Raw genomic sequence first — 57,385 nt, forward strand, 5'->3', positions numbered from 1 at the left:
TGCTCCAGAATCCCTGGGTGCTCGTAGACGTCCTCCGTAGCGTACGCGAACGAGACCAACGGATCGTTCAACCCATCCTCATCGCCGCCCAGCGTCAATTCCAACTGCCGAGCCTTAATGAGCGAGTCCCCCACCGCCAAGTGGATCGGCCACTCGTACTTCGCTGCCTCCACCATCGTCCGAACGCCGCTCGCCGCCATCGCCGCAACCAGCAATCGGAACCGCGCAATAGCCACCGCGAACGGATTGATATCCACGCCGTGCACAGAGTCCAATGCAACCCGCACCCGCTCATGCACATCCCGACCAGGCTGCCCCTCCCCCCACAGCCGCACCAACCGCCGAAACGCCCCCAGCACAAAGTGCCCCGACCCACACGTAGGGTCGATCATCTTCAGTTCCTCGTACCCGAACTCCCGCACCGCCGGGTTCATCGTCCGGTCAAGGATGAACTCCTCCACGAACTCCGGCGTCTGGAGCAGCGCATACGTCTTCCGCGCAGCCTCGCTCAGGTCCTGGTACAAGTCCCCCAGGAACCGCGTGTCCCAGCCCTCCATACCGTCCTCGTTCAGCGGATCGGTGAAGTCGTGGACGAGGACGCCCGCCTCATCCCTCCCCCGCCAGAACTCGACCAGGTCCCGCGCACCGTCGTGCGACAGCGGCACCTGGTACAGCGGGTTGTGCCGCTTGTCGAAAAGCAGCCGTCCCGCCTGCCCCTGCCCCAGCTCCTCGAACGCCTTCTCCAGCCACCCCCGGTACGTCGGATCCTCGTCCGACTCCACGTACGCGTCGTACCGCGACTCTGCCAGCTCCCGCCGGTCACCGTCCGGCCCCGTCAGGTACGGCTCCGGAATCAGCCGGTTGTCCTCGCAGAACCGTACGAACACAGTCCCCAGCACCCACGCAACCGCGACCTGCGTGACCCGCTCGTCCAGCCACGAAGTCCAAGTCGCCGCCGTACGCCCCAGCTTGCGTGCCTGGTCGTACTCCGCCCTCAGCCTCGCGCCGACATCCCCCAGCGCCTTCACCTGGCGCCCGAGGTCGGTCTCGACCGCCTTGACCTGCTGCTTCAGGTCGTTCAACAGAGCCTTGCGGTCGATCACTTGACGTCTCCCTCGACACCACTGGCACTAGCCACAACCTCGCCGGACCCACGATGGGCGTTGCCCACCCACGTGTCCGGAAGCTGAATCCACTCCCCCAGGCCGGCCTGGTACGGCACGGCCACCTGTCCGAGCCGGGGCTCGCGCGAGGGGTCGCTCTGCGGGACCAGGAGCCACAGCCCCCGCCCGCCCCGCCGGGCCACCGACGCCAGCCGGTCCAGGACGCCCATCGCGTCGTACCGCGCGAACACCCCGGCCTCCGTCAGCAGCACAGGACCGGCAGGGCCAACAGGACCGGCCCCGCCACCGCCACCGTCACCCAGCAGCTCCGCGATCCGGGGCTCCACCGCGCCCCACGCCGTCCGCGCGTACTCCGCGAACCGCACCGCGCCCTTCGAGCCCGGCTCGGCGGCGTCCGCCTTGAGCAGGGTCTCCCAGGTGGGCTTGGTGCCCGGCGTGACCTGCGCGTGCAGGGCCTCCAGAAACAGCTCCGTCACCGACACCGCATCCGTGCCCAGCCGCCCGGCACTCAGCTCCCGCACCGCGTCCCGCACCAGCTGCTGCCGTACGGTCAGCACCCGGTACCCGTCCCGGCGGGCCGACGCGAGCAGCCGTTCCTCCGCGCGTACCGCGCCCGCGAGCTGCGGGTCGTCGGCGTACCGCGCCACCGCACCCGTACGCGTCGACTGCCGCCACGCACCCGTCGTCAGATAGCTCGACGCGTCGTCCACCCGCGTCGGTAGGTAGCGCAGCACGCCCTCGCGTTCGTGCATGTTGAGCGACAGTTCGAAGCCGGCGTCGCGCAACGCCTTGGTGAGCGGGCCGCCCGTCGGCAGTTCGTGGGTCGTGCCGCCACGCCCGTCGGGAACGACCATCTCCGGGAAGCGAGCACGGACCCGCTCGTGCACGGCCTCGCCGGTCAGGCCCGGCTGCTGCCCCTCCGGCATACCCGGGATCCAGCGGACGAGCCCGGCCTGCGTGAGGCGCAGCGCCCTGACCAGCGGCAGGTCGCGCGGGTAGATCTCCAGGCGTGGCGTGGCGGCGGCGTTCACGGACGCCGCAGCCGCCAGCTCCACCATGCGCCGCTCGTCCCAGTCGACCGCGCCCGGCGGCACCGTCAGCGCGCCCAGCTCGGCCAGGACGGTCGCCGCCGTCGGCAGGGTGTCCAGCCTGGCGAGCCGGTCGGCCGTCTTGCCGAGGCGGGTCGCGTACTCCAGCAGGCCGGGCGCGGTCGGGGTGTCCGGGCCGTCGTTCTCCCGTACGTCGAGGGCGAGCAGGCCGGCGCCCAGGGACTCGTCCGTCGCCTTGCGGTTCGGCTGGTGCTGGAACTCGGCTTCCTGCGGCAGCAGTTGCTCGACCTCGACCACGGCCCGTACGGCCGCCAGCGCCATCGCCCGCCGCTGCTCGCGCCCGGCGAGATGCGTGCCGCGCCGGACCGCCAAGGCGTCCGCGATCTCCACCGCCGAAGCGACCCGGCCCATGCTCACCAGGAGGTCGATGATCTCCTCGCGCAGTGCCTGGACGGCGGGCTCCGCCTTCCAGCGCTTGCGCTCGTCCTTGAGCATCTGCGGGATACGGCCGTGGCTCAGCCCAAGACCCTCCGCGACATCCCTCTGCTTCGGCCAGACGCCGATGTCCGGCAGGACCCCGTGCTCGTCGGGCAGGCGCAGCAACAGCCGTACCATCTCCGCCTTGTTGCGGTTGGAGCCGTTGTTGTTGACGGCGGGCACGAAGACGGTGGCGAGGGTGTCGAGGCTGACGGAGCGGAGCGTGCGGGGGGACAGCGCGCCCGCCGACTCGCCCGTGGCGAGTTCGCCGACGAGGGCCGACTCGGCTGCCGTGAGCTGCTCCAGCTCCTCCTTGGCCTCCGCCCGGCCCTTCGGCGTGAGCGGCGAGACGGGGATCTCGCGCAGCCGCTCGCCCCACTCGCGCTGCCGCTGCTGGACCTCGTTGCGGGTCTTGGCACCCAGCCCGGGGGCGTTGACGAGCTTGCGGCGGCTGTAGTCGAGCAGTTCGCCGACCGTCGTGATGCCGAGGCCGTAGAGGAAGGACTGGGCGGCGGGCGTGAGACCGGAGACGGTGAGCGGGGTGTCGCGGGTGACCTCGGCGGCGAGGCGGTCGCGCTGCTGCTCGGCGGTCTCCGGCTCGGCGTCCGCGATCGCCACCGCGGCGGCGCCCTCGACGGGTGTCCCCTCCCCCGTGGTCGCGGGGGCCGGGTGGCGGGAACGGTGGCTGGACGGGACGGTCTGCGAGGCGTCGAGGAAGACCTTGCGCCAGGCGTCCCGCATCGGCTTCAGCTCGGGGTACCGCTTGCCGGCGTCGCGGTGCAGTGCCTTCTGGAAGAACGCGACGAGACCGTCCCGTACGGCCGGGTCGAAGGCCTCGGCCGCGATGGTCGGGTGCGGCCACTCCTTCGCGTCGGTCATGCGCGGCAGGACACTACCGTCGCCCCACTTGGGCAGCTCGCCGGAGGCCATCTGGTGCAGGGTGACGGCGACGGCGTACCGCTCGGCGTGCGAGTCGTACGAGCCGCGGGTGATGACGTCGACGAAGGGGTCGAGGTAGCCGTCGGTGCCCGCGTTGGTGCTCTTCGCCGGGTAGCCGGCGAGGGAGAAGTCGATGAGGACGAGTTCGCGGGTGCGGTTGGGGCGGATGCGGATGGCGATGTTGTCGGGCTTGATGTCGCGGTGCCAGACGCCCTCGCCCTCCAGGAAGTCGACGGCTCCGAAGAGGTAGTCGCCGTACGCCTCCAACTGGTCCACCTGGAGGCGGCCGTTGTCGCGGAGCTGGCGGGCGACCGTCTCCTCACGGCGGCGCGGGCGGCCCCCGCCCTCCGTGCTCTGTCCGTTGTCGTCGCGCTCGTCGCCGACGTACTCCAGTGCGAGGACGGTACGGCCGCCGATGTGCAGCGGCTCGGGTTCGACGAGGCGGATGATGCCGGAGTGAGGGCGCAGGCGTCCCATGGCCTCGGCCTCGCGGGCGAGTATCTCGCTGCGGCTGTCGGAGAGGGCGACCTTCAGCACGGCCAGTGGGCGGGTCCTGCGGGCTTCGGCCTGAAGGTCGCGGACGAGGAAGGCGCGGCTGGTGGAGCCGGTGCCGAGGCGGCGGCGGATCTCCCACCGGCCGGCGAACACGTCACCGGCGACGGCCTCCAGCGGGTCCTTGTCTGCGGTGGTCCCGTCGTCCTCGTCGGCCGGCCCCTCCGTGGCGGTGGCCGCCTGGGCCGGGGCGGTGAGGGAGTCCTCGACGACCTCCAGCAGCTCCAGGAACTCGTCCACGCTGGACAGGCGCTGGCCCGGCCGGTAGGCGGTGGCGGCCTGGACCAGCTCGTCCACGTCCTCGGACAGGCCGTCCACCAGGGAGCTGGGGCGCAGGCCCTCCCCCGCCTCCAGGCGGGCCAGCAGCTCGGCCTGGCTGGCGGCCGGGGCCTGACCGGTGACCAGCAGATAGGTGAGGACGCCAAGCCCGTACACGTCGAGGTGGACCGGGTCGGGGTGGAGGGCGGTGAGTTCGGGGGCGAGGTAGGCGTCGGCGTCGTCGGCCAGGTGCATCGCGGACAAGGCGGTCGGCGCGAAGCGGGTCATGCCCTGGCCCTGGGAGGAGTCGCCGCTGCGCTGGGTGGCGATCTGCCAGTCGGAGATCTGGAGGTGCGGGTTGAGCCAGGCGGCCTCCTCCCCCACCGCCCGGCCCTTCCCGCCGCGCGGCCGGGGGACGACGAGCACGGAGCGGGCGGCGAGCGCCCGGTGGTGGATGCGGCTGGAGTGCGCGGAGCGCATGGTCTCGGCGATCTGGCGGACCAGCGCCATCCGGCCGAGGATGTCCAGCTTCTCGCCGTACTGGACCAGGTACTCGTCCAGCTTCAGCGTGTCCGGGTGGTAGTCGAAGATCAGCGCGGGGCCGGCGGCGTGCCCGGAGGGGAAGTACTGCTTGAGTTCGACCACGCCCGGGTGCTTGAAACGGCCCAGCACGGCGGCTTCGCGCCGGGCGGCGTTCTCGACGGACTGGCGCAGGGAGGCGTCCGAGCCGCGCTCGCTGAGGTAGATGCGGACGCGGGCGGCCTCGGGCAGGTCGCTGTGACGGGCGAGGTAGTCCGCCCAGGTGGGCCCGGAGTCGAAGGACTTCCGCTCCAGCTCGTACGGGCCGACCTTGTACTGCGCGTCGCTCTTGCGGATTCCGATGTTCTTGAGGGCCGCCTCGATCTCGCGCGAGCCCATCGCGGTGATGCGGCGCCGCTCCTCACGCGGGGGCTGTTCCAGCATCTCGACCAGCTGGGAGACGGTGTACACGCCGTTCTGGTCGTGGGCGGGCAGGCGTACGCGCAGGCTGTTGTCCGTGAAGCAGACAGCCTCGGCGACCCAGACCCGCTTGCCGCCGGGCAACGCGAGCAGGCCTGCCAGTTCCTTGGCCTTGCGGTTGACCAGATGCAGTGGGTTGCCGTGCGTACGGCGGCGGCCGCCGGGAGTGGTCTGCACCCAGGTGCCGTTCTCGGAGGTGACCGAGCCGTGCCAGTTCTTCAGCTCGATCATGCAGGCGCCGCCGGGGGCGACGACCAGCAGGTCCACCTCGCGGACGTGACCGGTGTTCGCGGTGAAGGTGAAGTTCGACCAGGCACGCCAGGGGTCGGAGTCCGGCAGCTTCTCCCGGATCGCCTCCAGGCCACGGCGTTCGTGATCGAACTCGGACTCGGTGACCGTGACCCACCGGCCTTCCCGCATGCCTGTTCCCCACTCCTCGTTTCCCTCGAGGTCGCCTCAGCCCAAGGTCAGACCCCTGACGCAGATCCTAGTGGGTGCCAGTGGCATGAGAAGAGGTCGTGAAGAGCGGGACTACAGGACATTCACCTCACATAGCGAAATACTCCGAGTCGATTTACCCCTCTCACCCCGAAAGGGAAGTTTGCGGGGCGGGCAATGGACTCGACCCAGGCGTTCAGAGGCACTGCGAAGCGAGCCGCCCTTGCCGCTTCAGGCACTCCGCGGGTCGCTGAGGGCACTCGCGCCGACGCCCCTCGACCACACCCTTTACCGTGCCAGTCGCGGCAGATCCTTGCGCTTGCACCCCCATGCACAACACGAGTGAGGGCGCTGCCGGCCGGTAACGAGGCAACAGGCAGGCACGCGGCAGCACTTGTCATACCTACCTACTAATGTCCTCGACATGGGACTTGGGGATATCACGCGCGCAGGCGTGCTGGCTGCAGTCGCGGAGTGTCAGGACTTGGGACGCGAAACGTTTCGCCACCGATACGGCTTCGGCAGGGCATTGACATACGTCTTGGTCGTAGACGGAGACAGCTACGACTCGAAGGCCATAGCCGGCGTAGCTCATCTGTACTCAGCCGGAGCCCTGCTGTCGGCCGACGACTTCAGCGGAGGTGCACGCACAGTGGCACACCGTCTGCGAGCACTCGGCTTCACCGTGGAGGACGGAAGCACCGCTGCGGACCGCCCGCAGCAGGCAGAGCCGCAGATACTCCTCCAGCCTCGCGGCGGGGCTCGGCTTCGAGGGGCACAGAACTTCGCCAAGTCGGTACACCAGGGCATCCGGATCTCAGACATCCAGGATGTGCTCGGTGACCAGGCGACCACACTGAATGCCCTGTATCCAGACGGAATCGCTCGATTGTGGGGTGCCACTCCCACCGCGCAAGCCAACAACGAAAAAGTACGAGCCCTGCGAGATCGTCGTGTCGGTGACGATGTGTATTTCTACACGGCGAACCATTTCTTCGCTCGCGCACGCATTCTCCACCTGTTCACCAGCTCGCCTGTGGCACGGAGGGTCTGGGGAGCCGACAGTGACAACGCCACTTGGGAACACATCATGGCGCTGGGTGACGTCGAGGAGTTTCCCACTCCTGTCCTCGCAGCGCCCGTGCTGCGCCGGATGAACGTTCCGGCACCTCTGTGGAGCCTTACTCTGCGGTCCCCCGAGAGCTACCGCAGCGTTCTCCCACTCCTACCGGCGAAGAGCCGGCCGGTGGGTCCGTCACCGCTGACGCCGCCTTCAGTCACAGCTGACCAGCTCACCGCGGAGGGTCTGCTGGAGCGGCTCGGCTCCCTCCACACTCATCGTCAACCAGGAAGCAAAACGCCCAGCCGCCACCAGCCATTGGCCCTGCTGTGGGCGATATCCCGGATTTCCGCGGACAGGCCACGCCTGACACCGTGGGCCGTCTTCCGGACGGAGGTGAGTCCGCTCCTCACCGAGTTCGGACTCCCCGGCTCCAAAGTCACCCCCGAGTACCCCTTCTGGCACCTGCGTGGCAGCGACCTCTGGGAGGTGCACGGGATGGAGCGTGACGCCGGAACTGCCCCTGGAACAGGCGCCCTCGACACGCACCAGCCCGTCGCCGGCCTGACCCACACAAGCGCTGAGCTGCTGAGGGACCCCCTGATCCGCCTGCAGGCCGTGATCAAGCTGTGCAGCACGTACTTCGACGGTGTCGACCAGCGTGAGTTGCTCAATCGGGTAGGCCTCGCCGGATACGCCACGGCTGATGGCCTGGTCGACGAGGACGAGGACGCTGACGGCCAGGAGGGGGCCGCTGCGACCGAGCGTGCGACCGGTCCAGCCGCACGACGGACGCGCACCTCCTCACAGCTTGTTCGCGACGCCGCGATCGCCACGCGGGTCAAGGAGCTGCACGGCCACGCCTGCCAGATCTGCGAGACACGCCTGCAGTACAAGCGCAGACCGTACAGCGAGGCCGCTCACATACGTGGTCTCGGAACGCCTCACGACGGTCCGGACGAGCTGCCGAACCTGCTCTGCCTGTGCCCCAATCACCACGTCCTCTTCGACGGGCTCGAAATCTACGTCGATGTCGTCGGCGTCGTGAGGCACACGCACGGGGATGAATCAGTGGGACGGCTTCGTCAGCACAACGGTCATCCCATAGACGAAGCACACCTGGACTACCACCGGACTCTCTGCGAACTCAGCAGGATCACGCGGAGCTGAGCAGGTCACACGACCGTGCCGCTCTGCCACCCTCGATGCGCATCAGAGGTGAGCCACTCCATGCGCCGAGCCCAGCAGGATCGGGCACGCGTCAGACCGACACGGCCTGTCGTGTCGCTCCACCCGCCAACTCCCGCAGCTTCTCCCGCGTCTCGGGATCCGTCGCGTACACAACCGTGCCCACCATGCCCCTGGTCAGAAGCACCTTGTAAGTGTTGCGGATCAAGCGGTCCACGTCGGCGTCGGAGGTGGACCGCTTGAAGACGGGGTCCTTCGACGCTGCCCGGTCGGTCACCCAACGATCCTCGCGCCAGAGCAGGTCGGGGCCGATGATGACGCCGGACCAGTCGTACTCGAAGCCCTGTGCCGTGTAGACGCAGCCGACCTGGCCGAAGCCTGCCGGGTCGGTGGCCCACAGGGCGGCCGGGGGAGCACCGGACACGGATCGGTCACCGCGCAGGTTCCACGGGCGGGCCCAGTCGCCGATCACGACGTCGGGCGGCAGCGGAGCGCCAGGTTTGGGCTCCGGGGACCAGCGCCAGCTGTAGCCGGCGGACATGCGCGCGCCGTAGCCCTCGGCTCGTCGGGCCTCCAAGAACCCCTCCATCTCCTGAGGGCTGTCGGCGACCAGGAGCTGCATGCGGCCGTCGGATTCCCAGGTGACCGGGCCCCCGGCCTCCAAGCCGAGGAGCCGTACCACCCAGCGCAGGTACGCGTCACTGCCACCGCAGCGGAACTGGCTGTCCAGAGGGACGACGTGACACGGGATGTCCCGCTTCGCCGCCGCCTCCTCGATGTCAGCCACTGTGCCCATCTCCCCGGGGCGCACCACCTGGTGCTCGTCGAGGAAGAACACGGGTACGTAGGCGACGTCGATCAGCTCGTCGATCTGGGCCCTGCCAGTCCGATTCTCGGCACGGGTGTAGCGGTTGGCCGAGGTCTCCCGGATGCGGTGCGCCTCGTCGCAGATCAGGGCGCCCAGGCTGTTCTTCTCGGCCGTCATGAAGCTGTTGAAATACTTGAACAGGTCCTGGACTTCCCGCTTGCGGGCACCGGCGACCTTCCTCATTGTCTTCGTGAACGACTGCGAGCCGGTGGCGTGCAGTGCCGGCACCCCGCGCCGGTAGAGCTCACCGAGCAGCTGGAGAGCGATGACGCTCTTGCCGGTGCCGGGGCCGCCCGTGACGATGACGACCTCCTTACGATCGGCGTGCTTCGCCTTCTCCACCGCGTTGAGCACCATTCGGTACGCGACCTGCTGCTCGTCGAGGAGGACGAACTGTGTGCGTTCGCGCACCTCCTCGGCGGCCACGGACATGAGCTGCTTTGACGGCACTGTGGCGCCTGCCTGAAGTTCGTCCGCCGCCCGGGACCCCGGGTGCTCGTCGCTCAGCCTCGTGCGAAGGTGATCGATGAAGGCGCCGCGGCGTTCCTCGGTGAAGAGCAGTCCGTGGCCGTCGCGCTCGATCTCCCTCAGCCCGGTCACACCGAACTCGGTGGCGTTGTGCAGATAAGCCACTCCTGCCACCCGGTGCCTGTGTTCGGCCACCGCCCCGTTGAAATTGACGAGGTATTCGCAGTAACGGCGGACCTGCTCGATGGGGTTCAGGACCGGATGAGCATAGGCGTCGACATGGCACAGGGTGGGGTCGTCCTCATGGGGCAGTGCCTGGCTCCACTGCTTCAGCTCCACCACGACGTACGACGGCTCGCCCGTGACCGGGTGCACTCCAGCGAGGACGACGTCGGCGCGCTTGCTGTTCAGCGGGAGCGCGTATTCCAGCATGACCTCGACATCGCCCAGGCCGGCGTCGTTGAGCGCGGCGGCCAGGACAGGGATGCTGCGCTCCCAGGAACGCACCTCCGAAGCGCCGGGCCGATAGCCGTGCATATGGACGAACTTGTCGGTGAGGTGCAGGAACAGCGAACCGTCGAGTGCCATGACGGCGACCGTTTTCGCGGACGCGCGGAACAGCAAGGACTTCCCCCAGGCAGCACGAAATGATTCGTGCGGGTGGGGGCATGTCCTTCGAAACTCCACCGGGGTGGAGCGGAAGCCCGTCGGGCCGCGTTGACTATGTGGTTCAGGGTACCTAGTGGTTCAGGGTACCTAAAGGAACAATCAGGAACCCTGCGCAGGCATCAGGCCGCCCTCCGACTCGATCAAGCGCCCCGCGGCGATCAACGCGTCGATGTCGCCCGTCAGCGCATCCCGGATATCGGCTCCGAGACGTGCCCACCCGAAGAAGCGAGCGGTCTCTCGCAGCAGATCCTCGCGGTGCACGCCCGGTCCTTCGTCGACCACGTTTCGGAGCACGAGTTGCCGCTCCGCCGCAGGAACCTCCGCCACTCGTCGAGCGCACCGCTCCGTCGGCGTGCGGGCGAACTCCGTCTCGTGGCCGGGCCTGTCGTAGGCCGTACCGACGTGCACGATCTTGCCCTGCTTGAGCAGACGACGAAGAGCTCGGTCGATGCGGTCGCGGACCACCTGGCCGGCACGTCCGAGGCCCCACGTGAGACGGACGCGGGTGTAGATCACTTCCTTCTCGACGGGCCCTTCCACCTCAACCACGCACAGCGCCACGTCCGCCACCACGTCGAGGGCCTCGGGGTCCTGCAACTCCACGCCCCACATACCCCGCTGGCGGCTCGACCTGTCACGTACCTCTGCCAACAGTTCAGGGGCGACCTCTTGGTAAGGGCGACTCCAAGGTGCAGGACCGGCGTCGACAGTCACGAATTCCACTCGTGGGGCTACCGGCCCATCGGTCACTTCTACAGCCTCTGCGCCCCCCGCGCCGAGCGGGCCGTCCACGACCGCCGCCGGACCGTCACTGCTGCCCGGGTCATCACCGCTGCCGTCCCCCCTCGCCGGAGGCGCCACGCGCACCGCATGCGGATCCTCAGCGCACGCCTCCTCCACCGCGGCCCGCAGCCGCGCCATCGCGTCCCGCCGGTTCCGATACCAGTCCGTACCCCAGATGCGGTGCAGCCTCCAACCCAGGTCGCGCAGGACCGCTTCCCTGAGCCGGTCACGGTCCCGAGCCGCCCGCGAGGAGTGGTACATCGCACCATCGCACTCGATGCCCAGGGCATACGTGCCGGGCGCGCCGGGGTGCCGTACGGCCATGTCGATGCGGAAACCGGCGACCCCTACCTGCGGCTGCACCTCGTACCCCCAGCCGCGCAGGACGTCGATGACCTCTTCTTCGAAGGGGCTCTCGGGAGCCGCGTCCGGGTCGGCGGCTTCGGTCTGGAGGATCGCAGGACCATGCTGGGCGTACTGCAGATACCGCTTGAGGTGCTGCACGCTCTTGTTGGTGCTGTCCGATAGATCGCCTCCGTGGAAGGAGGCGATGACTTCCATGCGGCGCCGGGCCCGGGTCACGGCCACGTTGAGGCGTCGCCAGCCGCCCTCCCGGTTGATGGGGCCGAACGTCGACAGCAGCTTGCCGCGGTGGTCGGGGCCGTAGCCGATGGAGAGGATGATGACGTCGCGTTCGTCGCCCTGGACGGTTTCGAGGTTCTTGATGAAGAAACCGTCGAGTCGGCCTTCCGTGAAGTGGTGGTCGAGATCGGGGCGGGCGACCCTTGCCTTCTGCACCGCCTCCTCGATCGCCTCTGCCTGGGACTTCGACAGCGCAACCACGCCAAGCGTGTGCTCGGGGCGGGTGTCGAAGTGGTGGATGACGCGCTGGGCCACCTTGGCGGCCTCGAGCGGGTTGTCGCTTCTCCCGCCGCGGTCGTAGACGCCGTCCGCCTTGATGAACTCCACCCCGATGTCCGGTCCCTGTTCCAGCGCGCCCGGGAACGTGACCATGGAGTTGTCGTAGAAGTCGTGGTTACTGAAAGCGATCAGATTTTCGTGCCGACTGCGGTAGTGCCAACGCAGGGGAAGCCCGCGCAGGACCCCGCTGGCCTTGCACATGTCGAGAATGGATTCGAAGCCGTCGGTGGCGTCGTCGTCCCACTCGTCGCCATCGTCGCTGTCGCCGGCCGCGGCGAAGAACGATGTCGGTGGCAGCTGCTTCTGGTCACCCGCCACGATGAGAGCCTTGCCCCGATAGACAGAGTTCACCGCGTCCTGGGGCAGTACCTGGGACGCCTCGTCGAAAACGACTACATCGAACTCGAAGTCCGGTGGCAAGAACTGGCTTACCGTCAGTGGGCTCATCATGAAGCAGGGCTTGACCAGCCGTATGACGTCGCGGGTCTGCTGCAGCAGGTGCCGTACGGGCATGTGGCGGCGTTGCTTCTCGGCCTCGCGGCGGATCACGGCGGCTTGGCCCACCGATGTCCGGCGAGGCCGGCGAGTGTTGCACGCGGCGATGACCTCGGCGTGCGCTGCCGCCACCAGGTCCTGGTCCGCCCTTCGGAAGCGCTCCACCAACTGATCGCGTTCCACCGCACGCATCGGCTTCAGCCTGGGGTCGGTGGTCAGCTGGTGCTCGACCCAAGCGGTGAGTACGGCACGCTCCATGGCGGCGGGGAAATCCTCCGCAGAGACCTCGCGGCGTGCGAGCTGATCGGGCAGCCCGTCGAGGTGGTAACTGCGCAACAGGGTCAGTGCGTCGGCGCAGCTGGTCCACGCCTCCGGCCCGAAGGGGTCGCTGTCGAGGCGGGACAGGAGGGACTGAGCCGCGGGGAGGGACTCGGCGAGCTCGCGTCGCATCTCCTCAGCCCGTCCAGGCTCGAAGTACTCGGTGAGGGCATCGCGCTGACCGCGCCAGTCGCCTGCGCGGTCAGCGACGGACGGGTCGGCCGACGCGGTCAGCATCAGCCGGGCCGCCGCCTCGGGCAGGGGCGCGGCGTGGCCGCCGTGTGCGGTACGACGGACCTTCTGGGCCCAGTCCAAGGCGTCCAGGATCGTCCCGCGGTCCGTCTCGGTGCCCTGGTACAGGGAGCCGAGCAGGCTTCGGTACGTGGCGTCGTTCTCCGCGAAGGAGGACTCGGCGGCGCGAGCAGAGACGACGGTGGCCACCGCTTCCCTGGCCCGGGACAGGGTGAGGCCGGTCGCCTCGTCCATGACTCGGGCGGCTGAGCGGATGAGATCAGCCGCGTCCTCGAAGGGCTTCACGTGCGCGCGAAGCCAGCTCACCGCTCGTTCGAGGGGGCGGGCGGCCAGCGCTGCGCCGACCGCCGCGACGGGGGGCTGACCCGTGTACTCCTGCCAGAGGTCGAGGTCGCGGCGGATCTGTTCCGTCTGCGTGAGCAGGTCGCGGGGTTGAGGCCGGCCGTCGGCCAGGACCTCGACGAGGCTCGCCCTGCGCGCTGGGTCCGTGAGCGTGTCGGATGCGAGGCGAGAGATCAGCTGGGCGGAGTCCAGAGCGGCTTGCAGAGCCTCCGTGTGCGAGCTCCCTTCGGGGACGTACCGGCCCAGGAACTCGCGCTGCGGCTGCGTGGCGTAGGGGCCCGGTTGCTGCCGCGTCAGGTCGAGGCCGCGGCGCAGAAGCTGGCCCATGGACTCGTAGCCCGTCACCCCGTTGGGCGCGGCGTCGTGCAGGTTGCCCACCTGTGTGTCGAGGCCCCGGTACCAGGGCCCGAGAAGGCTGCGGTCGGCTACGGCCCGAGCGGCGAACGCGGCGCTCTCCTGCTGTGCCGAGTGCGCGGATGCGACCGCCGTACGCGCGGAGGCAAGCGTGTGGGCGGAACCGGGTCCGTGGTCACGGCCCCCGACCGACGCGACAGTGGTCAACAGCGCGACGGCCTGTTGCAACGGGGCGAGGTGAGCGCGCAGCCAGCGAGCGTCGTCGCCGAGCGACTGCTTCGTGAGATCGGCCGCATGCGGTGCCAGCGACGCGCTGCTCAACTCCCTTCGCCACGCATCGAGATGGCTGCGCAACACCGCGCCCTGCTCGACGAGTGCGAGCTGCGGCTCTCGGCCGTCGGCCAGGTGAGTGGCGAGAAGACTCCGGCGGTAGGGGTCGGCAAGCGTTTCCGGTGCCAGGGCGTGGATGGCTTCGGCGTGCGCGAGTGCCTTGCGCAATGCCGGTACGTCGGGCAACGCCGTGCCTCGATAGCGGCCGATCAGTTCTGCATGGGTCGTGGCCAGCGACTGCAACTTCCGGTACGTGGCGCACCAGGCGTCGGCGAGCGGCAGTTTGTCGTACAGCTCGCCGCGCCACGAGCCACCGTGCGTGAGCCGGGCCACGAGCTTCCGGCGGTCCGGATGCCGCTGGACAGCATGCCCGCGAGTCCCTGGCGGCCCTCGAGGAGCCGGTGAACCGCTTCGGGCAGTTCGGGTGTCGAGACGACTTCGGGCAGGAAGGTGTCGCGCGCCGCCTCCTCCGCGGCAGACAGGTCGTCGGCAGCCGAGGAGATCTCCGCGATGGCTGCCCGGACGCCGGTTAGTGCCCGAGGGTCCAGCCATCCTTCGAGCGCGCGGTCCGGGGCTGTGGCCAGTTCCGCGAGTGTGGCCAGGTCCTCTGCTTGGGACGTCGCCTTCGGCCGGTCGCACCCGAGGCGCTCGGCCACCGAGTCGGCGTGCTCGGCGGCCCTCTCCAGGGTGTCGGCCAGTGTGCCGAACCGCTCGGCGAGCTCCGCAGCCTCGCGGCCGGTCAGCGACGCGATGTCAGCTCCCGGCGGATCCAGTGCGGCGAGCGCCTGCTCATTGGCCGGTCGTTCCGCGCTCAGTTCCGGGCGCAGTTCGGCCCACCCCGGGCCCGCGTGGTCCGTTGCGAGGGCGTGGGCGGAGAGTACCTGGTCGCGTCGAGCGAAGAAGTCGCTCAACGCATCGGCAACGCCCCGGACAGCCGCCTCTTCTGAACGCGCTGGGCCATCAGGATCCAACCACTGCTCGAGAGGACGGTGTTCGGTACCGGCCACGGCGATCACGTCACACAGATGACGCGCTTCGTCGGGGGTACTGGGGTGTGCGAGCCCGGAGAACTGGCTGACTCGGGTGAGGCTCTGCAGGGTCCGCTCCAGCACATCAGCGGTCGCATCGAACTCCCGGGCGAACTGTCGTGCTCGCTCCTCCGTGACTGCTGTGAGGTCGAGGCCTCTCGGCGCCATCGTGTGCAGCGCCCTCTCATCGTCGCCCAGTTCAGCCGTCAGCCTGGTGGACAGTTCCTGCCACCGCTCGCCCACCGCCGCTCGGACGACAGTGTTCGTACGCTGCACCTTGCGAAGTTCCGTCAGGAAAGCGTCGACCTGGTCATCCACCTCATCGGCGAAGGCATCGGTGGTCAGCCAGGCTTCCGGCACGGGACTCCGCACGTCGAGGAGCCGTAGGAGCAGGATCAGACGGTCGATTCCGCCCTGATCTGTGAGGAGTACTCCGTCGGAGGCGAGATCCCGGTACCGTTCGGCCGCCGTCGCGAGCGCGTCGCGCGCCGCCTGGGCCTGCTCCAGCACGGGGCGGGGATGCGACAGCCCGGCCCGCAGGTCGCGCCAGGGGAACGACGGGTCGGCGACAGCCTCCCAGGCATCGGAGATGGCTTTCGTCGCCTCGACGATCAGGCGCAGGTCCTCGCCGCTGAGCAGCTCGACGCGAAACGTCGCCTTTTCTGTGGTGCGGGGGTCGTCGCCACGGCTCAGGTAGGCCACTGGTGCCTCGGACAGCCGGCCGACCCGACCGATCACGTCATGCAGGGTCCGTCCCAGCGGTTCGCGGACTTCGTTCATCGCATCGGCATAGGCACTGAGCGCGAGGCGCAGTTCCCTGGCCTGGGCCAGGGTCTGCTGTGACAGCTGCGGTGCTCGCGGTTCCTCCGCGAGCACCCGTCCAAGCTCTTGGGCCACTGCTTTGCGGCTGGTGTTGTGGCTGTGGAGGGCAAGCGCATACGAGTCGAGTCCGACGGACTTCAGTCGGTCAAGAACGACGTCAAGGGCCGCCGCCTTCTCACTGACGAACAGGACGCTGCGGCCCGCGTGCATCAGACCAGCGATCATGTTTGTGATCGTCTGGCTCTTGCCGGTACCAGGTGGGCCATCGAGGACGAACGATCGCCCGGCCACAGCCGCGGCCACGGCCTGGCGCTGCGAGGCGTCGGCATCAAGCACCAGCGGGCTGTCCTCGGGCGGGCTGAGCTTGTCGATCCGGTCGAGCTCGATCTCCTCGAAGTCGAGACGGTCGGATGCGAGACCGGAGCCGGGGCCCAGAGCCATCGCCCGTACGAGGTCACTGCCGAGGACGCGGCCCTCGTTGTCGAGCAGGTCCTGGTACATCGACTCCTTGTGGGAGGCGAAGAGCGCGAGCACCACGCGGTCGGAGATCTGCCATCCGGCCTTGCCCACAACGGCGCGAGCCGCGGCGGAGAGCACCGCCTGCAGGTCCGATGGGTCCTGTTCGCCGACAGGCATCCAGTCGATACGGAATTGCTCCAGCTTCACCCTCAGGGCCGGGTTGAGGCGCGGTTCTTCGTCATCGCTCGCCCGCAGGCGGATCCTGCCGTTGCGCGCCCGCTCGATGACCACCGGCATCAGGATCAGGGGCGCGTCGCTGCCGGTCTCTGCCCCATCATCACGCCACCGGAGCATGCCTACGCCAAGGTTGAGGGTCCACAGGCCGTAGTCGTTGAAGACCTGTGTCGCTTTGGTGCGAAGGCTGTTCAACGCGCGCTGGAGGGAAGGCCCGGTGGTCTTCTGGGTGACGATTCCGTCGGTGCGGTCGCCCTTCTTCGTGAGGGCCACATCGCCGGATGACGTGCCCTCACCGGCCTCCGGTTCCTCGTCCGGGAGAGGCGCGAAGTCCCAGCCGCGTGCCAGGCCTTCGATGAGCTCCTGCGCGGACGGAGTCGAGATCTCCAGTGTCGCCGACTTGGTGTGGCGAAAATTGAGCAGCCGGTTGCGACCGCTCAGGTCCACCAGAGAGGTGCGCCAACTCTCGAGCATCGCCTTGAGGCGATCGAGTTCCTTGCTGCCCCCGAAGTCACCCGAGTTCGTCACGCTGGTCCCTGATGTCGTCGCTTCTGGGCCGACGGAGCACTGGCGTCGACGGCATCCCCCCGCGCAGCCGATGCAAAGCGCGGCCGCGGACGTCCGTACTGTCCTGGTGGCCGCACAAGTCCCGCTGATCCCCCTGTGATGCGGAATTCTACGGTCGGCTCACCAATGCGTGAAGCGTTAACTACAGAACGGCTGCTCAGCCGTCATGAAGGCTCGGCGGCCAGCAGCCACTTGTGGAGCAGCGAATGGGAAACGCCCAGACAGTCGCCCAGGTCCACGACCTTGTTGGTCCGCCCGTTCAACGCGGGCCTCTCTCGGGGTAACTGGGCGGCGTTCCACCAGCCAGGCGGCGGACCGCCGACCCGGCACCTCGGTTGGTTGTAAAGCCGCAAGCAATGGCAGACGAGTCGGGCTATACGCCGGGTTCTGTCGCCCAACCGCCTCGCGGCGACTGGGGAGACGGCCATCCATCTAGGGCCGGCGTTGCCGCCGGCCTCATGCGGTCTACCCGCGGACTCGGGCGGGCAGCCCTCGAACGTCCGCGCAGAGTGCGTTTTACCGCGCTCCTTTTGACCTTGCTCCGGGTGGGGTTTACCTAGCTGCCCAGGTCGCCCTGGGCACTGGTGGTCTCTTACACCACCGTTTCACCCTTACCCAGCGCCGGAGCGCTGGGCGGTTTGTTTTCTGTGGCACTTTCCCGCGGGTCACCCCGGGTGGCCGTTAGCCATCACCCTGCCCTGTGGAGCCCGGACGTTCCTCGGGAAGGCCCCTGGGGGTCTTCACGCGGCCGTCCGCCCGGCTCGTCTGCCGTGTCGACCATGTTACCGGGCGCGGGCCTCGCCTCTGTCCGGCCGGGGGTCCGGCCCGCGGCGGAGTCGCTGTGCGAGGCTGCGCCCCTCGGGGAGACCCGGCACCGGAGGTGTGGCCGCCCCCGGACCGGAGGCCGTCGCCAGCACCGAGCCAGCCAAGATCAGCGTGAACGCCGCCACGATGCCCGCCGTGAGCGGTTCGTCCAGGAAGATCGCGCCCGCTGCCACCGCCACCGCCGGGTTGACGTACGTGAACACCGTCGCCCTGGTCGGGCCGACCTCCTTGATCAGTTCCAGGAAGGCCACGAAGGCGACCGCCGTGCATATGACGCCCAGTGCCGCCAGTGCGGCCAGGACCTCGTTGGAGGGCAGCTCGGCGGGCCGGGTCAGTGCTGCCGCGGGGGCGTAGACCAGGGCCGCGAGGGTCAGGCAGGGGGCGATGAGCTGGAGGGTCGGGATGTTTTTCAGGTAGCGCGCTGCGATCAGGGGGGCCGTCGCGTAGCCGATCACCGTCACCAGCACCTCCGCCAGGGAGCGGGCGTCCCCGCCGGTCAGGTGCGGGATCGTGAGGACTCCTACGCCGGCCAGGCCCAGGCCGAGCCCGACGACGCGCCTCGCCCCCAGCCTCTCCGTGTCGCCGAAGAAGCGGGCCAACGCCACTCCCACGATCGGGACGCCGGCGATCAGCAGGCCCGCCGTGGAGCTGGACAGGTGGCGTTCCGCGTCGGTCAGGGTCCACCAGGGGCCGATGATCTCGATGCACGCGAAGGCCAGCATCGGGCGCCAGTGGGTTCGTACGGTGGCGGGCAGGCCGCCCTGTCGTATGGCGAAGGGCAGGAGCATCGCCGCGCCCAGCGCGCAGCGCGTGAACACCACCATCGACGGGGACAGCGGGGCGTCCACCGCTACCTTGATCAGCAGGTAGGGGATGCCCCAGACCACTCCCATCAGGGAGAACAGGAACCAGCCGCGTGCAGTCATGCGGCCATGTTCGCCACGTCAGCGGCGGCCGTCTTGAACGCTGTTGCGGTACACCGCCGGGGTGACCCCGACGACCCGCCGGAACCAACGGGTCAGGTGCGCCTGGTCGGCGAAGCCCACCAGGCTCGCGACCTCGGCCGGCTTCAGTCCGGACTCCAGTAGTCCGCGGGCCCGGTGTACCCGGTGCTGCGCCAGCCAGGCGTACGGGGGTATCCCCATCGTCGTACGGAAGGCTCGGAGGAGTTGGTAGCGGGACAGGCCCTGCTCGGCGGCGAGCAGGGCCAGGGAGGGGGGCTCCAGGAGGTCGTCGGCCAGGCGGTCCCGTACGGCGTGGGCGATGTGGGCGGCGCCCGGCACCGTGTCGCTCGTCGCGCGGGCCGTGGAGTGGCGGCGGGCGAGGGCCGTCAGCAGCCACGGGAGGCGGGACTCGGTCTCCAACGGGTCGGGGAAGGCGCTGAGTTCGGTGTGGGCGCGGCGGAGCGCGGTGGCTAGTTCGGGGTCATCGACGAGGGGCTCGCGGAAGTGCGGGAGGCCGACGCCGAGGGTGCCGTCGGTGAGGAGGGAGGGCTCGGGGTACAGGGCTCGGTAGGCGTAGCCCTCGGAGGCTGCGGGGCGGCCGGTGTGCATTTCGCCGGGGGCCAGTACGACGATCGAGCCCGGGCCGGGGCGGAGGTGGTCGCCCCGGTAGTCGATGACCTCGGAGCCGCCGACGCAGATGCCGATGCTGAACTGCTCGTGCGTGTGCGAGGCGTAGGCGTGGCGGTCGAAGTGGGCGGTGAGCAGGTCGAGCGGGGGGCCGCAGCGGCCTAGACGCGCCCTGGTCCACCGCGCCTGCTCCATGCGTCCTACCCCCTGGCCGTCGTCCTGAGGGTGGAACGCCAGAGGGCTCAGAGATAGTCCGACGTGTCCAGGTCGAAGGCGAAGGGGTCCGGGAGGGTGAGCGGCTTGGCGAAGGCGGCGGCGCGGATCTCCCGGTAGTCGCCCGACGCCGGGTCGCCGAACAGCGTGGTCCACGAGGCCTCGCGGTCGACCAGCAGGTAGAGGGGGATGCCACCGCGGGCGTACAGCGGCGCTTGGTCTCGCGGTCGGTCTGCGGACTCCGGCCGGTCTGAGGTCTCGGGGACATCACCTCCAGCACCATGGCGACTCCTTCACCAGGCATCCAGGGATCGGCTCCTCGGTACAGCTCCAGCTCCTTCGGGGCGAACGTGCCGTCCGGAATCACGTGATCCGGCGGGCAGCCGTCCACACTCGGCAATAGCAGGCCCTTGTTCGCCGAGAACTCCATGTCGGCTGGGGACCGTCGATACACCTGGCGCGCGGTCCGGCTGATGCAGTGCTCGTGGTGCCCGTCCGGCACCAGGGTCACGACGAGCTCCCCCTCGATGAGTCCGCTCGAAGGCCTTCGGGGGTGTCCAGGTCGACGAACCAGTCCAGCAGGAGCGTCCGTGTGATCGGATCCAGTGACATGGCATCCATGCAATGCCGGTTCGGTCGCTCACCGGAACGGAACTGCGGAAGATCGCCTGTACGAGAAAGTGCCGGCCCGCGTCCTTGACCCTGCCGCAGCGTCAGCGTTTGTACTGGGTCCATGCGGATCGGAGAACTCGCCGCCGCGGTCGGGGTCACGACGCGGACCGTGCGGCACTACCACCACCTCGGTCTGTTGCCGGAGCCCGAGCGGCTCGGCAATGGCTATCGGGACTACACGCTGCGGCATGCCGTCGTGCTCGCCCGGATCCGGCGGCTGACCGAGTTGGGGCTGGGGCTCGCGGAGGTGCGGGACGTGCTCGCCGAGGACGCCGGGAAGGATCTCGTCGAGGTGCTCAGTGAGCTCGACGAGGATCTCGCCCGGCAGGAGGCGGCGATCCGGGAACAGCGGGCCCGGCTGCGCGGGCTCATTCAGCAGGGCTCGCTGCCTGCTGAGGGGCCTGTCTCGCCCGAGCTCGCGGCACTGTTCAGTGCGGTGGGGCAGGTCTCCGACTCGCCCATGGCCGTCAAGGACCGCGAGATCCTCGCGCTTATCGACACCTCGGCGACTCCTGAGGTTCGGGAGCAGCTGATCGGGCTGGTGGGCAGCGTCTTCGCCAGCCCGGACGGGGCCGAGCGGGCCCGTGCCGCGTACGCGCTGCTCGACGCGCTCGCCGGGGCCGACCCGGACGACCCGCGTGTGGACGAGGCCGCCCGTGCCCTTGTCGAGTGCCTGCCCGCGGAACTGCTGCCCGAGGCGGACATCGACCACGACGGCAGTTTCCTGCGCGCCTTCTACGCCGACTTCGCGCCCGCGCAGGCCGAGGCCATCCGGCGGACGCTGCGGATCCTGACCGAGGGGGATGAAGGATGAGGACGGCTTACGTGCTCGTCCTGCACGAGGTGCGGATGCTCGCGAGTCTTGTGCTGTGGGCGGCGAGGAGGACTCACGGCATCGTCGACGGCGAGGGCGGGCGGGCCTTCGGGTACGCGCGTGGGCAGGGCGCGGTGATGTTCGGGTTCGCGTTCGTGTGTGTGGTCGAGACGCTGACGATGTCCGTGCTGCTGCGTGACTATCCGGCCGTGCATCGGGTGTGGCTCGCTCTGGACGTGTACACCCTCCTCTTCGTCGTCGGGCTGCACGCGTCGAACGTGGTCCGGCCGCATGTGCTCGCCCCCGGTTCGCTGCGGATACGCCGGGGCGTACACGTCGATCTGCGCATACCCCTGGAGAAGATCTCGGACGTACGCCGTGAGCTGCGAGCCAGCCATCAGCGCGCCGACGGGCAGCTCGACCTCGCCGTGGGCGCGCAGACCTCTGTCACGCTCGAACTCGTCGAGCCGGTCCCGCACTTGACCTTCCTCGGGCGGCGCCGGGGCATCCGCCTCGTGCGCTTCCACGCCGACGACGCCGACGGCCTCGTACGCGCGATCAGGCAGGCACGAAGCGCACCTTCGCCTGGGAGCCCTGGGAGTCCTGGGAGCTCCGGGAGCCCTGGGAGCCCTGGGCGCCCTAGGCGCCCGGCGGTTCCGGATCGGCCTGTGTGAGGCGTACCCGCAACCGTTCCCCCAGCGGCAGCGGGGCTCCGCCGCCCTCGATGCGGCCGATGATCGCCGGGGACTCCAACTGCACGGTTCCGATGGTGGGCCGGCGTTCGTCCACGTCCACCACCCACGCGTCGAACGTCTCCCCCACCTGGCCTTTGAGCAATGCCGCTTCGACGATGTCGAGGCAGCCGCGCTCGGCGGCCCCCGCGCGTCGGGTGCCGTCGGCCATCTCCTTGCGGAGGGGGTCGAGCGCGGTGAGTACCCAGTCGGGCGGGGCGTCACCGGCGGCGGCCGCCAGGCAGATCTCGGACGCGTAGCGGTCGACGAGGCGGCGGAGCGGGGCCGTGCAGTGGGCGTAGGGGGCCGCTACTGCGGCGTGCGTGGTGATGTCCGGCAGCGCACCGTCCCGGAAGGGCGTGTAGCCGGCGCCGCGCAGAAGGGTCGTGCACTCCTGGAGGAAGGCCGCGTGGTGCGGGCGGTGCGGGTTCAGGGAGCGGACCAGTTGGGCGTAGGAGACGTGGTGAGGCCAGTCGATGCGCAGGGCGTGCGCGGTACGGCGGAGGCGGCCGACGGCGCCGTCGGGGGCGGCGGGGAGGGTGCGGAGAATGCCTGTGCCGGTCGAGATCATCAGGTCCGCCGCCGCCATTCCGGTGAGCAGGGAGATCTGGGCATTCCAGCCGTCGGCGGGGAGCGGGGCGCGGTACGTCAGCTCGTACGTGTGGTCCCGGTCGACGATCTCCTGCTCGGGCACGTTGAGTGAGATGCCGCCGCGTTCGGCCTCCAACGCCTCCCTCCGCTCGCCGATCTCCTTGAGGAGCGTGAGCGGCTCCTCGGCGGTGCCGGAGTCGATCCGCTTCTGTACGGCCGCGTAGTCGAGCTTGGCCCGGCTGCGGACGAGGGCCCGGCGAACGTCGACGGTGAGCGTACGGCCGTCCGCGTCGAGGTCGATCGTCCACAGCACGGCCGGGCGGACCTGGTCCGGGAGGAGGCTGGCGGCGCCCTCGCTGAGCAGGACGGGGTGCAGGGGGATTTTCTCGTCGGGGAAGTAGAGCGTGGCCACCCGCCGGTGGGCCTCGGTGTCGAGCACCGAGCCGGGGACGACGAACGCGGCGACGTCGGCGATGGCGTACCGGACGCGGTAGCCGGTGCCCTGACGGGACAGGTGCATCGCCTGGTCCAGGTCGGTGGAGGCGGGCGGGTCGATGGTGAACAGGGGGAGGTCGGTGGCGTCGTACGAGGGGAGGGTGGGTGCCTTCGCCGACCGCTCGGCCTCGGCCAGCACCTCGGGTGGGAAGCTCTCGGGCACGCCGAGTTCGGTGCGCAGCGCGGTGAGGGCGGCCCGGAGGGGGGCTTCGGGGGCGCCGGACACGCGGATGTGGCGGCGGGGCATACAGCGAGCGTAGGGCGAAGGCCGCGAAGGGGCACGCCGTACGCTGTTGCGGAGCTCAACCGAAGGAGATCGATCCCGTGCTTGTCCTGCTGCCGCCCTCCGAAGGCAAGGCCTCCTCCGGCCGCGGCGCCCCGCTGAAGTTGGAGTCGCTGTCGCTGCCGGGGCTCACCGCCGCCCGTGAGGCCGTACTGGACGAGCTGGTGGAGCTGTGCGTCGGCGACGAGGGCAAGGCGCGCGAGGTGCTCGGGCTGAGCGAGGGGCTGCGGGGCGAGGTCGCCAAGAACGCGGAGTTGCGGACGGCGGGGGCGCGGCCGGCCGGGGAGATCTACACGGGTGTGCTGTACGACGCCCTCGGCCTGTCGTCCCTGGACGCCGCCGCGAAGAGGCGTGCCGGACGGTCGCTGCTCGTCTTCTCGGGACTGTGGGGCGCTGTCCGCGTGACCGACCGCATCCCCTCCTACCGCTGCTCGATGGGCGTCAAGCTGCCCGGGATCGGGGCGCTGGGCGCGCACTGGCGTACGGCCATGGCGTCGGCGCTTCCGGAGGTTGCCGGGGCCGGGCTGGTGCTGGACCTGCGGTCCTCGGCGTACGCGGCAGCGTGGAAGCCGAAGGGTGAGGTCGCCGGGCGGACGGCGACGGTACGGGTGCTGCACGCGCCGACCCGGAAGGTCGTCAGCCACTTCAACAAGGCGACGAAGGGGCGGATCGTCCGGAGTCTGCTGTCGGCCGGGATCGCGCCCAAGGATCCGGCGGAGCTGGTGACGGTGCTTCGGGACCTCGGGTACGAGGTGGAGGCCGAAGCTCCTGCGAAGGCGGGGGCGCAGGCTTGGGCGCTGGATGTGTTGGTGGACGAGGTTCACTGAGCTGCCCCACACCTATAGCTACAGATAACTGCAGAACCTATAACTACAGATGATTGCCAGACGGCTATTGCAGCATGCGCAACGGGCTTTGCGCATGCTGCACACCGCGGGCAGGATGACGCCATGGCCCCGTCGCTCCTGGACCTCTCCCCCGTCGTGCCCGTCGTCGTCATCGAGGACGCCTCCGACGCCGTACCGCTCGCGCGGGCGCTGGTCGCCGGGGGGCTGCCCGCGATCGAGGTGACGCTGCGGACGCCCGTCGCGCTCGACGCGATCCGGGCGATCGCCGGGGAGGTGACAGGGGCGGTGGTCGGCGCCGGCACGGTGCTGACTCCCGCGCAGGTGAGTCGGTCGGTGGCGGCGGGGGCACGTTTTCTGGTCAGCCCGGGCTGGACGGACGTACTGCTGGAGGCGATGCGGGCGTCCGGGGTGCCGTTCCTGCCGGGGGTGTCGACCACGTCCGAGGTCGTGGCGCTGTTGGAGCGCGGGGTGCGGGAGATGAAGTTCTTCCCGGCGCAGGCAGCGGGCGGGACGGCGTATCTGCGGTCGCTGGCGGGGCCGTTGCCGCAGGCGCGGTTCTGTCCGACGGGCGGGATCGGGATCGAGTCGGCGCCGGAGTACCTGTCCCTGCCCAACGTCGGCTGTGTCGGCGGGAGTTGGATGCTTCCGGCGGACGCGGTGGCGGCTCGGGACTGGGGTCGGATCGAGGAGCTGGCCCGCGCGGCGGCGGACCTCCGTGTCAGCGCAGGTGGGACGTGTCGTTGAGGAGCCGGACGCTGGCGTTGCCGTCCGAGTAGTACGCCACCGCCGACAGCGAGGCCGCCGACAGTTCCATGCGGAACAGGGACTCGGGCGGGGCGCCGAGGGCGAGTCGCACGAACGTCTTGATCGGCGTGACGTGAGTGACGAGCAGGACCGTGCGGCCCGCGTACGCCGCGACCAGCCTGTCCCGGGTGGCGGCGATCCGGATGGCGGTCGCCGCGAAGCTCTCGCCGCCGCCGGTGGGTTCGGCCTCCGGGTCGGCCAGCCACTTGTTCAGGTCGTCCGGGAAACGCTCGCGGACCTCGCCGAAGGTGAGGCCCTCCCAGGCGCCGAAGTCGGTCTCGCGAAGCCCGTCCTCGACGGTCACCTCAAGTCCGAGGCGGGCGGCGACGGCTGCGGCGGTCTCGCGGGTACGGGCGAGGGGCGAGGCGACGATGTCCTGGACGGTGCCGCGCCGGGCGAGCGCCGCGGCGACCCGCTCCGCCTGCTCCCGGCCGATGTCGGAGAGGGAGGGATCACTCCCACCACTCCCGGAGAACCGCTTCTGAGGCGTGAGCGGCGTCTCCCCGTGCCGGAGCAGCACGAACGTGGCAGGCGCCCCCATGTCGGCAGTACCCCACCCGGGCGAGGCCACGACCTGCGCGGCCCGCGCGTCCGCACCGGCCTTCCCGGCTCCGTCTCCGCCGGGTGACTCCGCCGCTCCGCGGCGAGAAGAAGACGCAGAAGACGCAGAAGACGCAGAGGACGCACCGGAAGGCAGATCAGCCCTCGACGACCCGGCAGCCACCGCATCCGGCCCCGCCTCGCCCCGCACATCGGCGTCTGCGTCGGCCTTCGCGGCTCCGCCGCCCAGAGACTCCGCCGCTCCGCGGCGGGAGGACGGGGCGTTGGACGAGGAAGCGGCGGCGAGGGGAGGAAGCTCGGCCGAAGATGACACGTCCGCCGCTGCCGTACCCCGGCCGTCGGCGTCGACACCGCCGCCGATGACCGCCGCACGACCGTCGGCCACCGCACCGCCGCCGGTTACCGCCCTTCGCCCGCCGGCCGTCACACCACCGCCGGTTACCGCCCATGGCCCGCCGGCCGTCACACCACCGCCAACGGCCCCTCGACCGCCCGCCATCGCGGCACGCGCACGCGCCGCGCCCGCAGTCGCGTCTCCGGGCGGCCCGGACGGCCCGGGCGGCTCAAGGACCGCCGGGCGCGCGGCGGCCGAGCGCCCGGCCGCATGCGCGTCAGCCGCGTCCAGCTCCGCCGTGGACGCCGACGCCACCCACCGCTCGCCCCGCTTGCCCGCGTCCATCGCCTCGTTGGCCAGCCGGTCCGCGTGCTTGTTCTGCTCGCGGGGGATCCACTCGTACGTCACCTGGGAAGCCGGAAGGATCCGCGCCGCCTCCGCCGCCAGTGGCTTCATGTCGGGGTGCTTGATCTTCCAGCGGCCCGACATCTGCTCGACGACGAGCTTGGAGTCCATGCGGACGTGGACCTTGGCCGTGGGGTCGAGTCCGTGCGCGGCGCGCAGTCCGGCCACCAGCCCCCGGTACTCGGCCACGTTGTTCGTGGTGACGCCGATGTACTCGGCCGCCTCGGCAAGGGTCTCCCCCGTCGCCGCGTCGATCACCACGGATCCGTAGCCCGCGGGCCCCGGGTTGCCCCGTGACCCGCCGTCGGCCTCGACGATGAACTCGCGCACCCGACACGCTCCTAGCGAAAGCGAAAACCGGAGTCCCGACTACAGACCGGACTCGGACGTGCGCACCAGGATGCGGCGGCAGTTCTCGCAGCGGACGACCGTGTCGGGGGCCGCCGCGCGGACCTCGTTGAAGTCGGTGATCGCGAGCTCCTGGCGGCAGCCCTGGCAGGTGCGCTGGTAGAGCTTGGCCGCGCCGACGCCGCCCTGCTGGGCGCGCAGCTTGTCGTAGAGCTTGAGCAGGTCCGCGGGGATCGTGCCGGCGATGACCTCGCGCTCCTTCGTCGCCGTCGCCGCCTCGCCGTCGAGGGACTCGAAGGCGGCGTCCCGGCGGGCCGTCGCGTCCTCGATCTTCGACTCGACGGAGGCGACCCGCTCGGTCAGCTCGGCGGCCCGCTCCTGCGCGGACTCGCGGCGCTCCATGATCTCGAGGACGACGTCCTCCAGGTCGCCCTGCCGCTTGGCGAGGGAGGCGATCTCGCGCTGGAGGTTCTCCAGGTCCTTGGGGGAGGTGGCCGCGCCGGAGTCCAGGCGCTGCTGGTCGCGGGCGGCGCGCTGGCGCACCTGGTCCACGTCCTGCTCGGCCTTGATCTGCTCGCGGGCGGTGTCGCTCTCCTCGGTCTGCGCGGCCACGAGGAGGTCGCGCAGCTGGGTCAGGTCCTTGGTCAGCGCCTCGATCTCGGCGTGCTCGGGCAGCGACCTGCGCTTGTGCGCGAGCTGCTGGAGACGGACGTCGAGGTCCTGGACGTCGAGAAGGCGGATCTGGTCGGCGGGCGCGGCGTTCAGTTGGGGGCTCCCAGGTTTTCAGTGGCGGTGACGGACGCCGCGTGGGCGGTCCAAGGGTCGGTGACCGTCTTGGAGACGTGGACGCGAAGGTCCCATCCGTTGCGGTCGGAGATCTCGTCGAGCTGGGTGGCGGCCAGCTCGCACCAGGGCCACTCGGTGGCCCAGTGCGCCGCGTCGAGCAGCGCGAGGGGACTGTGGGCGTGAACCGCGACGAACTCCGACGCCGGGTGGTGGCGCAGGTCCGCGGTGAGGAAGGCGTCGACGCCGGCCGAGCGGACGTCGTCGAACAGGCTGTCTCCCGAGCCGCCGCTCACGGCGACCGTGCGGACCACGGCCTCGGGGTCGCCCGCCACCCGGATGCCCTGCGCGGTGGCGGGCAGCCGTTCGGCGGCGCGGGCGGCGAGTTCGCGGACGGTCAGCGGGTGGTCGAGTTCGCAGATCCGGCCGAGGCCGCGGCGGCCGTCGGGGTCGGTGGGGTCCGGCACCAGGGGGCGGACGACGCGCAGGTCGAGCGCGCCGGCGAGGGCGTCGGAGACGCCCGGGTCCGCCTTGTCCGCGTTGGTGTGGGCGACGTGCAGCGCGATGTCGTTCTTGATCAGCGTGTGCACCACGCGGCCCTTGAAGGTGGAGGCCGCGACCGTCGTCGTACCGCGCAGGTAGAGGGGGTGGTGGGTGACCAGCAGGTCGGCGCCCAGCTTCACCGCCTCGTCGACGATCTCCTGGACCGGGTCGACGGCGAAGAGGACTCGCGTGACCTCCTGGTCGGGGTCGCCCACGACGGTGCCGACCGCGTCCCAGGACTCGGCCCGCGCGGCGGGCCACAGGTTCTCCAGCGCGGTGATGACTTCAGACAGACGGGGCACGAGGAAAGGCTACCTGGCTGTTCTCCGCCACTGAACCGTTGCCGCCGTCGGTCACCCCGCGCAGCACAGTCGCCCCGGGTTCCTCAGGCGAATCGTTCCTGGGCCACCCCTTTGTGTGAAGTGACTGCTCGCCGGTCCCCCGTCTGTGCGTACGAAAACTAGCTTCGTGGCCGGAGGTGACCAGACGATGACGGCCTGTGCGATCGAGCCTGCGGCGGAAGACGCGGATGGTGCCGCGCGGCCGGAGTGCGCCATCACGGCGGACGGTGCCTACGCCGCCCGCCTCACCCTGGACGGCGACTCCTGGTTCCCGGAGCGCTGGACGCTGGACGGCCCCGAGCCGTACGCGGTGCCGCTGCCCGGCAACCAGCCGGAGGAGCCCGGCACCGAGGTGCAGCCGATGGGCGACGGACGGGTCCTCATCCGGCGGCTCGCGGACGGACGGCACAACTTCTCGCTCCTCTACCCGACCGGCCCCGCCACCGGCGAGCTGCCGCTGGGCGCGGTCGAGTGCCCCGACGAGGGCACCCGGCTGCGGCTGCTGCCACCGGCGCCGGGTGGCGAGAAGGCGTACGCCGTCGCCGTGGGCCGGCGCTCCAGCGCGGTGTGGCTGGTGGCGGGCGGTGCCTTCGGGCCGGAGCACCTCGCCGAGATCCCGGGGCGCTGCTCGGGCGGGGCGTGGCTCGACCACGCCGGGCGGATGCTGGCCCTCGACCGGGAGGTCGGCGGCCGTACGAAGGCCGTCGTGGTCGACCTGGAGCGCGGCGGCGAGGTCTCGCCGCTGCTCCAGATCGCGGCGGACAGCGACGACCGGCTGCTGCTCGCCGACCCGGACAGCGGGCTGCTGCTGATCCGCTCGGACGCGCCGTCGCCGGGACACGACCGGCTGGGCTGGGGGGTCCTCGGCAGCACCCTGCCGGTGCGCTTCCCGGAGTGCCTGCGGGTGCCGAACTGCACGGTCACGCCCTTCGCCATCCAGCCCGGGCAGGTGCTGACGCCGGAGAGCTGCGCGGTGGCGTTGCGGGTCGACGGCCCGGTCGGCAGCTGGGTCGGGGTGTGGCGGCCCGCGCAGCGCCGGATGCACCATCTCCCGCCGCCCCAGGGGTGGCTGGCGGGCGCGGGCCTCTGGACCGGGGACGGGGTGCTCCACCTGCCGTACGCGACGGCCGAGACGCCGTGCGGGGTGGCGCGGGTGGCGGCACCTTCGGGGGAAGCGGGGGCGACGGGGGAAGCGGGGAGGGCGGGGGACGCGGGGGAAGCGGGGGGCGCGGGGGCGGAGGGTCCGGTTTGGGACGGTACGGCTTCGCGGGCGGCGGCGGAGGACTCCTCCGCGGCGTCCGGCGAGCCGCCGGAACCGGACCCTCCGGGCCCCGTCGCGCTACGTCCTGTGCCGCTTCAGGAAGCACCGTTGGGGCGTCTTGTAACGAAGTAGTGGCGGTTGGCGTGGCCGCCTGGATCGGGGGTGTGGGCCGCCGGTTAAACTCGCCCGGCTGTTTGAAAGATCATGTTGACGGGGTGAGTTTTCCGATGAGTGACGCCAGCACGAACCAGCACACTGCCGACGTCCAGGAGTCCACCGGCCACGGCCGGCACCGGGGTCCGGTTTCGGTGCAGCACGACGGCGAGGCGACCGCCCAGGCGGCCCCCCGCGGCCGTCACCGCAGGCCGGTCGAGCAGACGCAGACCGAGTACGCGGCCTGACGAAGCCTCAGGCACTCGGCTTCTTTTCGACAGTCCCCGGCATCAATGGATGCCGGGGACTGTCGCGTCGGGCCTGAACCGCTGCCGGACCGCTGAACACGGCACGCCCAGCGTCAGGAGCGTCGCAGCCCCAGCACTTCCGCCGCCGCGAAGGTCTCCCCCTGCGGCCGCTGCGCGTAGTGCGGGGTGAGCAGCGCGTCCAGCTCGTCGTAGGTGAACGTGTCCTGCTTGCTGTCGAACTTGGCCTGTACGCGCGGCCGTTCGACGATCGCCACCATGCCGCCGTGTACGACGATCAGCTGGCCGTTGACGCGTGCTGCGGCGGGTGAGGCCAGGTAGCCGACGAGCGGGGCGACATGCTCGGGGGCGAGGGGGTCCAGTCCGTCGGCGGGTTGCTCGAACCCGGCGAAGACGTCCTCGGTCATCCGGGTGCGGGCGCGCGGGCAGATGGCGTTGGCGGTCACGCCGTACTTGGCGAGCGCAAGGGCCGTCGAGGTGGTGAGCCCGACGATTCCTCCCTTCGCCGCCGCGTAGTTGGGCTGGCCGACTGATCCCGCGAGGAACGCCTCCGAGGAGGTGTTCACGATCCGCCCGTACACCGGCCCGTCGGCCGCCTTGGACCGCTCGCGCCAGTGTGCGGCCGCGAAGTGGGTGGTGTTGAAGTGGCCTTTGAGGTGGACGCGGATCACCGCGTCCCACTCCTCCTCGGTCATGGAGAACACCATGCGGTCGCGCAGGATGCCCGCGTTGTTGACCAGGATGTCCAGCTTGCCGAACTCGGCGACCGCCAACGCGACCAGCTCGTCCGCCTGTGAGAAGTCGGCGATGTCCCCGGTGTGGGCGAGGGCCTTTCCGCCGGCCGTACGGATCTCGGCGGCGACCTGTTCGGCGGGAGCGGCTGAGGCTTCGCCCGAGCCGTCCCGGCCCGGCTGCCCGAAGTCGTTGACGACGACGGCCGCGCCGAGCCGGGCCAGTTCCAGCGCCTCGGCCCGGCCGAGGCCGCGGCCCGCGCCGGTGACGATCGCGGAGAGCCCTTCGAGTGGCAGTGACATACCGACCCCCTCGGATCTCGGTTCAGATCTCGATGCAGGTGCGCAGTGCCGTCCCCGTCCGCATCTGGTCGAGCGCCTCGTTGATCTCGCTCAGTGGCACCCGGTGGGTGATCAGGCCGTCCAGGTCGACGCGGCCGGCCCGCCACAGGGCGATGGTCCGCTCGTAGGAGCGCAGGACGTCCCCGCCGCCGTACATGGACGGCAGGATCCGCTTCTCGTCGAAGAACAGCTCGAACATGTTGAGCTGGAGGAAGTCGTCCATGGCGCCCGCGCCGACGACGACCAGGGTGCCGCCGCGCCGCGTGGTGTCGTACGCCGTGCGGGCGGTGGCGGACCGGCCGACGACCTCGAAGACGTAGTCGAAGCCCTCACCGCCGGTGACCTGCTGCTTGGCGTCGGCCAGTTCGTCGGGCGAGACGGCCTTGGTGGCGCCGAACCTGAGCGCGGACTCGCGGCGCGAGGCGACCGGGTCGACCGCGACGATCTCGGCGGCGCCCTTGAGGCGTGCGCCCTGGATCGCGGAGATGCCGACACCGCCGCAGCCGATGACGGCGACCGACGAACCGGCCTCCACGTCCGCGGTGTTGAGCGCGGCACCCAGCCCCGTGGTCACCCCGCAGCCGATGAGTGCGGCGATGTCGAAGGGCACGTCGTCGGGTATCGGCACCGCGCAGCCTGCGTCGACCACGACCTCCTCGGTGAAGGTGCCGGTGCCGGCGAAGCCGAAGACGTCACCGCCGGGGCGCCTGAAGTTGGGGGTGCCCGCGTTCATGAACCCGGCCAGGCACAGCTGGGTCTGGCCGCGCTTGCAGGCGGGACACACACCGCAGGCGGGCAGCCAGCAGACGACGACCCGGTCGCCGGGCTTCAGGTGGCTGACGCCCTCCCCCACTTCGAGGATCTCCCCGGCGCCCTCGTGACCGGGCACGAACGGCGCCGGCTGCGGCAGTACGCCGCCCATCGCGGACAGGTCCGAGTGGCACAGCCCGGTGGCCCGCACCCGGATCCTCGCCTTGCCGGGACCGAAGCCCACCGCCTCGACGTCGTCGAGGACCTCCAGCTTGTCCTGGCCGATCTCGTGCAGTACGGCTGCGCGCATGGTGCGGCTCCCCTCGAGAGGCTCGGTGGCTCGGTGGCTCGATGGCTCGGCGGTCGGTGGCTCGATGGCTCGGTGGCTCGGCGGTCGGTGGCTCGGCGGCTCGATGGCTCGGCGGTCGGTGGCTCGGCGGCTCGGTGGCTCGGTGGCTCAGGAGTGTTCGACGACGGTGTCGGCGAGGACCGGGGTGTCGTCCCGCTCGACCGCGTTCACGGCCACCCGCACGACGCCTTCCTGACGCCACATGCGCACGCGCAGTGTCTCGCCCGGATACACCACCCCGGCGAACCGGGTGGCGTACCCGCGCACCCGGGTCACGTCCCCGCCGAGCATCGTGTCGACGACCGCCTTGAGCGTGATGCCGTACGTGCACAGCCCGTGCAGGATGGGCCGCTCGAACCCGGCGACCTTGGCGAACTCCGGGTCGGCGTGCAGCGGGTTCCGGTCGCCGGAGAGGCGGTAGAGCAGGGCCTGGTCCTCGCGGACCGGCCGTTCGACGATCCGGTCGGGCTCGCCGACGGGTGGGTCGAGACGGGCGGAGGGGCCGCGGTCGCCGCCCCAGCCGCCTTCTCCGCGGACGAAGATCTGGGCGTCGTTGGTCCACAGCGGGCCGTCGGTGTCGGCGACCTCGGTGCGCATCACGAGGACGGCCGCCTTCCCCTTGTCGTACACGCCGGCGATGCGGGAGGTCGCGGTGGCCGTGCCCTCGACCGGCAGGGGGCGGTGGATCTCCAGGCTCTGGCCGCCGTGCAGGACGCGGGCCAGGTCGACGTCGACGCCGGGCATGGACAGACCGCTGATCACCCCGGGCGAGCCGGCGCCCGCGACAGTGGCGAAGCTCGGCAGGACGTGCAGCCGGGACTCCAGGGTGTAGCGCAGCTCGTCGGGGTCGGTGGCGGGGATGCCCGCGCCGATGCCCAGGTGGTAGAGCTGGACGTCCTTCGCGGTCCAGGCGATCTCGCCGGAGCGGGGCTCGGCGGCCAGGGCCTTGGCTGCGTCGATGGGCATGGGGCTCCCTGCTCCTGAGGGCTCAGAGACCTCGGTACGGTCGTCCGCACCGTCGGCCGCACCGAGGTCGACACGGGGCCGACCTAGAACGCGTTCCAGTCCGGCGACCCCTGTATAGCCCAGCGCTCCGCAGTTGTGAAGGCTCCTGACGGAGTGTCAGGTCAGTGGTTGGTGGAAGAGCATCCCGTGACATTTGTCCTGCCTCGGTCCGTACAAGCGCATCTGCCGGGCGGGCGGGCGAGTGCGTAGCGTCGTGGTCATGCCTGAGAACAAGGTCCGACTCAAGGTGGGGTGCAAGGCCGCCCGGAAGGCCGGCCCGGTCTCCGAGCACCGCGGCCCGGCGCCCAGCGGCTTCAGCCTGCTGCCCTGGCTGCTGATGGGGATGGGTTCCCTCTCCAACCTCTTCCAGGGCGAGACCGTTCCTAGTGCCGCATCAGGCAACGTTTGCCCTGTCGACCACTTCACGTAGCCGTTCGTCGGCGGCGTGCTTGTTCCGCCAGATGATGTAGCGGCGGATCATGCTGCCCTGCTCTTTGTGGCTGGCGTGGTCCGTGCCGTCCAGGGCGAAGTAGCGCAGGGCGGTGAACTGGGCCTCGATGCGGTTCAGCTAGGAACTGTTGGTCGGCGTGTAGGCGAACTCGACGTTGTTGGCTGCGGCCCAGTCGCCGACCCGGGAGTCCTTCTTCGTGGTCAGGTGCGGGGAGAAGTTGTCGAGCACGATCGCGATCCGGATGTCCGACGGGTAGAGGCTGCGCAGGTAGCGGCAGAACTGAAGGAGCCTCGCCCGGTTCTTCTTCGGCTTGATGTGGCCGTAGAGCTTGTCCTGGGCCAGGTCGTAGGCGGCGAACAGGTGCCGGACCCCGTGCGGGCGGGTGTAGGTCGCCCGGCGACGGGGTCTCGGCTCCCGGTCGGGGTCCTTGTGCCGTCCGCCGCGCTCGGCCCACTGTCGTCCGGGATGGGGCTGGAGGTTGAGCGGGCCGAACTCGTCCAGGCAGAAGATAACTTCCGGTTCGCCGTCCTCGGGTATGACCTCGCCGTCGGCGATCGCGTAGAGGTGCTCGACGCGGGCCTTCTTGGCGGCATAGTCCGGATCGCGGGAGGTCTTCCAGGTCTTTAGGCGTTGAAAGGACACGCCCTCCTCGCGGAGCAGGACCCGCAGGCCCTCGTGGCTGATGTCGTCGACCACCCCCTCGGCGACCAGGAAGTCGGCCAGCTTGGCCAGGCTCCAGGTCGAAAACGGCAGGCCGCGCTCGGCAGGCTTGGACTTGGCGATCTTCTTGATGTCGCGCCGCTCGGGCAGGGTGAACGTCCTGGGCCGGCCGCCCTTGTACTTCGGGTAGAGCGCCTCGAAGCCGTCAGCGTTGAAGTTGTGGATCACGTCCCGAACCCGGTCCGCGCTGGTGAACGTCACCTCGGCGATCTTCGCCACGTGCATGCCCTGCGCGGACAGCAGCACCATCTGCGCCCGCCGCCAGGTCACCACCGACCCGGTGCCTCTGCGGATGATCCGCAGCAGGCGCCGCCCCTGGTCATCATCGATATCGCGGACGCGTACTCGTTCTGCCACCCGCACAGCCTGGCGACACCGCGCCGTCCGGACCAGCATCCAAACGGCGCGTCACGTCACAACACGGGTATCGGCGCTCGCGTCACTATGCGTTGGGGTCACGCAGGCCGACTGCATCATGACGCCAGAACGGCTCTGCATAGACCAGTGTCCCCGTCATCCATGGCTCATGCTCCGGGAACCTGATGACCTGAAAGGCACCGTCCGGGATACGCAGGGATGGCTTTCGAAAGCCCAGGCCACCACCGGGCGCGAAGCCGAAACGCGAGTAATAGCCCGGATCACCCTCCAGGAAGACGAGGGGAACAGCCCGCTCGGCGAGGACCCCCAGTCCGTGTCGGACCAGGGCCGAGCCGATACCCCGCTTATGGAGGTCAGGCATCACTGCCAGCGGACTGAGGACTTGCACGTCAACCAGCCGGCGAGGGGCATCGAGAAGACTGCGGGTGAACATGACATGCCCGACGACCTGCCCGTCGTGCTCGGCGACCAGCGAGAGACCGTCCTCGGGTGTGATGGTCTCCCGCAGGGTATCGACCAGGTCGGCCACGACAAGGCCATGGTCACCGAAAGCCTGCAGGTGAACATCCCGCACGGCCTGTCTGTCACTCGGAAGTTCTTCGCGAAGATCCATGCCCGGAGGGTAAAGGCCCCTCCGGATAGTTTGCACACGGTTTTGGAGCCGGAAGGACCCGCGGCCAGTGACCGCTCAGTTGCACACCGGCCCAGCGTCCAAACCGAACGCTCGCTCCGACGGGGCGAAGGTTCGCTGATGCGGCACTAGAGACTGAGCGGGAGTGAGTCCTGTTGCCAGGTCTCATGCTCGGCCGAACGCCCCGGACGGTGTTGGGCGTTCTGGTTGCCCGCGTTCGCTGCGCGTCCGGGCGGCACGGATCGTGTCCGTGGTCCGGGGGTGCGGGGGCGGGTTTCCTCACGCCCAGGAAAACGCCGGCCGGCCTGGACGGTCCGATGCCCCGCACGATCACTCCGGTCATGTGGGGGCGGTGTCGTCCGTCGCCGGATCGGGTGTCCCTGGGCGCGCCTTCCGATGGCCACGGCGGCTGCGTCGTGGCGGGTGGTGGTGCCGGTTGTGCTGGTGAGGGGTTTCTGCCAGTGCTGGGAGCCCCAGCGGCTGGTGTAGGCCGGGTCCACGACGATGACCGCGATCCCGGTCTGGTCGGCCATCGACGCCAGCCGGGCGCGGAGCTTGCCGGTGGGCATGCCGGAGATCAGCTGGCGGAAGCGTTTCCTGCGGCCGTGTTTCTCCCGGGTCTTGTCCGCGCCGAAGTCCAGGTCCTCGACCGCGATCGCCTTCACACCACAGGTGCGGGCCCAGTGCAGGAGACGGGTCAGGGCGTGCCGAACCTGGGCGTCACGGTGGAGTGCGGTGCCGGTCAGGTCGTAGGAGAAGCGGCGGGGGCTGCCAGTGGTTGCCGTGGATGTCCAGGCGCCAGGCGGCAAGGTGGTCGGCGTTCATGTCGACGCCGATCACCCCGTGCGCGAGGGCGGCCTCGATGGGGAGGGTGGGGGTGGGTGGGATCTGCCAGGAGGCGGTCAGGTACCAGCGGTCCCGGCCGGTGTCGTAGTGGATGCGGTAGGCGATGGCCCGGTCGGCCGCGACGCGGTCGGCCCACTCGGTGCCCCGGTGCGCGAACGCGACCCTGCCGGCGAGGATGTAGCGGCCGTGCGGGGCGTTGGCCAGATGGGTGAGCGGTGCGGGGAGCTTGATGCTCGCCTCGCCGTTCGGGGCTGATACGGATGGTCTCGTTGCCGTGGCGCTTGCCGGACTCGCCGTCCGCCTGGCAAAACCAGCGCTCCGCCTCCCAGCGCCCACGCCACTGCGACTCCGTGAGCTGGGCCGCCTCCAGGTGGTGGCGGGTGCGGGCCAAGGCTTTGCCGCCGCGCACGACACGGACGATGCCCACCTCGCGGTCGGCCCGCGCGACAGTCAGCCGGTCCTGAAGTACCCGCAGGCGCCGCGACTTCGCGTGCCATTCCCGCGCCGACCGGTAACCCCCGGGCGTCTTCTTCGTCCCCTTCTGCCCGACGGGCAGGGACAGCCGGTCCTCGATGGTACGGACGCCGGCTTCCAGGTTGTGGATGTGTGCGAGCTGGCAGCGGCGGGCCAGCGCCCACTGGTCGTGCGTGGCTTTGGTGATGCTGCCCGCCCACCGTGACGACGACAGCGCAGTCAGCTCCCGCTTACGCACCGCCCACGTCTCACCGGAATGCTCCAGGCCGTCCCGGCAACGCGCCTTGAGGTCCTTCGCCGCCAGCGACCCCAGATGCGCGCCCACCAGACGCAGCACCTTCTCATCACTGGGCGTCAGCTGCTTGAGGCGGGTCCGGACAGCCACACCCGTGCGGACGCGACGAACGGCGCCGCCACACTCCGCAGCCCACCCACCCCTGTCACCCCCCACCCGAAGATCCCGTCGCCATGAGAAACGAGCACCTCCCACGAAGGTCACGCATTCGACGAGAGAACGTAAGTTCCAGACTGAAACCGGCCCACGACCGAGGCACGCGACACGACATCGACCACCAGCACTCACTCCCACTCACCAGAACGCTCTTCAACACACCCCAGCCACAGCAGTTCCAAACCCCCTCACGCCCCGCGAGTGCGACGTCCTCAAGGCCTCGGCGGACGGCGCGACCGTTGCCGACATCGCCACCGAGCTCCACCTCTCGGAGTCCACGGTCCGCAACTATCTCTCCGCCGCCATCGGCAAGACGGGCACCCGCAACCGCACGGAGGCGATGCGGGAGGCCCGGCAGCAGGGGTGGCTGTAGCCGGGCTCACCGCGTCGCCGCTACCCCGTCACCGCCACCGACTTGTACGCGGTCCCCTTCGGCGCCAGGCAAACGAACCAGTTCACCGGGGAGCCCTCCGCCGTGCGGATCGCCGAGGTCTCGGTGTTGACCTCCTCGCTCGGTGCCGGCTTGGTCACCTTGGTGGTCGTGCCGTCCTTCCAGGTGCAGGTGACCTGCTGGGCGGTCTTGGCGACCTGTCCGATGACCAGGCGCTCGGGATCTTCGGAGTTGGACGTCAGGGGGAGCGCCGCGGCCTGGAGGTCCGTGCCGGACATGCCGTCCTCCGCGGTGATCAGGTCCTGCAACACCGTCAGATCCTTGTCACCCGCGTGCCGGTGCACGAAGAACGCGCCCTTGCCGACCAGGTCGGAGGCCTTGTCCACGTCTACGGGGCGGTCCCCGTACTCGGTCATCGCGTCCAGCTCGCCCTGCGCCTCCACCTCGTCACGCGGCGCCGGCCACACGTCGATCAGGACTTTCCATGCCTGGCCGTTCTCGGTTCCGGTCGCCAGCGTGGTCCGCTTGGCGTCGAACACGTTCGGCGACGGGACGGGATGCGTGGCCAGTGGCCTCACCGGCTCCTCGTCCCCGCCCTGCAGCCCGGCCGCCGCCAGCGTGGCCGAGGAGCCGGCCAGTACCAGGGTCGTGGCCGCCGCCACCGCCCAGCGCCGCGCCCTGCGGCGACGGCCGCCGCGGATCACCGCCTGGTAGGGGGCTATGCCGATCTCGACCTCGTCCGTGGCGTCGGCCAGCAGGACGGCGATGTCGCTGTTCGTCATGTCGCTGTTCGTCTCCCGGTCCGCGCTCATCACTTCCGCCCTCCGCTCGTCACCATCTCGGCAAGACCCGGTATGGCGCGGAGCTTCGCGATCCCCTTGGCCGCGTTGCTCTTCACCGCGCCCACCGAACAGCCCATCGCCTGGGCCGTCTGTGTCTCGGTCAGGTCCTCCCAGTAGCGCAGAACCACCGTCTCCCGCTGCCGCGGGGGCAGTTGGGCCAGCGCCTTCAGCAGCGCGTTGCGGTCTTCCGCCTGGGAGATGCGGTCACCGCTGTCGGCGACCTCGCGCACCAGCCCCGAGTCGTCCTTGGGCGCCAGGAACTCCTTGAGGCGCCTGCGGTGCTTGCGTGCGTGCGCGTTGATCATCACGCGCCGTACGTACGCCTCCGGATCGTCCGCCGAGCCGACCTTGCGCCAGGCCACATAGACCTGTTCGAGTGTCGACTGGACCAGGTCCTCCGCGGCGTGCTGTTCCCCCGTGAGGAGAAATGCCGTCCGCATCAGCCGCGGCCAGCGGCCGATGACAAAGCTCTGGAACTCCTTGTCCCGAGCCTCCTTGCGATCCCCCATGGGCACCTCCTGCATGTGTAAAGGAGTCCATGGACCGCCCGGACCGTTGCCTCACTGGGCGAAATTGATCGCGCACGCGGTCTCGGCCCGACTCCACGGCGACTTCTCGGGCGCCGCGCAATCAGTGCGGCTGCGACCACGGCTGCGACTGCGACCACGGTTGTAGCCGCGGCTGCGACCGCGCCCGCGGCTACCGCCCCCTCACCTCACTCCGAGGCGACTTTTCGCGGCAGCCACAACAGCATCAGCACCACCCCGCCGGCCAGCACCCCGGTCCCCGTCCGGAACGCCAGCGCGTAGCCCTCCGTCAGCGCCTCGGGCGAGCCGCGCCCCGCCGTACGGGCCGCCGCGATCGTCGACATGACCGCGAGCCCCAGCGAACCGCCCATCGTGCGCGAGGTGTTGACCAGCCCCGACACCAGCCCGGCCTCCCCCGGCGCGGCCCCCGCCGTGGCCAGCGCGGCGAGCGGCGTCGCGGCCAGACCCGCGCCCAGCATCATCAGGATCCCCGGGATCATGATGGTGGTGAGATACGCCCCGTCCGCGGTCATCGTCGACTGCCAGCCGAACCCGGCGACCGCGACCAGGGTGCCGAGCACCGCCACGGCACGTGCCCCGGCCCGCCGCATGAAGCGCGGCGCGAGCTTGGAGCCGACGACCACGGCCAGGGAGCTCGGCACCAGCGCGAGACCGGCGTCCAGCGGCGAGTAGCCCAGCACGTTCTGGGCGTACAACGTCATGAAGAACCACATGCAGAACATCGCGGAGCCGCACAGGAACATCGCCACGTTCGCGGACGCCACGGCCCGCACCCTGAGCAGTCCGAGCGGCATCAGCGGAGCCGCCGTACGGGCCTCGACGGCGAGGAAGCACCCGATCAGCGCGATCCCGGCCAGCAGCGGTACCAGGGCGGCCGCCGCCGACCACCCCTCGGCCTCGGTCTGCGAGATGCCGTACGCCAGGGTGGCGAGCCCCGCCGTCACCAGCAGGGCGCCCGGCAGGTCGAGCCGCCGCCCGTCCCCCGCGCTTCCCTCGACCAGCCACACCACCGAGCCGAGGAGCACGACCGCCCCCACCGGCACGTTGATCAGCAGCACCCACCGCCACGACAGCACGTCCACCAGGACCCCGCCGACGAGTCCGCCGGCCGCTCCGCCGCCCGCGCCGACCGCCGTCCAGGTCGCGATGACACGCGCGCGTGCGGCGCCTTCCGGGACGGCTGACGTGAGGATGGTGAGCGTCGAGGGCGCGAGCACCGCCGCGCCGAGCCCCTGCGCGGCGCGGGCCACCAGCAGTTGCCAGCCCTCCTGGGCGAGTCCGCCGCCCAGCGAGGCCACGGTGAACAGGCCGAGGCCGACCAGGAACATCCGCTTACGGCCGTAGAGGTCTCCGGCCCGCCCGCCGAGCAGCATGAACCCGGCGAAGGCGATGGCGTAGGCGTTGACGACCCACTGGAGCCCCTGCTGGCTCAGCCCCAGGTCGGTCCGCATCGACGGCAGTGCCACGTTCACGACGGACACGTCGAGCACGACCAGGAACTGTCCGGCACACGCGAGCGCGACGACCAGCCAGGTCGGCGGCGCGGTACGGCGACGGGGCACGCGGGTGACGTCAGCGGCTTCCAGCATGCCGGTCATGCTCTCAACCCGCTTGCGCCTCTGGCATCGGGATTTGGTCCTACGTCACCAGGCAGACCGCTCAGGGATCGCTTGGGTCGGCGGCACGCCGCGCGGCGTTCCCCCACGTCCCCCGGGCAGCGCCGCGCCGCGGGCCTCTTTCCCCAAGAGAAGACAAAGAAATCGTTAGTAGGCCGAAGCATCGGAATAGTTGCCCAGGCGCACGGGTTCACCCTGCACGTATCCCCGCACGTGTCCCCGCACGCACACCCGCACGTAACCCGCACGGGACCATCTGACCCCCGGCCTGGAGGCCCCACTCCATGACGCACACGTCGACCGACCAGCCCGTACGCAGAGCGAGCGGGGCCGTGGTCCCGGTGCTCGCCTTCGCGGGCATCGTGGTCGCGGTGATGCAGACCCTGCTCGTCCCGGTCATCAAGGATCTGCCGCAGCTGCTGGACACCGAGCCGAGCAACGCCACCTGGGTGCTGACCTCGACCCTGCTCTCCGGCGCCGTCGCCACGCCGATCATGGGCCGCCTCGGCGACCTCTACGGCAAGCGCCGCATGCTGATCCTCAGCCTCTCGGTGATGGTCGTCGGCGCGCTTGTCAGCGCCCTCACCAGCGACCTGCTCACGATGATCGCGGGCCGTACCCTCCAGGGCTTCGCGATGGGCGCGATCCCGCTCGGCATCGGCCTGATGCGCGACATGCTGCCCCGCGAGAAGCTCGGCTCGGCGATGGCCCTGATGAGCTCCTCGATCGGCGTCGGCGGCGGCCTCGCCCTGCCCGCCGCGGCCCTGGTCGCGCAGCACGCCGACTGGCACGCCCTCTTCTACGGCGCCGCCGGCCTCGGTGCCCTCGCCATCGCGCTCACCCTCCTCGTCGTACCCGAGTCCCCGATGCGCGCGAAGGGCACCTTCGACGTCCTCGGCGCGATCGGCCTCTCCGCGGGCCTCGTCCTCTTCCTCCTGCCCATCACCAAGGGCAGCGACTGGGGCTGGACGTCCGGGACCACGCTCGGCCTGTTCGGCGCGTCCGCCGTCGTGCTCGTCCTGTGGGGCGTGATGGAACTGCGGCTGAAGGCCCCCCTGGTGGACCTGCGCACCACGGCCCGCCCGGCGGTGCTCTTCACCAACCTCGCCTCGATCATGGTCGGCGTCTCGTTCTACGTCGTCTCGCTGGTCCTGCCCCAGCTCCTCCAGCTGCCCAAGGCCACCGGCTACGGGCTCGGCCAGTCGATGGTCGTGGCGGGCCTGCTCGTGGCACCGCTCGGCCTGACCATGATGTTCACGGCCCCCGTCTATGCCCGTCTGTCGGCCAAGTACGGCCCCAAGGTCACCCTGATCCTCGGCATGCTGATCATCGCGATCGGCTACGGCGCCGGCCTCGGCCTGATGAGCGCCCCCTGGCAGAGCCTCGTCATCGCCGTCATCCTCGGTGCGGGCATCGGCCTCGCCTACTCCTCCCTGCCCGCGCTGATCGTCGGCGCGGTCCCGGCGTCGGAGACGGGCGCCGCGAACGGCCTGAACACGCTGATGCGTTCCATCGGTACGTCGGTGTCGAGCGCCGTCATCGGCATGGTCCTCGCCAACACGGCGAACAACGTGAACGGCGTCGCGATCCCGACCATGCACGGCTTCCGGGTCTCCTTCCTGATCGCGACCGGCGCGGTGGCGGTCGGTCTCCTGATGGCCCTCCTCCTGCCCCGCAACCGCCCGGCGGCCAAGCCGCAGCTGCGCGCGAGCAGCGAGGAGGACGCCAACCTGGAGCGCGCCGAGGAGGCTCTGCGCGGCTTCCGTGGCCGGGTCCTGGACTCCTCCGGCACTCCGGTCGCGCGCGCCAGGGTCACCCTGATCGACCGCCGCGGCCGCCAGGCCGGCGCGACGCTCTCCGCCGAGGACGGCAGCTACACCCTCGCCGTCCCGGCCCAGGGTCCGTACGTCCTGGCCGCCAAGGCCGCCGGACACGGCCCGCTCGCCTCCGCGGCGAGCCACGCGGGCGACGAGCGCGCGGTCGCCCTGGACCTGACGCTGCCGGGCGAGAGCGTCTCCGCCTGACGATCCCCTCCTCACGCCCGCTCCTCACACCCCCCGTCGCCCACGAGACGGGGGGTGTGGTGCGTCAGGACAGGGGGCGTGGTGCACCATGGGCGCCCGGAAGGACGTACGACCGAGAGGACCCCCATGCCCGCGGCCCCCAAGCCCGAGATCCTGGCCGCCTTCGAGGCCGCGAAGGGGTTCATGCCCGCCGGTGAGGGCCTCGCCCTGTACGCGGCTGCCGTGGAGGCCGGGCGCCTCGGGCTGCCGCTTCTCGAAGTCGGCACGTACTGCGGGCGGTCCGCGATCCTGCTCGCCGACGCGGCCCGCGAGGCCGGCGTCACGGCGCTCACCGTCGACCACCACCGGGGCAGCGAGGAGCAGCAGCCGGGCTGGGAGTACCACGACCCGGAGACGGTCGACCGCGAGCTCGGCCTGATGGACACCCTGCCGACCTTCCGCCGCACGCTGCACCGCGCCGGACTTGAGGAGCACGTGGTGGCGTTGGTCGGCCGCTCGCCGCAGGTCGCGAAGATCTGGGACACCCCCCTCGGCCTGGTCTTCATCGACGGCGGCCACACCGACGAGCACGCGAACGCCGACTACGAGGGCTGGGCGCCCCATATCGCCGAGGGCGGACTGCTCGTCATCCACGACGTGTTCCCGGACCCGGTGGACGAGTTCACCGGCCAGGCCCCGTACCGCCTCTACCTCCGGGCTCTGGCGTCCGGCGCGTTCACGGAGGTCTCGGTGACGGACTCACTGCGGGTGCTGCGGCGGACCGGGCCAGGGCTCTGACCCGGAGCCACGATCGGCTCCGCAGCGCTCCAAGGGCCTCTGCTCCGTCGGGTGCCGGGGTCCGCGGAGCAGGTGGTCGGCCCGTAAGGTGGCAGTCGTGTCGTACGTAGGCCCGGACTTCGAACCTGCCCGGCCCCGCCGCTCCCGGCGCGGCCCGCTGACCGTCGCGGTCGCCGCGCTCGTGCCGGGCGCGCTGCTCGGCTGGCTGGTGTACGAGGCGGTGGGCGGATCCGACGGAGGATCGGCGGGGGCGGTCGGGACGCCCGCGTCGTCGAGCACGTCGGCCTCGCCGAGGACATCCGCGCCGACGGCCTCCGCCATCGACGACGCCAAGCCGAACGAGACCTCCGCGACCCCCACCACCTCCGCGCCCGCCGCCTCCGGCCCCCTCAAGGGCAAGGTCGTCGTCATCGACCCGGGCCACAACCCGGGCAACTTCCGGCACACGGCCGAGATCAACCGCAAGGTGGACATCGGCACGAACTCGAAGGAGTGCGACACCACGGGCACGTCCACCAACTCCGGTTACACGGAGGCGGAGTTCACGCTCGACGTCGCCCACCGGATGCGCACGCTGCTCCAGGAGCAGGGCGCCACGGTGAAACTGACCCAGGACGGCGACCGGCCCTACGGCCCGTGCGTGGACGAGCGCGCCCGGATCGGCAACGCGGCGCACGCGGACGCCGTCGTCTCGGTCCACGCGGACGGCTCCGCGGCCGGCAACCGCGGCTTCCACGTCATCCTGCCGGGCAGCGTGCACGCGGGCGCCGCCGACACCCGCGCGATCGTCGCGCCCTCGCGCGGACTCGGTGAGCGCATCGCGGGCAACTTCGTCCGCGCCACGGGCAGCGCGCCCTCCAACTACATCGGCGACGGCACCGGACTCGACACCCGCACGGACCTGGGCGGTCTCAATCTGTCAACGGTTCCCAAGGTGTTCATCGAGTGCGGCAACATGCGCGATAACAAGGACGCGGCACTGCTGACCAGTGGTGCGTGGCGGCAGAAAGCGGCGCAAGGGATCTCTGAGGGAATCGTGAGTTTCCTGCGCGGGTAGTGATCGGTGCGCTGATCCGGGCGGACACCCTGTTCTGGCGGACGATAGTGTCGTCCCCACGATGAGGGGCCACCCCCGCGCTTCACACCAGGGCCTGACGGCGACATGGTGACAGCGACGCCTCTACCGACGACGAGACGACCTACGAAGGACCCTGAAGTGAATATCCGCTCCCTCACTCGAGGCGACGGCGTGGTGATCGGAGCAGCGGTGTTGCTGTTCATCGCGTCGTTCCTCGACACGTACTCCAGCGACAGCGGCGGCGGCGACATCCCCAACGCCTGGGAGAACCTCGGCCTGGTGATGAGCCTGTACATCGGAGGCATCATCGGGGCGGCCCTGATCGTCGTCGCCCGCGCGCTCCCGCAGCCGCGCAAGGTCGTCGGGCTCGACCTGGGGCAGTTGGGTGTCGCACTGGCGATCTTCGCCGCGTGGACCTCGTTCTGGACGATCATCGACCCGCTGGGCGCGTTCAGCGACGATCTCGGTGGAGCGGACATCAGCACCGGCAGCGGCCTCATCCTCGGCCTGATCGGCGCGCTGTTGCTGGCCGGCGCCGCCGTCGCCACCCCCCTGGTCCCCGCCCTGCAGGCCGCCCTCATCCCCGCCCCCAAGCCGGCCGCCCCGCAGCCCTACGGCGCCCAGCCCCCCGGCGGTTACGGCTACCCCGGTGCCCAGCCGCAGCAGCCGTACGGTGGCCAGCCGCAGCCCGGTCAGCCCTTCGGCGCGCAGCCTCAGCCTCAGCCGCAGCAGCCTCAGCCGCCGCAGCAGCAGGGGCAGGCTCAGCCGCCGTCCCCGGAGTTCTCGCCGTTCTGGTTCGCCGTGCCGGTGCCGCGTCCGCTGTTCGCGGAGGACGGCTCGCCGACGCCGATCGCCGAACTCGCCCCGGGCACCTGGTACCTGGCGGTCGAGCAGCGTGGCGGTGCGCTGGTCGCGCAGACGCAGGACGGTCGTCGTGGTGTGCTGCAGGACACCTCGGGGATCCAGCGCGGCTGACCCCTGTTCTTCGACGCGCGGCCCCTCGCCCTTCCGGGCGGGGGGCCGTTGTCGTACAGTCGCCCCTCGGCCGGCACCAGGTCAGGAGGCAGCTATGCGGCTCGGTCTCACGCTCGGCTACTGGGGCCGCGGACCCGACCCGGACCATGTTCCGCTCGTGCAGGAGGCCGAGCGGCTCGGCTACGACTCCGTGTGGACCGCCGAGTCGTGGGGCTCGGACGCGTTCACCCCTCTCACCTGGATCGCCGCGCAGACCTCCCGCATCAAACTCGGCACGGCGGTGGCCCAGATGGCGGCCCGCTCCCCGACCACGACGGCCATGCACGCCCTCACCCTGGACCACCTCTCCGGCGGCCGCATGATGCTCGGCCTCGGGCTGTCCGGCCCGCAGGTCGTCGAGGGCTGGTACGGGCGTCCGTTCCCGAGGTCGCCGCTGACCGCGACCCGCGAGTACGTCGACGTCGTACGCCAAGTCCTCGGGCGGGAAGCACCGGTTGAGCTGGACGGCCGCTTCCACTCCCACCCCTACCGGGGCGCGGACGGCACCGGTCTCGGCAAGGCGCTCAAGTCCATCACCCACCCTCTCCGCCCCGACCTCCCGGTCCTGCTCGGCGCCGAGGGGCCGAAGAACGTGGCCCAGACGATCCGGATCGCCGACGGCTGGCTGCCGCTGTACTGGTCACCGAGCCGGCCCGAGGCGTACGGGGAGGCGGTGGCCGACCTCCCTGAGGGCTTCCTCGTGGCGCCCATGGCACAGGTGAAGGTCTGCGACGACGTGGCCCAAGGCCTGCTCCCGGTCAAGGCGATGCTCGGCTTCTACATCGGCGGGATGGGGCACGCGGCCCGCAACTTCCATGCCGATCTGATGGCGCGCATGGGGTACGAGGAGGAGGCGCGGCGGATCCAGGAGCTGTTCCTGTCCGGCCGCCGGGAGGAGGCCGTGCTCGCCGTGCCGGACGCGTTCGCCGACGAGATCTCCCTCGTCGGACCGCGCGAACGCATCGCGGAACGCCTGGAGTCGTGGCGAAAAGGGCCGGTGACCGACCTGCTGGCGATGTCCCCGGACCGGCACACCCTGCGGGTGCTCGCCGAGCTCAACTCCTAGCCGGTCGGCGGTCACCCGTCACCCGTCACCCGTCAGCGGAAGATCGCGATCGCCTCCAGCGTCACCTCTCCGGTGTCCTGTCGCCAGCCGGTCATCTTGCCCAGGCAGCGGGCGGTGAAGGTGCCCTCCGGGATGGTCTCGCGCCGCAGGCCCTCGCGGGCGCCGACGACCCTGACGTACGGCGGTGCCTGCGGATCGGTGTACGCGGCGCGCAGGACGATGCCCTGCGAGGTGTCCGGGTCCATCACGAAGCGGCCCCGCACCGAGACGAACTCGTCGATGTCGCTCAGCGCGATCCGGGTGTCGCCGTCGAGGGCGTCGGTGAGAGCCCGGTTGGGCCGTACGTCGCCCGTGCGCAGGTCGGCGTGGACGATGGCGTCGGCCCGGTCGAGGGCGTCCATCAGCATCCCTATGACGTTGATGGGTTCGTTCTTCTGGACGTACTTGGTGAACTTCTCCTGGGTGACGACCCGGCCGGCCTTGACGGTCCACGGCATGAGCTTCCCGAGGAAGCCGACGCTGGTGTTGACGTTGGTGCGGTGCTCCACCGCCTGTTCGAGCGCCTCGCTGTAGTGGCTGACCTGGTAGAGGTCCATGACGGACTTCCCGTCCAGGTAGAAGCAGATGCTGTACGCCGTCTGCCGTGCCGCCGCCCGCCGCCGGGCCTCCCGCGCGTGCCTCAGCAGGACGGCGGCGAGCACCACGAGGCCCGCCGCCGTCACCAGCCAGACCGTCATCCACGGCCACCACGCGCTCCACCACAGTCCATCAGTGACAGCCACGGATCTCCTTGAAGGCCTCGGAAAGGGACGAGTCGTCGGCGTCCACCATCCGCCCGCCGGTCTTCGCCGCCGCGCGGCGCAGTTCGCCCGCGTCGGCCTCGCCGAAGTGGACGGAGTAGGTGGGGACTTCGCGCGCGGCGGCGGGCAGCGCCTCGTAGTGGCGTACGAACTCCGGGTAGGTCAGGCCCGCGTTGTTCTCGCCGTCGGTCATCAGGACCACGGACACGGAACGTCCGGGGTCGGCGGCGACCGCGTCGGCGGCGGTGCGGTAGCCGTGGTCGAGGGCGGACCATACGGCGGTGGCGTCGCCGTAGCCGCCGCGGGCGACGGTGTCGGAGAGCGCGTCGAGGTCCTTCGGGCCGTTGACGGTGACCGTCCGCTCCTCCAGGACACGACCGCCGAACCGTACGACGGTCAGGTGCTCACCCCGGTAGAACCGGGTGAACTTGCCCGTCGCCGAGGAGTCCGCGCCGCTGAGCCCGGCGAACGCCTCGCGCAGGGCGGCCATACGGGTGCCGCGCATCGAGCCGGAGAAGTCGAGCAGGAAGACGACCTGGCCGGCGGTGCGGTGGTTCGGGTCGCCGTAGTCCGCCAACAGGCGTTCCAGTACGGCTGGTTGGTCGGGGAAGTAGAGGGCGTTGCCGATCGGTGCGCGCAGGGGGGCGTCCCGGGGCACCGTGGCGCTGACCGGGCGGCGCAGGGTGCTGTGCATGATCTCCTCCTGTACGGCGTCGCGCCGCAGCCACTCGGTGACCTTGTCGTAGGCGGCGCGGCGGGACGGGTCGAGCAGGAGGAGGGGGAAGTCGGAGAGGATCATGCCGTCCTCGGGGCGGACGACCGTCAGTTTCTCCTTCAGCCGTCCCGAGTCGTTGAGGGCGAGCAGGTCGGACTCGTACGCGATCAGCGCGTCGGCCCGGTCCTGGTGGGCGGCGTAGGAGTCGACGAGGGCGGGCGAGGTGGCCGCGGTGAGGGTCTGGCCGGAGCGGAAGCCGCGTAGCCGGTCGCAGGAGACGTCCTCGGTGCGCAGGGCGGCACCGGTGCCGGCGGCGGCCGTGGCCACGCCGACCAGGGCGGCGAGCCCGCTGCCCGCGTTGCGGGGGTCGGCCATGCCGAAGCGGACCTCGCCCTTCGCGGCGGCGTCGGCGACGTCCGCCCAGGTGAGCCGGGAGCCGGGCACGCCCGCGCGCAGGGCCCGGGCGGTGTCGGGGGCGAGGCCGATGACGACGGGGGACGTCATGGTCGGTGTGCGCTGCATCGCCTGCGCGGACCGCTTGTCGCGCAGCAGCAGATAGCGGTCGGAGGAGAGCCAGGCGAGGTCGTACCCGGTGCGGGACGCGGCGAGCCGGGTCTCCGCGTCGGCCCGGGGGTCGAGGTCGAGTTCGACGCCGGTCTCGTCCGCCAACTCGTCGAGGAGGGGGGTGAGTACGGCGAGATCGGGACTGGCGAGGACGCGTAGCCGGACCCGTTCGTCACCGCCGTCGCCGTCGCCGGTGCAGGCGGAGAGCAGGGTGGCGACCAGGACCGTGCACAGCGTCAGGACTGCTGCTCTGCCCCTCACTCGGCGCCCTCGGCGGGCGGGCAGTCGCCGACGATCTGGATCATCCGCTCCAGCAGGGACAGCCGGGGCAGTACGGCCTTGGTGTCGTCGGTGGAGGTGACGGGTGCCGGGATGTTCCGCTCGGCGAGGAAGTCGGCCAACCCGTCGCCGGTCGCGTCACTGCCGGCGTCACGCACCCGGAAGCCCAACTCCATCGCCCGCTGCTGGAGTTCGGGGTCCCCGGCGACGAGGTCGCCGAGCCGGTCACCGTCCCGGGTGAGGGCGACGAGCTGGGGCTCGGTGACGAAGCGGGTGGAGGGGTAGAGCAGGACGCGTTCGCTGTCGGGGGTGCCGTGTTCCGCCTCGTACTGGATCTGGTGGGCCAGGAACTGGTGCTCGTAGATCACCGCGATCGGCGAGATGCTCTTGCCGTCGGCGGACAGGTAGGTCTCGGCCTTCTCCGAGGAGGGCAGGCCCTGTTCGACGAGGAGGGGCTTGATGCTGCGGGCGAGCTTCTCGGCCTCCGCCTCGGTGTCCGGGGCGTCGTTCTTGTTCTCCATGAAGGCGACCAGACCGAGGTAGGTGCTGGCGGAGTTGGCCTCACAGATGTCGGAGGACTGGGCGAGGATCTTGTTGCCGTTGCGGACGCCCTGCTGGGAGATGTCGATGTCGTCCCAGCGTTTCCCGTCCTTGGTCAGCTTGAGGAACTCCTCCATGTTCAGGGTGTAGTAGAGAGGTCGGCCGTCCGGGTCAGGCTGGGGATCGGCCACACCCACGCCGCGCAGGGCCTCCGCGTACTCCCGGTAGGTGGCCAGCACGATGGGGCTGACGAAGGGGCGGTACGTCGTCACGGGGCGGTCGGCCGCCGCGCGCTCGCGGGTGATCAGGTCGGCGGCGGGCTGGCCGGACGGGAAGACGACGTCGTAGCCCTTGATGTCCTGGTTGGCGATCTCCCGGGACCCCATGCGGGTGATGTGCACCCGGAAGCCGTGCTTCAGCAGCAGCCGTTCGACTTCGGGATCCTCGAAGAAGTCCCGCTTGGAGGCCATCTTGGCCTCGATCGTGACGACCTTCTGCAACGGCAGTAACAGATGCCCCGACGCCATCAGCAGCACCAGGCCGAGGAGCGGGACGGGCAGCGCGACCGCCAGGGCTCTGCGCAGGCGGCCGCGCGCGGGTCTGATGACGGCCAAACGAGGCTCCAGCGGAGCGGGTCTGTTCGCGGACACCGGCGTTCTCCCCCCAGGGTGGGCCAGGATCGTCGATGACGACCCTTACCCCCGAACGACCATAGATCCAACGCCAGTTGAACGAAAGAAACGTGCACGATGAACGCCCACGACGTGCCCGGTCAAGCCGGTTCGGGTTTCATCCGGGATTGAGCGGCAACCCGAGGAGCATGTCCCCTCGATATCGCAACGGTTCCAACCAGGCCGGCACGATCATCGCCGTCGTCGCCGACATCATGGCCTTCATCCTGGGCCTGTGGATCCTGATGTATCTGATGGACGCGAACCGCGCGAACGACTTCGTGCAGTTCATCCACGACGTCGCCCGCTGGCTCGCCGGCTGGTCCCACGACCTCTTCACGTTCGACGAGGCCTGGGCGCGGGTCGTCGCGGGCTACGGCCTGGCCGCGGTCGTCTACCTCTTCGTCGGCCACGCCATCGCCAACCGCGTACACCGGCACTGACCTGCCCCACCGGAGGCCCGAAGGGCCCCCGAGCAGCGGCACCGACCTGCCCCGGGAAGTGCTCAGTCGCAGCAGTCCGGGTCCAGGCCCCTCGGCAGGCGGTCGCCGCTGAAGACCGTGCAGGTCGCCTCGTCGCCGCCGAGGGCGGCGACCGCGAGGAGCAGGGAGCCGGCCGTCCACGTGGTCAGTTCCCTCGGCCAGATGGCCTTGTCCTCGAAGACGAAACCCGTCCAGTACAGGCCGGACTCGGGGTCCCGCAGGTGCTGGATCCACTGGAGGATCTCCAGCGCGCGGTCGGACTCGCCCATCACCCACAGGGCGATGGCGAGTTCGGCCGACTCGCCGCCCGTGACCCACGGGTTGGGCACGACGCAGCGCACACCGAGACCGGGGACGACGAAGCGGTCCCAGTCCGCCTCCAGGCGGGACTTGGCCTCCGCGTCGGTGAGCGCGCCGCCCAGCACCGGGTAGTACCAGTCCATCGAGTAGCGGTCCTTGTCGAGGAACCGCTCCGGGTGGCGGCGGATCGCGTGCCGCAGCGCACCGACCGCCAACTCCCAGTCCGGCTGCGGCTCCTCGCGCTGCTCGGCGATGGCGAGCGCGCACCGCAGCGCGTGGTGGATCGAGGAGGAGCCGGTCAGCAGAGCGTCCGCGGTCTGCGTGCCGTCGTCCTCCTGCTTCCAGCCGATCTGACCGCCCGGCTGCTGGAGTCGCAGGACGAACTCGATCGCCGCGTAGACCGTCGGCCACATCCGGTCGAGGAACATGTCGTCGCCGGTGGAGAGGTAGTGGTGCCAGATGCCCACGGCTATGTAGGCGACGAAGTTCGTCTCCCGGCCCTTGTCGGTGACGTCGTCGTGGGCCCCGTCGGCGTACGCCGCGTACCAGGAGCCGTCCTCGTTCTGGTGTCTCGCCAGCCACGTGTAGGCTCGCTCGGCGGCCTCGTGTTCGCCCGCCGCGTCCAGGGCCATCGCGGCCTCGGTGTGGTCCCACGGGTCCAGGTGGTGTCCCCGGAACCAGGGGATCGCCCCGTCCTCCCGCTGCACGGCGAGGATGCCGGCGACGGTCGCGGCGGCCTCCTCGGCGGTGAGGACCCCGGGCAGGACGAGGTGTTCTGTCCGGGGGGTGGTCACTTGGCGGCCACCTCGGTCCCGGCGAGACGCGGCAGGTGGGGCTTGGTCGCGTACGCCACGAAGCTCTTGCCTATCAGCGGGTTCAGCGCCTGCTCGGCGACCCGGGTCGCGAGTGGCTTCTTCATGATGTCCCAGACCAGCAGCTTGTGGTACGCCCGCACCGGCAGCGCCTTGTCGTTGTCGACGCCGAACGCGCACTTGAGCCACCAGTACGGCGAGTGCAGCGCGTGGGCGTGGTGGGAGCCGTACGGCTTGAGGCCCGCCTCGCGGATCTTCGCCAGCAACTCGTCCGCCTTGTAGATGCGGATGTGGCCTCCCTCGACCTCGTGGTAGGCGTCGGACAGCGTCCAGCAGACCTTCTCGGGGCCGTAACGCGGGACGGTGACGGCGATCCGGCCGCCGGGCCGCAACACCCGGACCATCTCGGCGAGTACGCCCTTGTCGTCGGGGATGTGCTCCATCACCTCGGAGATGATGACGACGTCGAAGGACTCGTCGGGGAAGGGCAGCGCGAGGGCGTCGCCCTCCATGGCTGTCGCGGTGGCGCCCTCCGGGGCCTCCCCCGCCTCCTTCATCGCCGCGAACCACTTGGCGACCTCGCGGATCTCCTCGGCGTTCTGGTCGAGCGCCACGACCTGGGCGCCGCGCCGGTAGCACTCGAACGCGTGCCGGCCCGCGCCGCAGCCGAGGTCCAGGACGCGGTCGCCCGGGGCGAGCGGGAACCGGGAGAAGTCGACGGTCAGCACGTGGCCCTGCTTTCGGGATCGGATACAACGTCGGCAACTTCGGGGGCCGCGGAGCGGCCGGGTGGCGTGGGCGCGGAGCGGCTCGGGGCGGGGGCCGCGAGGGGGGCCGCCGGGCGCGAGCGGAACCGGGCGTCCGGGAGAGGGGTGGTCTCGCCCGCGGAGCGGGCTATTGCCTCTCGGTAGCGGGCGACCGTGCCCTGTGCGGCGCGGGCCCAGGTGAAGCGGGCCAGTACGCGCTCGCGGCCGGCCGCGCCCAGTCGTGCTCGGAGCTCCGGGTCGGACAGGAGCCGGCTCAGGCCCGCCGCCAACGCGCCGGAGTCGCCCGGCGGTACCGCGAGGCAGGTCTCGCCGTCCGGGCCGGCGACCTCGGGGATCGCGCCGCCGGTCGTGGCCAGCAGCGGTGTTCCGGTGGCCATGGCTTCGGCGGCGGGGAGGGAGAAGCCCTCGTACAGCGACGGCACGCACGCGACCTCGGCCGAGCGCACCAGGTCGACGAGTTCGGCGTCCGAGATGCCCTTGACGAAGTCGACGGCGCCTTCGAGGCCGTACCGCTCGATCGCCTGGGCGACCGGGCCCTCCGCGGGCCGCTTGCCGACGACGACGAGGTGGGCGTCGGGGCGCTCGGTGCGTACCTTCGCCAGTGCCTCGACGAGGAAGACCAGGCCCTTGAGCGGCACGTCGGCGCTGGACGTCGTCACGATCCGGCCCGGCACGACGGGCACCGAGGGGTCCGGTGCGAACAGGTCGGTGTCGGCGCCGATGTGGACGACGTGGATGCGGTCGTCGCGTACGCCGAGATGGTCGGCGATCTCCTGGCGGGAGGTGCCGGAGACGGTGAGCACGGAAGGCAGGCGGCGGGCCACCCGCTTCTGCATGCGCGTGAAGCCGTACCAGCGACGTATGGAGTACTTGCGCCGCAGGCCGTCGGCCGCGTCCAGCTCCAGCCGGCGATCCACGGTGATGGGGTGGTGGATCGTGGTGACCAGCGGGGCACCGACGTCGCCCAACAGGCCGTAGCCGAGCGTCTGGTTGTCGTGCACGACGTCGAACTCGCCGCGCCGGGCGCGCAGATGGCGGCGGGCGCGGAGCGAGAAGGTGAGCGGCTCGGGGAAGCCGCCGGTCCACATCGTCGCGACTTCGAGCGCGTCGATCCAGTCGCGGTACTCGCCGAGCTTCGGGGTGCGGAAGGGGTCGGGATGCCGGTAGAGGTCGAGACTGGGCAGCTCGGTGAGGCTCACGCGGTCGTCGTGGCCCTCGTCGAGGACCGGGTAGGGCTGGGAGCCGATGACCTCGACGGTGTGGCCGAGGCGGGCCAGCTCGCGTGCGAGGTGCCGTACGTAGACGCCTTGTCCCCCGCAGAACGGGTTCCCTTTGTATGTGAGGAGTGCGATGCGGAGCGGTCGCTCGCCGTCGGTGTCGGGTCCCTCGGGAGGCCCCGCCTGACTGGCCTCAGCGGTCACTCTGGGCCCCCTTCTGCCTGCACTGTCCCGCGAGATTACGCCGGGACGCTAATCTAGAACAAGTTTCAGACTTGATCGTTCGAGAGGCTCTGAATCTACCGGCAGGTAGGGGCACAGTGAGCGGTGGATCAGGTGATTCACGCCACGACCGGCGGCCCCTGGCATGCTGTGCGATCACTCGCCCTCACCGACTGTCACGGAGCGGGACCCATGCCTGCGGAAGCCAAGGTGAACCAGATGGCCAAGGTGGATGCCAGTACCGCGCGGACCGACTCGCCGCCGCTCACCGAGCGGCAGGAGGCGCGTCGGCGGCGCATCCTGCACGCGAGCGCGCAGTTGGCCAGCCGGGGCGGTTTCGACGCGGTGCAGATGCGGGAGGTCGCGGAGTCCTCGCAGGTGGCGCTGGGCACGCTGTACCGCTACTTCCCGTCCAAGGTGCATCTGCTGGTCGCCACCATGCAGGACCAGTTGGAGCACATGCACGGCACGCTGCGCAAGAAGCCGCCGACGGGCGAGACGGCGGCGGAGCGGGTGGCGGAGACGCTGATGCGGGCCTTCCGGGCGCTGCAGCGTGAGCCGCATCTGGCGGACGCGATGGTCCGCGCGCTCACGTTCGCGGACCGCAGTGTGAGTCCGGAGGTCGACCAGGTCTCCCGTCAGACCACGGTGATCGTCCTGGACGCGATGGGGCTGGAGAATCCGACGCCGGAGCAGTTGTCGGCGGTCCGGGTCATCGAGCACACCTGGCACTCGGCGCTGATCACCTGGCTGTCGGGGCGTGCCTCCATCGCCCAGGTGAAGATCGACATCGAGACGGTGTGCCGGCTGATCGACCTGACGGACCCGGACAACGACAGCCGGGTCTAGGCACGCGAAGAACCTACGAGACGGGTTCCCTTCGCCGGTATTACCCGGATCAGGTGCTGGGGGTCGCCTTCCGGCCCGACTACTGCCTTCCGGCCTCTCAGCCCGACCGTCGACGTCGGCAACGGCGGATGCCGAAGCGTCTCGCCACAGTCGGCTACTCCGGTCGAACTCCCTCACTCGTCCCGTAGGCCTCTTCCAGAATAGAACTTTTATTCAGGGACAAAACCCCCTGAACCATGATTTTTTAGGGCGCCGGATCGCCGGCCGGGTTCGGCGCCCGGAACCGGCTAGTCCTCCGGAGGAAACACCGGCTCCCCGCTCCCCAGCAGCGCGATCATGATCGCCTCGACCGGGCAGCCCTCCGCCGCCGCGAGGATCTTCTCGTTGGCGTCGGCCTCGGGGTCGACGGGGTGGGACTGGCGGCCCGTGTCGAGGCGGAAGCCGTCCGGGGCGTGGTGGAGGCACTGGGCCGAGCCGATGCACAGGGAGCGGTCGACCTCGATCTGCCAGCGGTCGCCCATGGCCTCTCAGCCCTCCCAGCCCGCCGGCAGGTGGATCATCTTGTGCTCGAGGTACTCGCCGAAGCCCTCCGGCCCGAACTCCCGCCCCAGTCCGGAGTTCTTGTAGCCGCCGAAGGGGCCGAGCATGTCGAGGCTGAACGTGTTGACCGAGTAGGTGCCGGTGCGGACCTGGCGGGCTACCTCGACGCCGCGGGCGACGTCGGCCGTCCACACACTGCCGCTGAGCCCGTAGTCGGAGTCGTTCGCGATCTTCACGGCCTCGGACTCGTCGCCGTACGGGAGCAGGCAGATGACCGGGCCGAAGATCTCCTCACGGGCGATCCGCATGGAGTTGTCGACGTCGCCGAACAGGGTCGGTTCGACGTACCAGCCGCGGTCCAGGCCCGGCGGACGCCCGCCGCCGGTGAGGATCTTCGCGCCCTCCTCCTGGCCGATGCGGATGTAGTCGAGGTTGCGCTGCTGCTGCCGCCTCGCCACCAGCGGGCCCACCTGGGTCGCCGGGTCCAGCGGATCGCCGACCACCAGCGCGCCCGCCGCCGCCGCGAAGGCCTCGGCGAACTCCTCGTAGCGCGCACGCGGCAGCAGGATGCGGGTCTGGGCCACGCACGCCTGCCCGTTGTTCATCCAGGCCGCCGGGACGATCCCCGCGACCGCCGTCTCCACGTCCGCGTCCGGCAGCACCACCGCCGCCGACTTGCCGCCCAGCTCCAGTGTCACGCGCGTGAGGTTGCGCGCGGCGACCTCCATCACCCGCCTGCCCGCCGCCACCGAGCCGGTGAAGGAGACCTTGTCGACGCCGGGATGCCCGACCAGGTACTCGCTGACCTCGCGGTCCGCCGGGAGGATGGACAGGACGCCCTCCGGCAGTCCGGCCTCGCGCGCGATGTCGGCGAGGATGTACGCGTCGAGGGGTGACTCCGGCGACGGCTTCAGCACCACCGTGCAGCCGGTGAGCAGCGCGGGTGCGAGTTTGGCGGCCGCCACGAACTGCGGGACGTTCCAGGGGGCCACCGCGGCGACGACCCCGACCGGCTCGCGCCGCACGAGGATGCGGCCGAGGACTCCGTCGCGCGTCTCCTCGTACGTGAAGTTCCGCGCGACCGTGATCGCCGCGTCCCACACCATCATCGCGCCGAGCGCCTGCGCGAGGACGCTCCAGGAGTACGGCGACCCGTTCTCGGAGGAGATCACGCGGGCGATCTCCTCGTGCCGTACGGCGATCGCGTCCTTGATCCGCCCGACCACCTCGATCCGCTCGTCGAGGGTCGTCCGCGGCCAGGGCCCCTCGTCGAACGCCTTCCGCGCGGCGGCGACCGCCCGGTCCACGTCCGCCGTCGAGGCGTGCGGCACGCGCCCGATGACCTCCTCGGTGTGCGGCGAGATCACCTCGATGACGTCCTTGCCCAGGGGGTCGGTCAACTCCCCGCCGATGAACAGCTGTCCGTGTTCCACGAGCTCGGTCATGGCGACTGCCTCCCCGGAGCGACTACTTCTCTGACGGTTCATCAGATACGGCCACTGATACCAGTTCCCCCCGGAGGAGTCCACGGGCGGGACGTCGACGAGAAGGTCGACCCGGGCTCCCATCGAAACGCGTTCTAGTTATAGTGACCGGAACGCGGCGATTGGGGAGCCCATGACGCAGGTGTTCGACCATGGCGGCGGCGTCCGTTCCCTCCAGGTCCCCATCCCGGACAACCCCCTCGGCCACACCCTCGTGTACGTCGTCGACACCGACCGCGGACCGGTACTGATCGACACCGGCTGGGACGACCCGGCCTCCTGGGACACCCTCGCCGAGGGACTGAGCGCCTGCGGCACCTCCCCCGCCGAGATCCACGGCGTGGTGATCACCCACCATCACCCCGACCACCACGGCCTGTCGGGCCGGGTGCGGGAGGCGTCCGGCGCGTGGATCGCGATGCACGAGGCGGACGGCGCGATCGTCCGGCGGGCCCGCTCGACCCGCCCCGAACGCTGGCTCACCTACATGACCGCCAAGCTCGAAGCCGCCGGCGCCCCCGAGGAACACCTGGCGCCGATGCGCACCACCAGGCTCCGCTCCGTCCCCGGCCTGGCGCCCGCCCTGCCCGACCGCGAGATCGTCCCCGGCGAACTGCTCACCCTCCCCGGCCGCCGGCTGCGCGCGATCTGGACACCGGGCCACACACCCGGCCACGTCTGCCTGCACCTCGAGGAGCAACACCCCGCCGAACTCCCGGGCCACGGGCGTCTGTTCTCCGGCGACCACCTGCTCCCCGAGATCACCCCGCACATCGGCCTGTACGAGGACCCCGACGACGCCACTGTCACCGACCCCCTCGGC

The 57,385-nt window shown here is 70.5% G+C and carries 42 protein-coding genes, 1 other RNA gene, 4 pseudogenes and 1 riboswitch (2 of these 48 only partly in view); of the genes and pseudogenes, 17 read left to right on the plus strand and 30 right to left on the minus strand.

Translation table 11 applies throughout. The features are described from left to right. Together pglX and pglW are read right to left on the minus strand one after the other, a co-directional pair. Positions 1-1,103 carry the start of a BREX-2 system adenine-specific DNA-methyltransferase PglX gene (gene pglX / locus ACFWWR_RS13275; RefSeq protein ID WP_384303280.1) on the minus strand. 2,506 nt of this gene lie to the left of the window's left edge, so only the first 1,103 of its 3,609 coding nucleotides appear in the window; the start codon lies at positions 1,101-1,103; its stop codon lies off the left edge, out of view. Then, on the minus strand, positions 1,100-5,818 hold the full coding sequence (gene pglW / locus ACFWWR_RS13280; RefSeq protein WP_384303282.1) for a BREX system serine/threonine kinase PglW: 4,719 nt from the start codon (positions 5,816-5,818) through the stop codon (positions 1,100-1,102). Before pglW ends, pglX begins: the two co-directional genes overlap by 4 nt. 442 nt (positions 5,819-6,260) lie before the next feature. Between pglW and ACFWWR_RS13285 the strand changes: the two genes are divergently transcribed. Further along, positions 6,261-8,066: an HNH endonuclease gene (locus ACFWWR_RS13285; RefSeq protein ID WP_384303284.1), complete on the plus strand. Its 1,806-nt coding sequence runs from the start codon at positions 6,261-6,263 to the stop codon at positions 8,064-8,066. A 91-nt stretch (positions 8,067-8,157) separates the two neighbouring features. Here ACFWWR_RS13285 and ACFWWR_RS13290 read toward each other — a convergent pair whose 3' ends face one another. The 7 genes and pseudogenes from ACFWWR_RS13290 to ACFWWR_RS13320 form a co-directional block, all read right to left on the minus strand. Further along, the gene (locus ACFWWR_RS13290) at positions 8,158-10,044 is read right to left on the minus strand and encodes a DNA/RNA helicase domain-containing protein (protein ID WP_384303286.1); all 1,887 of its coding nucleotides are present in this window, start codon (positions 10,042-10,044) and stop codon (positions 8,158-8,160) included. Between the two features lie 144 nt (positions 10,045-10,188). Next, on the minus strand, positions 10,189-13,527 hold the full coding sequence (locus ACFWWR_RS13295) for a DUF3320 domain-containing protein (RefSeq protein ID WP_384303368.1): 3,339 nt from the start codon (positions 13,525-13,527) through the stop codon (positions 10,189-10,191). A 566-nt stretch (positions 13,528-14,093) separates the two neighbouring features. Next, complete coding sequence (locus ACFWWR_RS13300) at positions 14,094-16,955, minus strand: DUF4011 domain-containing protein (protein WP_384303288.1); 2,862 nt, start codon at positions 16,953-16,955, stop codon at positions 14,094-14,096. Positions 16,956-17,354: 399 nt separating this feature from the next. Continuing rightward, positions 17,355-17,758: RNase P RNA component class A (gene rnpB, locus ACFWWR_RS13305), an RNA gene on the minus strand. 18 nt (positions 17,759-17,776) lie between these two features. Then, positions 17,777-18,745 (minus strand): DMT family transporter, encoded by a 969-nt coding sequence (locus tag ACFWWR_RS13310; protein ID WP_383875276.1) that lies wholly within the window; start codon positions 18,743-18,745, stop codon positions 17,777-17,779. Between the two features lie 18 nt (positions 18,746-18,763). Then, positions 18,764-19,585, minus strand: a complete 822-nt coding sequence (locus tag ACFWWR_RS13315) for an AraC family ligand binding domain-containing protein (RefSeq protein WP_384303290.1) — start codon at positions 19,583-19,585, stop codon at positions 18,764-18,766. A gap of 47 nt (positions 19,586-19,632) precedes the next feature. Beyond that, a pseudogene (locus tag ACFWWR_RS13320) lies at positions 19,633-20,224 on the minus strand (Uma2 family endonuclease). 112 nt (positions 20,225-20,336) lie between these two features. Between ACFWWR_RS13320 and ACFWWR_RS13325 the strand changes: the two are divergent. Both ACFWWR_RS13325 and ACFWWR_RS13330 read left to right on the plus strand, forming a co-directional pair. Continuing rightward, a complete protein-coding gene (locus ACFWWR_RS13325) occupies positions 20,337-21,089 on the plus strand; it encodes a MerR family transcriptional regulator (protein WP_384303292.1) in 753 nt (250 codons plus the stop codon). Further along, the gene (locus tag ACFWWR_RS13330) at positions 21,086-21,763 is read left to right on the plus strand and encodes a hypothetical protein (protein WP_384303294.1); all 678 of its coding nucleotides are present in this window, start codon (positions 21,086-21,088) and stop codon (positions 21,761-21,763) included. The genes ACFWWR_RS13325 and ACFWWR_RS13330 overlap by 4 nt, the downstream gene beginning before the upstream one ends. On the opposite strand, the gene ACFWWR_RS13335 is transcribed toward ACFWWR_RS13330, so the two are convergent. After that, complete coding sequence (locus ACFWWR_RS13335) at positions 21,729-23,153, minus strand: RNB domain-containing ribonuclease (RefSeq protein ID WP_384303296.1); 1,425 nt, start codon at positions 23,151-23,153, stop codon at positions 21,729-21,731. The genes ACFWWR_RS13330 and ACFWWR_RS13335 overlap by 35 nt on opposite strands. A 77-nt stretch (positions 23,154-23,230) precedes the next feature. Between ACFWWR_RS13335 and yaaA the strand changes: the two genes are divergently transcribed. Together yaaA and eda are read left to right on the plus strand one after the other, a co-directional pair. Beyond that, positions 23,231-24,016, plus strand: a complete 786-nt coding sequence (gene yaaA, locus ACFWWR_RS13340; RefSeq protein WP_384303298.1) for a peroxide stress protein YaaA — start codon at positions 23,231-23,233, stop codon at positions 24,014-24,016. Positions 24,017-24,139: 123 nt separating this feature from the next. Further along, the gene (gene eda / locus ACFWWR_RS13345; protein ID WP_384303300.1) at positions 24,140-24,781 is read left to right on the plus strand and encodes a bifunctional 4-hydroxy-2-oxoglutarate aldolase/2-dehydro-3-deoxy-phosphogluconate aldolase; all 642 of its coding nucleotides are present in this window, start codon (positions 24,140-24,142) and stop codon (positions 24,779-24,781) included. On the opposite strand, the gene ACFWWR_RS13350 is transcribed toward eda, so the two are convergent. From ACFWWR_RS13350 to ACFWWR_RS13360, 3 genes are read right to left on the minus strand one after another with little or no spacing between them, the layout of a single operon-like run. After that, positions 24,756-26,471, minus strand: a complete 1,716-nt coding sequence (locus tag ACFWWR_RS13350) for a bifunctional RNase H/acid phosphatase (protein ID WP_384303302.1) — start codon at positions 26,469-26,471, stop codon at positions 24,756-24,758. The two genes, eda and ACFWWR_RS13350, sit on opposite strands and share 26 nt — an antisense overlap. Before the next feature lie 39 nt (positions 26,472-26,510). Continuing rightward, positions 26,511-27,254, minus strand: coding sequence for a zinc ribbon domain-containing protein (locus tag ACFWWR_RS13355; RefSeq protein ID WP_383878093.1), 744 nt, complete (start codon positions 27,252-27,254; stop codon positions 26,511-26,513). Continuing rightward, positions 27,251-28,117: a Nif3-like dinuclear metal center hexameric protein gene (locus ACFWWR_RS13360; protein WP_383878079.1), complete on the minus strand. Its 867-nt coding sequence runs from the start codon at positions 28,115-28,117 to the stop codon at positions 27,251-27,253. The genes ACFWWR_RS13355 and ACFWWR_RS13360 overlap by 4 nt, the downstream gene beginning before the upstream one ends. 187 nt (positions 28,118-28,304) lie before the next feature. Between ACFWWR_RS13360 and ACFWWR_RS13365 the strand changes: the two genes are divergently transcribed. Then, a complete protein-coding gene (locus tag ACFWWR_RS13365) occupies positions 28,305-29,549 on the plus strand; it encodes a hypothetical protein (RefSeq protein WP_384303370.1) in 1,245 nt (414 codons plus the stop codon). Between the two features lie 95 nt (positions 29,550-29,644). Continuing rightward, complete coding sequence (locus tag ACFWWR_RS13370) at positions 29,645-29,818, plus strand: hypothetical protein (RefSeq protein ID WP_383878081.1); 174 nt, start codon at positions 29,645-29,647, stop codon at positions 29,816-29,818. Positions 29,819-29,931: 113 nt separating this feature from the next. Here ACFWWR_RS13370 and ACFWWR_RS13375 read toward each other — a convergent pair whose 3' ends face one another. From ACFWWR_RS13375 to ACFWWR_RS13385, 3 genes are all read right to left on the minus strand, one after another. Further along, the gene (locus tag ACFWWR_RS13375) at positions 29,932-30,870 is read right to left on the minus strand and encodes a 3-oxoacyl-ACP reductase (RefSeq protein ID WP_384303304.1); all 939 of its coding nucleotides are present in this window, start codon (positions 30,868-30,870) and stop codon (positions 29,932-29,934) included. Positions 30,871-30,892: 22 nt separating this feature from the next. After that, entirely contained in the window at positions 30,893-31,969 is a 1,077-nt protein-coding gene (locus ACFWWR_RS13380; protein WP_383878085.1) for a Zn-dependent alcohol dehydrogenase, read from the minus strand. Positions 31,970-32,116: 147 nt separating this feature from the next. Further along, positions 32,117-32,974 (minus strand): MaoC/PaaZ C-terminal domain-containing protein, encoded by an 858-nt coding sequence (locus ACFWWR_RS13385; protein ID WP_383878087.1) that lies wholly within the window; start codon positions 32,972-32,974, stop codon positions 32,117-32,119. Between the two features lie 259 nt (positions 32,975-33,233). On the opposite strand from ACFWWR_RS13385, the gene ACFWWR_RS13390 reads away from it, so the two are divergent. After that, entirely contained in the window at positions 33,234-33,443 is a 210-nt protein-coding gene (locus ACFWWR_RS13390) for a hypothetical protein (RefSeq protein WP_383878089.1), read from the plus strand. Here the strand turns inward: ACFWWR_RS13390 and ACFWWR_RS13395 are convergent. From ACFWWR_RS13395 to ACFWWR_RS13405, 3 genes and pseudogenes are all read right to left on the minus strand, one after another. Continuing rightward, positions 33,408-34,541, minus strand: a pseudogene (locus tag ACFWWR_RS13395) (IS630 family transposase). The gene ACFWWR_RS13390 and the pseudogene ACFWWR_RS13395 sit on opposite strands and share 36 nt — an antisense overlap. Before the next feature lie 85 nt (positions 34,542-34,626). After that, positions 34,627-35,175 carry an N-acetyltransferase gene (locus ACFWWR_RS13400; protein WP_326666631.1) on the minus strand — a complete coding sequence of 183 codons (549 nt, stop codon included), beginning with the start codon at positions 35,173-35,175 and terminating at the stop codon, positions 34,627-34,629. Positions 35,176-35,321: 146 nt separating this feature from the next. Continuing rightward, positions 35,322-36,948 (minus strand): annotated as a pseudogene (locus ACFWWR_RS13405) (IS200/IS605 family accessory protein TnpB-related protein). Between the two features lie 188 nt (positions 36,949-37,136). On the opposite strand from ACFWWR_RS13405, the pseudogene ACFWWR_RS13410 reads away from it, so the two are divergent. Further along, positions 37,137-37,337, plus strand: a pseudogene (locus ACFWWR_RS13410) (response regulator transcription factor); the annotation flags it as partial. Positions 37,338-37,357: 20 nt separating this feature from the next. Here ACFWWR_RS13410 and ACFWWR_RS13415 read toward each other — a convergent pair. From ACFWWR_RS13415 to ACFWWR_RS13425, 3 genes are all read right to left on the minus strand, one after another. Next, positions 37,358-38,167, minus strand: coding sequence for a hypothetical protein (locus tag ACFWWR_RS13415; protein ID WP_383866878.1), 810 nt, complete (start codon positions 38,165-38,167; stop codon positions 37,358-37,360). Further along, positions 38,167-38,706: a SigE family RNA polymerase sigma factor gene (locus tag ACFWWR_RS13420; RefSeq protein ID WP_384303306.1), complete on the minus strand. Its 540-nt coding sequence runs from the start codon at positions 38,704-38,706 to the stop codon at positions 38,167-38,169. The genes ACFWWR_RS13415 and ACFWWR_RS13420 overlap by 1 nt, the downstream gene beginning before the upstream one ends. Positions 38,707-38,912: 206 nt before the next feature. Beyond that, the gene (locus ACFWWR_RS13425; RefSeq protein WP_384303308.1) at positions 38,913-40,343 is read right to left on the minus strand and encodes an MFS transporter; all 1,431 of its coding nucleotides are present in this window, start codon (positions 40,341-40,343) and stop codon (positions 38,913-38,915) included. A 302-nt stretch (positions 40,344-40,645) separates the two neighbouring features. On the opposite strand from ACFWWR_RS13425, the gene ACFWWR_RS13430 reads away from it, so the two are divergent. The 5 genes from ACFWWR_RS13430 to ACFWWR_RS13450 all read left to right on the plus strand — a co-directional run bounded on the left by ACFWWR_RS13430 (position 40,646) and on the right by ACFWWR_RS13450 (position 46,320). After that, positions 40,646-42,385 (plus strand): MFS transporter, encoded by a 1,740-nt coding sequence (locus ACFWWR_RS13430; protein WP_383866872.1) that lies wholly within the window; start codon positions 40,646-40,648, stop codon positions 42,383-42,385. 126 nt (positions 42,386-42,511) lie between these two features. Beyond that, positions 42,512-43,162, plus strand: a complete 651-nt coding sequence (locus tag ACFWWR_RS13435; RefSeq protein WP_384303310.1) for a class I SAM-dependent methyltransferase — start codon at positions 42,512-42,514, stop codon at positions 43,160-43,162. Positions 43,163-43,259: 97 nt separating this feature from the next. After that, positions 43,260-44,219: an N-acetylmuramoyl-L-alanine amidase gene (locus ACFWWR_RS13440; RefSeq protein ID WP_384303312.1), complete on the plus strand. Its 960-nt coding sequence runs from the start codon at positions 43,260-43,262 to the stop codon at positions 44,217-44,219. Positions 44,220-44,378: 159 nt separating this feature from the next. Beyond that, positions 44,379-45,215: a hypothetical protein gene (locus ACFWWR_RS13445; protein ID WP_384303314.1), complete on the plus strand. Its 837-nt coding sequence runs from the start codon at positions 44,379-44,381 to the stop codon at positions 45,213-45,215. Positions 45,216-45,309: 94 nt separating this feature from the next. Further along, positions 45,310-46,320 (plus strand): LLM class F420-dependent oxidoreductase, encoded by a 1,011-nt coding sequence (locus ACFWWR_RS13450; RefSeq protein ID WP_384303316.1) that lies wholly within the window; start codon positions 45,310-45,312, stop codon positions 46,318-46,320. A gap of 32 nt (positions 46,321-46,352) precedes the next feature. Here ACFWWR_RS13450 and ACFWWR_RS13455 read toward each other — a convergent pair whose 3' ends face one another. From ACFWWR_RS13455 to ACFWWR_RS13465, 3 genes are read right to left on the minus strand one after another with little or no spacing between them, the layout of a single operon-like run. Beyond that, the gene (locus ACFWWR_RS13455) at positions 46,353-47,102 is read right to left on the minus strand and encodes a hypothetical protein (protein WP_384303318.1); all 750 of its coding nucleotides are present in this window, start codon (positions 47,100-47,102) and stop codon (positions 46,353-46,355) included. Then, positions 47,089-48,660, minus strand: a complete 1,572-nt coding sequence (locus tag ACFWWR_RS13460) for a substrate-binding domain-containing protein (protein ID WP_384303320.1) — start codon at positions 48,658-48,660, stop codon at positions 47,089-47,091. The genes ACFWWR_RS13455 and ACFWWR_RS13460 overlap by 14 nt, the downstream gene beginning before the upstream one ends. Beyond that, complete coding sequence (locus ACFWWR_RS13465) at positions 48,657-49,832, minus strand: hypothetical protein (RefSeq protein WP_384303322.1); 1,176 nt, start codon at positions 49,830-49,832, stop codon at positions 48,657-48,659. Before ACFWWR_RS13465 ends, ACFWWR_RS13460 begins: the two co-directional genes overlap by 4 nt. A gap of 206 nt (positions 49,833-50,038) precedes the next feature. On the opposite strand from ACFWWR_RS13465, the gene ACFWWR_RS13470 reads away from it, so the two are divergent. Beyond that, the gene (locus ACFWWR_RS13470) at positions 50,039-50,332 is read left to right on the plus strand and encodes a hypothetical protein (protein WP_383866857.1); all 294 of its coding nucleotides are present in this window, start codon (positions 50,039-50,041) and stop codon (positions 50,330-50,332) included. A 62-nt stretch (positions 50,333-50,394) separates the two neighbouring features. Here the strand turns inward: ACFWWR_RS13470 and ACFWWR_RS13475 are convergent, their stop codons facing one another. The 3 genes from ACFWWR_RS13475 to ACFWWR_RS13485 are packed head-to-tail and all read right to left on the minus strand — an operon-like array spanning position 50,395 to position 53,671. Then, the gene (locus tag ACFWWR_RS13475) at positions 50,395-51,465 is read right to left on the minus strand and encodes a prenyltransferase/squalene oxidase repeat-containing protein (RefSeq protein WP_384303324.1); all 1,071 of its coding nucleotides are present in this window, start codon (positions 51,463-51,465) and stop codon (positions 50,395-50,397) included. Next, on the minus strand, positions 51,462-52,211 hold the full coding sequence (locus tag ACFWWR_RS13480) for a class I SAM-dependent methyltransferase (protein ID WP_217240608.1): 750 nt from the start codon (positions 52,209-52,211) through the stop codon (positions 51,462-51,464). The genes ACFWWR_RS13475 and ACFWWR_RS13480 overlap by 4 nt, the downstream gene beginning before the upstream one ends. Beyond that, positions 52,205-53,671: a glycosyltransferase family 4 protein gene (locus ACFWWR_RS13485; protein WP_383866853.1), complete on the minus strand. Its 1,467-nt coding sequence runs from the start codon at positions 53,669-53,671 to the stop codon at positions 52,205-52,207. The genes ACFWWR_RS13480 and ACFWWR_RS13485 overlap by 7 nt, the downstream gene beginning before the upstream one ends. Positions 53,672-53,881: 210 nt before the next feature. Between ACFWWR_RS13485 and ACFWWR_RS13490 the strand changes: the two genes are divergently transcribed. Further along, positions 53,882-54,538, plus strand: coding sequence for a TetR family transcriptional regulator (locus ACFWWR_RS13490; protein WP_383866851.1), 657 nt, complete (start codon positions 53,882-53,884; stop codon positions 54,536-54,538). Positions 54,539-54,547: 9 nt separating this feature from the next. Next, a riboswitch (TPP riboswitch) is annotated at positions 54,548-54,723 on the minus strand. A gap of 102 nt (positions 54,724-54,825) precedes the next feature. On the opposite strand, the gene ACFWWR_RS13495 is transcribed toward ACFWWR_RS13490, so the two are convergent. Then, positions 54,826-55,059, minus strand: a complete 234-nt coding sequence (locus tag ACFWWR_RS13495) for a ferredoxin (protein ID WP_384303326.1) — start codon at positions 55,057-55,059, stop codon at positions 54,826-54,828. Between the two features lie 6 nt (positions 55,060-55,065). Further along, a complete protein-coding gene (locus ACFWWR_RS13500; protein ID WP_383866847.1) occupies positions 55,066-56,523 on the minus strand; it encodes an aldehyde dehydrogenase in 1,458 nt (485 codons plus the stop codon). 172 nt (positions 56,524-56,695) lie between these two features. Between ACFWWR_RS13500 and ACFWWR_RS13505 the strand changes: the two genes are divergently transcribed. Next, positions 56,696-57,385, plus strand: partial view of an MBL fold metallo-hydrolase gene (locus tag ACFWWR_RS13505; protein ID WP_383866845.1) — the 5' portion only. The gene runs 336 nt beyond the window's last position; only the first 690 of its 1,026 coding nucleotides appear in the window; the start codon lies at positions 56,696-56,698; its stop codon lies beyond the right edge, outside the window.

It is taken from the genome of Streptomyces sp. NPDC058678 (assembly GCF_042714835.1).
Classification (GTDB): domain Bacteria; phylum Actinomycetota; class Actinomycetes; order Streptomycetales; family Streptomycetaceae; genus Streptomyces.

Bases quoted from the DNA above. Each gene is read 5' to 3' on its own strand.
- pglW (WP_384303282.1), bottom strand. From the start codon at position 5,818: ATGCGGGAAGGCCGGTGGGTCACGGTCACCGAGTCCGAGTTCGATCAC.
- ACFWWR_RS13285 (WP_384303284.1), top strand. From the start codon at position 6,261: ATGGGACTTGGGGATATCACGCGCGCAGGCGTGCTGGCTGCAGTCGCG.
- ACFWWR_RS13295 (WP_384303368.1), bottom strand. From the start codon at position 13,527: ATGGGCCAGCTTCTGCGCCGCGGCCTCGACCTGACGCGGCAGCAACCG.
- ACFWWR_RS13310 (WP_383875276.1), bottom strand. From the start codon at position 18,745: ATGACTGCACGCGGCTGGTTCCTGTTCTCCCTGATGGGAGTGGTCTGG.
- ACFWWR_RS13315 (WP_384303290.1), bottom strand. From the start codon at position 19,585: ATGGAGCAGGCGCGGTGGACCAGGGCGCGTCTAGGCCGCTGCGGCCCC.
- ACFWWR_RS13325 (WP_384303292.1), top strand. From the start codon at position 20,337: ATGCGGATCGGAGAACTCGCCGCCGCGGTCGGGGTCACGACGCGGACC.
- ACFWWR_RS13330 (WP_384303294.1), top strand. From the start codon at position 21,086: ATGAGGACGGCTTACGTGCTCGTCCTGCACGAGGTGCGGATGCTCGCG.
- ACFWWR_RS13335 (WP_384303296.1), bottom strand. From the start codon at position 23,153: ATGCCCCGCCGCCACATCCGCGTGTCCGGCGCCCCCGAAGCCCCCCTC.
- eda (WP_384303300.1), top strand. From the start codon at position 24,140: ATGGCCCCGTCGCTCCTGGACCTCTCCCCCGTCGTGCCCGTCGTCGTC.
- ACFWWR_RS13365 (WP_384303370.1), top strand. From the start codon at position 28,305: ATGACGGCCTGTGCGATCGAGCCTGCGGCGGAAGACGCGGATGGTGCC.
- ACFWWR_RS13370 (WP_383878081.1), top strand. From the start codon at position 29,645: ATGAGTGACGCCAGCACGAACCAGCACACTGCCGACGTCCAGGAGTCC.
- ACFWWR_RS13375 (WP_384303304.1), bottom strand. From the start codon at position 30,870: ATGTCACTGCCACTCGAAGGGCTCTCCGCGATCGTCACCGGCGCGGGC.
- ACFWWR_RS13380 (WP_383878085.1), bottom strand. From the start codon at position 31,969: ATGCGCGCAGCCGTACTGCACGAGATCGGCCAGGACAAGCTGGAGGTC.
- ACFWWR_RS13385 (WP_383878087.1), bottom strand. From the start codon at position 32,974: ATGCCCATCGACGCAGCCAAGGCCCTGGCCGCCGAGCCCCGCTCCGGC.
- ACFWWR_RS13390 (WP_383878089.1), top strand. From the start codon at position 33,234: ATGCCTGAGAACAAGGTCCGACTCAAGGTGGGGTGCAAGGCCGCCCGG.
- ACFWWR_RS13400 (WP_326666631.1), bottom strand. From the start codon at position 35,175: ATGGATCTTCGCGAAGAACTTCCGAGTGACAGACAGGCCGTGCGGGAT.
- ACFWWR_RS13415 (WP_383866878.1), bottom strand. From the start codon at position 38,167: ATGAGCGCGGACCGGGAGACGAACAGCGACATGACGAACAGCGACATC.
- ACFWWR_RS13420 (WP_384303306.1), bottom strand. From the start codon at position 38,706: ATGGGGGATCGCAAGGAGGCTCGGGACAAGGAGTTCCAGAGCTTTGTC.
- ACFWWR_RS13425 (WP_384303308.1), bottom strand. From the start codon at position 40,343: ATGACCGGCATGCTGGAAGCCGCTGACGTCACCCGCGTGCCCCGTCGC.
- ACFWWR_RS13430 (WP_383866872.1), top strand. From the start codon at position 40,646: ATGACGCACACGTCGACCGACCAGCCCGTACGCAGAGCGAGCGGGGCC.
- ACFWWR_RS13435 (WP_384303310.1), top strand. From the start codon at position 42,512: ATGCCCGCGGCCCCCAAGCCCGAGATCCTGGCCGCCTTCGAGGCCGCG.
- ACFWWR_RS13450 (WP_384303316.1), top strand. From the start codon at position 45,310: ATGCGGCTCGGTCTCACGCTCGGCTACTGGGGCCGCGGACCCGACCCG.
- ACFWWR_RS13470 (WP_383866857.1), top strand. From the start codon at position 50,039: ATGTCCCCTCGATATCGCAACGGTTCCAACCAGGCCGGCACGATCATC.
- ACFWWR_RS13490 (WP_383866851.1), top strand. From the start codon at position 53,882: ATGCCTGCGGAAGCCAAGGTGAACCAGATGGCCAAGGTGGATGCCAGT.
- ACFWWR_RS13495 (WP_384303326.1), bottom strand. From the start codon at position 55,059: ATGGGCGACCGCTGGCAGATCGAGGTCGACCGCTCCCTGTGCATCGGC.
- ACFWWR_RS13500 (WP_383866847.1), bottom strand. From the start codon at position 56,523: ATGACCGAGCTCGTGGAACACGGACAGCTGTTCATCGGCGGGGAGTTG.